Origin of the sequence: Aurantiacibacter xanthus, assembly GCF_003584015.1 — a bacterium.
Classification (GTDB): domain Bacteria; phylum Pseudomonadota; class Alphaproteobacteria; order Sphingomonadales; family Sphingomonadaceae; genus Alteraurantiacibacter; species Alteraurantiacibacter xanthus.
In genome coordinates this window covers 1-57,671 of record NZ_QXFM01000093.1, presented here as the reverse complement: position 1 = coordinate 57,671, position 57,671 = coordinate 1, and the positions used below count along the sequence as shown (strand labels likewise).

The window sequence follows — 57,671 nt, the reverse complement described above, 5'->3', positions numbered from 1 at the left end:
CTGAGCAGCGCGTCCTTCTGGTCAGGGTGCGCTTCGAGGTAAGCGTCGAACTCCTCGCGGGTGAGGTCGGCAGGGTAGAAGCCCGCGCCTTCGGGCCATTCCGTAACGCCATAGAACGGCTTGTTGTCGGCCACAGAATCCCACGGGCCGAAATTGCGGTCGAACATTTCGAGCGTATCGCTATCGCCCGAAGCCGCGATCTCCTCGCGCAGAAGAGGCAAGTCTGCACCGCGTTGGCGCAGGTAAATCTCGCTCATCAGCTCGCTCGCCTTGATGAGCTTGTTGACGACCTGGCGTTCCTCGTCGGTGAGATAGGAGGTGTCGACTTCCATCTTCACCGGGACGATGGAATCGCGGCTTGCCAGCATCGAATAGCCGCCACCATCCGCCGGCTCCCCACCCGAGGAACAGGCGGCAAGAGCAAGGGTCAGCGGCAGGAGCGATTTGGCAAGACGGCGCATAGGGCAGGCATCCATGTGGCAACAATTGAAACTTGTTGCCTGCCTAGGACGCTTGGCCGCGCGAGTCCATCGCGCTCGCGGCGCGCAGGAAGGCTCAGGCCTCGCGGTCGTTCCAGCGCCAGGCGGCCGTCTTGCCGCGCACGGCATCGACCATCCGGTCAGCCAGCCGCAACGTCTCGCCAAGGTCGACCTCGCTTTCGGCCTTGGGCTGAGCCGGGGCCAGCAGGGCCGACAGCGCGCCAGCCGAAACGAGGAACACGTCGCGCCGGGTCACGCCCTCGGCGGCGACATCGGCGAAGGCGCGCTGCACGTCGCCGTTTGGCTTGTGGACGGCGATGATGGCCTCGCCCGCTGCGACATCGACGAAGGCATAGCGGCCTTCGGCGTCAGTCTGAGTGGTGCGCTCGCTATCGCCCAGCGACACCGCGATACCCGCCACCGGCAGCCCGCGCGCGTCGATCACGCTGCCCGACAGCTCACCCGCGAAGGCCGCACCGGGAGCGGCGGCGAGAACGGCAGCAACGAGGCAGAGACCAAAGCGCATCAAACGAGAACCCATCCGGCGCGGGACGATTCGCCCGCATCACATGGCCACCGCTCAAGCCGACCATGATGACAGCTTTATTGCACTCGATGACTTTTTCGCGTCGCCGGTGAGGCCGTGGAGTGACCTCATGCGGGATGACATAGCGAAGATCGACGTTGCTCCCCTCCCCTCGGGGAGGGGCTGGGGGTGGGGGCTCGACGCTAGCGTGGAACCCCCATCCCAACCCTTCCCCAAGGGGAAGGGCTTTTCTCCGCTCTAACCCAGCGCGCGCAGGATCAGGTCGCTGGCGCGTTCGCCGATCATGATCGAGGTCGCATTGGTGTTACCCTGCGGGATCGTCGGCATGATCGAGGCATCGGCCACGAACAGGCCCTCCACCCCGATCACCGCGCAATCCGGCCCGACCACGGCCTGCGGATCGTCCACCGCGCCCATCTTCGCGGTGCCGACCGGGTGATACATCGGGATCGTCGCCAGGCCGAGATAACTCGACAGGCCCGCCGCATCGGCAAAGTCCGGCCCCGGCCTCACTTCGCTGGTGACGAGCCCGGCCATGGCGGCCTGATCCATCACCTTGCGCGCGACTTCCAGCCCCTCGACCAACTGCGCCCGGTCACCCTCGTCGCCGAGCAGCTGGTGCGTAATCACCGGCGGCGCATCGGCGTCGTTCGCGGCCAGCGTGATCGCGCCGCGCGAGGCCGGGCGCATCAGGCCCACCAGCGTGGTGACCGCACTGCCCTCGCGCAGCGCGAGGTTGCCATCGGGCGTGATGTCGAAGGCAAAGGCCGAGAAGGCGAGCTGGATGTTCGGCGCGGGCAGCTCCTCGCGCGTCTTCACGAAGGCCTGCGCATGGCCGATCCCGGTGGTGAGCGCACCGCTGCGCTTCGCCAGAAATCCGAGCACCGACTTCGCCCCGCCGACACCGCGCGCATCGTTGTTGAGCGTATGGGCGGAAACCTCGTTCACAAGGTGGACCGCCGGGTGCTCCTGCAGGTTCTGCCCTACCCCTGCCCGGTCGGCGATCACATCAATGCCGTGCTCGGCCAGATGCGCGCCCGGCCCCACGCCCGACAGCATCAGCAGCCGCGGCGTGTTCAGCGCACCTGCCGAGAGCACCACGCCCTCGCGCGCTTCGAGCACCTGTTCTGCGCCCATGCAGCGGATCGTCACGCCGGTGGCACGCTTGCCGCTGAAGTTCACCCGCAGCACCTGCGCCTCGGTGCGGATATCGAGCGTCTTGGGCCGATGCTTCAGATAGCCCGTGGTGGGCGAGCGCAAGCCATTGCGCTGCGAGAGCTGGATATAGTCGACACCTTCGCTGTGCTCGCCATTAAGGTCGCTCGAACGCGGATAGCCCGCCTGCTCGACTGCCTCGATCCAGCTGTCGGTGACCGGATAGCGCGAGCGCACTTCCGAAACCCCGATCGGTCCGCCAGTGCCGCGCCAAGGGTCCTTGCCGCGCTCGTTATCCTCAAGCCGCTTGAAGTAGGGCAGCACGCTCGCATAGTCCCAGCCCGTCGCGCCCAGCTCGGCCCAATGGTCATAGTCCCAGGCCGCGCCGCGGATGAACATCATCCCGTTGATCGCGCTGCCCCCGCCGAGCCGCTTTCCCGCCGGCCAGACATCGGGCCTGCCGCCCACGCTCGGGTCGGGCTCGGCCTTGTACATCCAGTCAAAGTTCGGCGTGTGGACGATCCCGCTCATCAGCGCGGGCACTTTCGAGCGCACGTCGAACTTGCCGCTGCCCGCCTCGATCAGGGTGACGCGCTTGCCCGCTTCGGCCAGCCGCACAGCCAGTGGCAGGCCCGCCGAGCCGCCGCCGACAACGATAATGTCTGTCTCTCTGGTCATCGTAACTCCCGTTACGATTGCAATGCCGCATGTCGCCATGCGCGGCAAGGGTCAGTGAGGGGTCAGGCCGCCCGCGCGAGCAATTCCTCCGCCGCCGGCCCGTTCTCGAGCAGAGCGATCAGCGCGCGTTCCTCGCGCGTCAGCCAGCGCGTGGTTCGGGGCATTTCCAGCGTCTCGCGCCATTCCTCCTGCCGCTCGACCAGATCGATCACGGCGGGATGAATATAGCTCTTGCGGGTGACGGCAGGCGTATTGCCAAGATGCTCGGCCACCTCGCCAATCACGGCCTTGATCGGCAGCACCTCCCTGGCATGGGCAAGCAGCGCCAGACCTTTCACGCTCGCATGGAAGGTGCGAAAGTGCTTGGCGGTGAAGCCTTCGCCCATCGTCTCGCGCAGATAGTCGTTCACGCAGGCCGAGGTCACATCGTGGCAGGTGCCATCGGGATCGCGCCACTGGAACAGCCGCTGACCCGGCAGATCGTGCAAGCGGCGTACGAAGGTGGCCAGCGCGCGGTCACTCAGTGCCACCTCGCGATCCTTGCCCGACTTGCCGCGAAAGGCGAGCTTGATCCGGGCCCCGCGCACCTCGGCATGGCGGCGTTCGAGCGTGGTCGCGCCAAAGCTGTTGTTGGTGCGGGCATAGGCCGCATTGCCGATCCGCAGCGCGCCAAGATCGAGCAGCCGCACCACGCTGGCAATCGCGCGCTCGCGGCCAAAGCCTCGCTGCGTCAGATCTTCCTCTACCCGTTTGCGCAGCTTCGGCAGTGCAAGCCCGAACGCATGGCACGCATCGAACTTCTCCGCCTCGCGCCATGTGCGGAATTCAGGATGATAGCGGTATTGCTTACGCCCGCGTGCATCAATTCCGGTGGCGAGCAGATGGCCATTGGGCATCGGGCAAAACCACGCCGCGCTATAGGCTGGCGGCAGGGCAATGGCGTTCAGCCGCCCGCGCTCGGCCCGGTCGGCGATCAGCGCGCCCACGGGATCGTAATAGGCCCAGCCCTTGCCCGCACGGCGCCGCGTGATGCCGGGCATGGTGTCATCGACGTGGACAAGGCGAGAAGGCTTGGTGGCCATGGTAAAGGCTCAAACCCCCACCGCGCCTCGCCGGTTCCCGAAGGTGAAAGCGCCACCCGCACCGAGGTCAAGAAATGCTATGCTTGCAGCTACGGCGGGAGCAGCCCATTTACCTCGGCAACACCTGACCCTGTGGGAGACGAGCCGATGTCCGATACCTATACCCCGCCCGAAGTGTGGACCTCCGACGCCGAGAACGGCGGCCAGTTCTCCGGCATCAACCGCCCCACCGCCGGTGCCCGCGAGGAAAAGGAGCTGCCCGTCGGCGAGCATCCGTTCCAGCTTTATTCGCTCGGCACGCCCAACGGGGTGAAGGCCACAATCATGTTCGAGGAACTGCTCGAAGCGGGCCATCCCGAGGCCGAATACGACGCCTGGATGATCAAGATTTTCGACGGCGACCAGTTCGGTTCGGGCTTTGTCGACATCAACCCCAACTCGAAGATCCCCGCCCTCGTCGACCGCACGGGCGTGGAGCCGGTGCGCGTGTTCGAGAGCGGCTCGATCCTCGTCCATCTGGCCGAAAAGTACGACTTCCTGCTGCCCTCTGCGGGCCGCGGCCGTACCGAGGTGTTCAACTGGCTGATGTGGCAGATGGGCAGCGCGCCCTTTATCGGCGGCGGTTTCGGGCACTTCTACGTCTATGCGCCCGAGCGCTACAAGTATCCGATCGACCGCTATGCGATGGAGACCAAGCGGCTGTTCTCGGTCGCCGACAACCAGCTGGGCGAGACCGAATATCTTGCCGGCAGCGAATACTCGATTGCCGATATCGCCGCCTATACCTGGCTCGGCAACCTCTACCACGGGGCCTACAACGGCGCGGACAAGTTCCTCCAGCTGCACGAGTTCGAGAACGTGGGCCGCTGGGTGAAGGCAATCGATGCGCGACCCGGCGTGATCCGCGGACGACTGGTCAACACGCAGGCGATGCCCGAGCGGCATTCGGCGGCGGATTTCGACAAGGTGGAGGATCGCAGCCTGTTCAATCCGGTGCGCAAACGCGCCGACGTCTGAGCAGTGACTTGCGCGCGAGAGCGATGCCGCTATATGGCACCGCTCTCGCAAGCGCTGCTGGGGCGTCGCCAAGTGGTAAGGCAGCGGCTTTTGGTGCCGCCATTCGCAGGTTCGAATCCTGCCGCCCCAGCCAATTCCGGTTTCACGCAGCCTTGCGAAGCCCCGCCCCTCTTGCTCAAGGCCGCAGAAATCCTTGGATTTCATCTCACAAGGAGACAGCGCGGGACAGGAAAGCGCTCTTGTTGCGCGGGCCTTCCCAGGGGGCCTTTTGTCACTGCAGCCCACTGGCCGAACGAGTCTGCAAAACGGCGCAGCCAGACGTCAACGAGCGCCAGCTTTCGATGGACTCGGCCACGACCTGAGCTCAGACTTCTTTGCCTGCCCGGCCGCGATTAACGCGGCGCGTACCTAAAAGGTATAGCCAAGCGTCACCTTGAAATTGCGAGGCGCCCCGGGCACTGTCCACACGTTCGCGTAGGAACTGCTGATATAGTAGGTGTCGAACAGGTTCTCGACATCGGCGCGAATGTTCAATCGCTCGTTCACCGAATAGCTCATCGCAGCACGGGCGATGGTGTAGGCGGGCAAACTGTAGCTGGTGCCGAACGGATCGCCGGCCCGCTTCCCGACATGCGTGACGCCGCCGCCAATGCCAAACTTGCCCAGTGTCTTGAACGCAAACAGGCTGGCATTGTGTCGTGGCACGTTCGAAAGCGGCTTACCGATCAGCGTGCGATCCTGATCCTCGCGGATTTCAGCATCGGCATAGGTATAGGCCGCCGTGACGAACAGGTCGTCGGCGTGCTCGTAGGTCAGTTCAGCCTCCACGCCGCGCGAACGCTGCTGGCCGATCTGGCCTCTGACGAAGGGATCGACGGCATTGGGATTGAGAACGTTGCGCTTTTCCATGGTGAAGACGGCAGCGGTGCCGGTGAGGCGATTGCCGAGCATCGACACCTTGATGCCGGCTTCCGTGGAATGGCTGCGCTCGGCATCGAAGCTGGAATTGCCGTCCGACGGGTTGAGCCGCAGCGACTCGCCCCAGCTGGCATAGAGCGACAGACCGGTTGCGACCTGCCACGACAATGCCGCGCGAGGGGTCACGCCGCGATCGTCCGTATCGAGTTCCCGCAGCGTCACACGATTGAAGACATCCTCGCGAAAGCTGTTCCAGCGGGCTCCGAGCAGCAGCGTCAAAGGGCCCCGGCGCGCCACGTCCTGCACATAGACGCTCTCACTGCGGAACGAAGCGGTGCGGCTGAGCCCTAAGGGCGGCGTTGGCAATGGCTGGCCATAGACAGGCGCGAACGCATCAATCAGCAGTATCGGGCTTGCCGGTGTGCCGCGCGCACGAGCGAGCTGGAAGTCGAGAGCGTGGCGGACACGGTCAACGCCCAAGCGAAGATCGTGCTCCAGTCCGAACAGCTCCACCCGCGCGGTCAGCTCGGCGCGCAGCGACAGGTCGTCCCAGGAAAAGTCGTGGTAGCGACGATCGCGCCCCACGGTGTGGCCGTCGGGCTGGAGGCCTCGTCCTCCGAAATCCACCATGGTGCCGAAGCCGCGCAGCGAACCGACGCGGTGGCTGCTGCCCAGTTCCAGCGACACCGTATCGCTCAGATCGATGAACGCGCTGCCCTGCTGCCAGAAGATCTTCTGATGAATGCGCCCGTCTGCCGGCTCGCCCAGAAAGGTCGAGCGATCCATCGCCCGGGCATCCCCGTTTATGCCGACAATGCCGCGATCCAGCACGCTGGCGTTGCGCATATATTCGGCCTGATAGAGCAGGCGCACGCTTTCGGCCGGTCGCCAGGCGATCGACGGTGCGATCAGCTGCCGCTCGCCCGAAACATGATCCCGAAAGCTGTCATGGTCCTCGGCGACGCCGATCAGCCGGACCGAGAGCCGATCGTCGATCGGGCCGCCGACATCGCCGGTCACGCGCAGCGCATTCCAGCTGCCGTAGCTGACGGTGACAGCGGCATGGTAGTAATCGAGGGGCGCTTTGGTGACGATGTTAACCGACCCGCCGGGCTCGCCTCGTCCCGATAGCGCGGCACTCGCGCCCTTCAGCACCTCTACCCGCTCGATCGTGGCGGTATCGACCGGCGCATTGTAACCAAGATTGCTGCCGAACCGGTTGATAAGGATATCCGGCCCGCTGTTCTCGTCACCGGAGAAGCCGCGGATCGCATATTTGTCCCAGAGACCGCCAAAGTCGTTCTGACGCGACACGCCCCCGGCGTAGTCCAGCGCGTCCTGAAGGCGTTGCGCGTCGAGTTTCTCGAGCGCCTCCTCGTCAAGCAACCGGGTCGACTGCGGGTAGGTCAAGAGCGGGGTATCGCTGCCGGTTATGCTGGCGTTGGCAAGGCGAGCAGTGACGATGATGTCCGCCGACGGGCCAGCCCCCTCGCTTGCCTCGGAGTTTCCTTCAGCCGCCAGCGGATATACCGGCGCGACGATGCATGTGGCCAAAATGGCCGGGACTATTTTGCGAATCATTACCACCCCTTCTGCGGACCGGCTAATGATAATTGTTCGCAGCGTCCAGACCTTATTCGCGGGCTTCTCCTTGTTGAACTTCCCCTTGCCCGATCCATCCTGTTCCCGCATTGCGACTGCGACAGGCCGGAGAATTCAGCACTATTTATAGTTGCTTAGCAGCTTCCGTTAGCTGCGAATTTGGAGGTGCCCGGATCGCGCCCAGTGCTGCCGGTGGCAGCGCCAATCAAATTTCCCGCCCTTCCCAGGCCATCCCCAACGCCCTTCATGGGAGCAAACCGGAAACAATCGCCTGCCTTGCGCCCGTCAGAAAAACCAAGCTCCCGCTATTGCGTTTGCGTCGCAATATTGCCATTGGCGCGCCAAACATCAGGGAGTTAACCGAAGATGGATCGTCCGTTCCCCTCGCTCGCACGAGCCCTTATGCTCGCCTCGGCGCTTTGCAGCGCGCCTGCGTTCGCCGAGCAGCAAGACGACACCGAACCGCCTGCGGACGACACCATCATTGTCACCGGTCGTGCCCAGAAGCTCTATCGCCCCGGAGAAACCACCGTCGGCAAGCTGCCGACCGATCCGCTCGCATCCAGCCTGTCGGTCACCACCATCACCCGCAAGCTGATCGAGGATCAGGGCGCGCGCGATGCACAGGATCTCTATCGCAACATCTCCGGCGTCAGCGTCTTCAGCTATGCCGGTGTGACAGCGCGCGGGTTCCGGCAGGAGGAAATCTTCTACGATGGCCTGCGCGGCGATCCCTATGTCGGGTTTGCCGTGCCGCAGCTGTTCAACATCGAGCGGGTCGAGTTTCTGAAGGGGCCGACCGGGATGCTCTATGGCCCCGGCGCGCCGGGCGGCCTGTTCAACTACGTGACCAAGCGCCCCACTACCGATAGCTTGCGCGGGCAGGTCCGCGCGATTGTCGGCAACGAGGGGCGCTTTGGCGGCTCGGCCGAGCTCAACGCCCCGCTCGGCGGCGACTTTGCCGCTCGCGGCGGGGTGTTCTACGAGGATCGCGGCACCTTCCGCTATAACGCCGGTTCGCGCACGCTGATCGCCGATGGCGGCGTGGCTTACGATCCCGGCCCGCTCACGCTGATCCTGCAGGCCACCCATTACGATCAGGATCTGGACGCCAACCGCCTGCGCGGCGTGCCGGTGGACAATGACGGCAATTTCCTCGCCGACCGCCAATGGAACCACAACGAGCCGAGCGACTTCCTCAACCTCAATTCCGACGTGGTGCAGGCGCGGATCGAAGCCGAGCCGGTGGCGGGCCTCACCTTCGATGCCACGGTGCGCTATAACAAGGCGACCGAGGTGCAGAACTACCACGAGCCGCGCGGCCTGTTCGATTCGGACAACGACGGGGTGATCGATGCCACCGTCCGCGAATTCCGCGACCAGCGGCGCACCGAGGAATCGTGGTCCTTCGGCGCCAATGCGGTGTGGTCGCACAATTTCTCCGCCTCGATCGACAACCGCGTGCTGGTGGGCTTCGACCATTTCACGGGCGACGAGTATTTCCAGGGCCGCTCGCTGCGCGGGCGCACGGTGGTGACGCCGGGCCTGCCCAGCCCGCTCAGCCTGCTCAATCCGGTCTATGGTCAGTCCGATCCGGCGACCTACAATCAGGCCCCCTACAGGATCACGCTCACCGATACGCGCCGGACCGGGTTCTATTTCCTCAACGAACTGACCATCGGTAAGCTCATCCTCGTGGGCGGCATTCGCCGCGACAGCTTCCGCGACGATGCTGATGGCATAGTGTTCGAGGACAGCAAGACCACCTATCGCACGGGTGCAGTCTATCGCGTGACCGACGAGGTGAGCCTGTTCGGCCAATATGCCACCAGCTTCGAGCCGCAGGATGCCTCCGCACAGAACCCGCTTGCCGGCGGCCCCTTCGCACCCACCTCAGGCGACATTTTCGAAGGCGGGGTAAAGACTGCACTGTTCGGCGGGCGGATCCAGTCTTCGCTGTCGGCCTATCAGATCCGGCGCACCAACATCCTGCAGGCCGACCCGCAAGGGGATGTGGACGGCGACGGCGAAGACGATTTTCTCGCTATCGGCGAGATTACCAGCAAAGGTATCGAATTCGATCTGGCGGCCGACATCACCCCCGACTGGGTGCTGACCCTCGCCTATGCCTATAACGACACACGCATCACCGCCGACAACGAAGGCGGCGGCTTTTCCAACAATATCGGCGACCGCTTCGCCAATGCACCCGAACATACCTTCGGCTTCTGGACCCGTTACCAGTTCCCCGCGCTCGGCCTCGCCGCTGCGCTTGGCGGCGACTATGTGTCGGACCGGCTGAGCATCAGCAGCCAGCGGGTCAAACCCTATATGACCTTCGATGCCTCGCTCATTTACGAGACCGGACCTTATCGGGCCATGCTGCGGGTGGATAACCTGTTCGATGCCACCTATGCCGCCTCGGGCTTTGTGGACCGCACCGGCCACTTCCCCGGCGAGCCGCGCTCGGTGTTCCTCGAAGTGGGCTACGCCTTCTGATGGCGACGGCGCGGGCTAGCCTGGGCGCGCCTGCCCAGCGGGCGAAACCCGCGCCCAAGGCCGCGCGGCTATGGTGGCAGGTGCACCAGTGGGTGGGCCTGAAGCTGAGCCTGTTCATGGCCTTCATCCTGTTCACCGGCACGCTGGCCGTGGTGAGCCAGGAAATCGACTGGCTCGCCCAGCCCGCCTTCCGCGTCTCCCCATCGAGTGTCGAAGGGCCGGTGGCCTGGCCGCAGATCGCCGAGAACGCCGCCGCCTATCCCGGCGTCAGCGCCGTGTCGATCATCGAGGCGCCGCCCGCCTCCGCCTTTGCCGCGCGCGTTTCGGTGACGTTCGACGACGAGCGAGCGGGGTTCCTCTACGCCCACCCTTCGACCGGGGACATTCAGGGCACCGGCCCCTGGGCGGGTGCGGCGCGTGTGCTGCGCAACCTGCACCGGCACCTCAACCTGCCGACGAAGATCGGGGTGCCGATCGTTGCCTCGCTGGCGATCCTGCTGCTGATCAGTCTGGTGTCGAGCTTCGTGGTCTACAAGCGCTGGTGGCGTGGCTTTGCCAAGCCGCTGCGCCGCCGCGATGCCCGCACCTGGTGGGGCGACTTTCACCGGCTGAGCGGCGTCTGGTCGCTGTGGTTTGTGGCGCTGATTTCGCTGACCGGGATCTGGTATCTGGCCGAGAGCCTCGGGCTCGATGCCCCGCCGCAAAGCCGCTTCGAGGCCGCAGCAGACGGCCCGCCGCTCGCCGAGGGCAGCCTTGCCACCGCCTTCGCTGCCGGGATTGCCGCGCAGCCGGGCTTGCGCATCGAGGCGGCCATGCTGCCCGACGCCGACAACCCGATGCTGGAACTGCAAGGCCAGTACGAGGCCATGCTCGTCCGCCCTCGCGCCAATGCGGTGTGGGTCGATGTGCGGGACAACCGGGTGAAGCTCATCACCGATGGCCGCGATCTCACGGTGCACCAGCGGATCAGCGAGATGGCCGATCCACTCCATTTCGGCACCTTTGGCGGCTACTGGACCAAGGCGCTCTGGTTCCTCTTCGGGCTGCTCCTGACCGGACTGTCGCTGTCGGGAGCGGCGATCTATTCGCTCCGCATCGCGCGCGAGCGCGGCACCGCGCCGCGATTGAGCACCGCCTTTGCCGGCATGTGGACCGGCGCGGGGCGCTGGCGCTGGCTCAGCATCGGCCTGATCGGCACCGGGCTGGTGATGATCGGCTATCTGGTTGTGAGCGGCTAAGTGGCGCTATTCGCCTTGTAGCTCGAATGCGAGCCAGAGCGGCTCCGGTTGGGCAACTTCTCGTGCTCAATTACTGCATGTAAATCGCAATAGCAATTCCATGGAGAATCGCTTAGAGAGCCCCGGCAATGTTTGCACAACCTGCCATGCTGCTGTCCGGCCCGCCGCTTGTGTGGGAATCCAAGCCACGCCTCGCGCTGGTCGCGCCGCCGGGTGGAGGGCGTTACGACGGCACGCCGGGCACATCCGAACGGCGGCTGTCCGCGCTGCTGGCAATTGGCGCGAGCACGGCCTTGCTGGCCTCGCTGCTGGCGATCCATGGCAAGGAGGGGAGCGCTGTCCTCCCGCCTGCGACAGTCACGACATTCTCCGTCGCTGCCGCACCTGCGGCTGAGCAGCCAGCCCCCGCGACACCGCCGCCGCCGCAGAAGAGCCAGCCTGCACCGGCAGCCGAGCGCGTCCCGCCGCGCATCGCCAGCCACGCGCCGCCGCAGCTGTCGCTGCCGCTTGCATTGCCAGCCGCGCAGGCGATCCACGAGCTTGCCGCCAGCGGAGGCCAAGCCAACACCGCGGCCTCGGTGGCATTCTCCACTACCACGGGCTCTCAGGGTAGCACTGCGGCAAGCGGACCAGACGGAACCGCGAGCGAGATGGCGTCAGCGGCAGTCGGCCCGCCCACGCGCGATGCGGCGACCGATCGCTATGCCCGGCGCGTGTTCGAGAAAATCCGGCGCGAGCAGAGCTACGAAGCCGTCTTGCGGCGGGACGCACTGGCGGGAACGGTGGTGCTGGCCTTCACCGTCGACCGTCGCGGACAGTTGCGCGGGCAGCGGGTGACCATCCCCTCCCCGCACCCGGCCATCGATCGGATCGCGCTGCGCCATCTCGCCGAGGCAGCGCCCTTCCCGCGCCCGCCACAGGGCAAGGAGCGCACGTTCCAGATCCCGTTAACCTATCGCCAGAGCGAGTGACGCTTCTCTCGTCCCCTGTGCAGGCCACCGTTGGGCAGCCCTGAACAGTCTCGTCAACCACACAAATAATAATGCGACGCACTTGCATTAACCTCTGTGACCGGCTAGCCGCGCCGCCAACCACCGATGACAATGTGAGTGAGGGTCCACCATGCGTATCACCGAGACATCCCTGCTGGCGCTGAGCTGCGCGCTGGCCTTCCCTTCCATCGCCGCAGCACAGCAGGCCGAAATGCTGCCCGAGGCGGTCGCCGAGGGGGAGCGCGTGGACGATGCCTATGTGATGGGCACCGGCAACGACAGCGGCACCTCGACCATCGACCGCAAGGAAATCGAGGCGCGCACGCCGGGATCGGGCGATGTGAACCAGCTGCTGAAGATCATGCCGACCGTGCAGTTCCAGCGCCACGAAGGCCTTGCCGACCGCGAATCGATTCAGGACCTGCGCCCCGCCGCGATTTCGATCTCGGGCGGGCGGATCTATGAGAACCTCATCACCATCGACGGGATCGATGCCAACACCCGGCTCGACATCTCCGAGACCAAGCCGGCACACTTGCATGAGCCGACAGGCAACGTCGCCCAGACGCTGTGGATGGATAGCGAACTGGTGGGCACCATCACCCTGCGCGATTCCAACGTCTCGGCCGAATATGGCCGCTTCACCGGCGGCGCGCTTGACATCGAAACGCGCGAGGCGCGCCGCGCCTGGGGGGCCAGCGCCAATGTCAGCTACAGCGAGGACGCCCTCGTCAACTACATCGTCTCCGACGGCACCCGCAAAGCCTATGAAGACAGAGGCAACGAACTTCCCGAAGCACCCGAATTTCGCAAATGGCGCTTCGGTGCCAGCATCGACATGCCGCTCGGCGAGCGCGGCGGGCTGCTGCTCGGGGTCAACCGCTCGCGCGCCGATGTGCTCTACTTCCGCTCTGCCAACTATGATTTCGAGCCAGGCTATCGCAGTTCGGTCAGCGACAACTTCCTGATCAGCGGCAACTACGACATCGGCAGCGATCTCACCATCTCGGGCAAGCTGAGCTATTCGCCCTACGAAAGCGAATATGCCCATGAGAGCGGGATCGACAACCTTATCGTTTCGAAGGGCGGCGGCCTTGCCGCGCAGCTAAAGCTCGCGTCAAGCGCGCCCGTCTGGTGGAACATTACGGCCAGCTTTGCCCACTCAGACACCAGCCGCACCGCACCCGATACCAACTACTCGATCCCTTCGCGCACCACCAACGGCAATGTCTGCGCCAGCCTCAACTGCACACGCGGCGGTTTTGGCGATGTCGATCAGACGCAGGATACCTATCAGATCAAGGGGCAAGTCGGCCATGACTTCGGAGGCGTGACCTTACGTGGCGGGCTCGACTATCAGCGCGTCGACGCCATGCGCGAACGACCCGAGTCCAACTATGCCTACAAGAGCGGAGTGACCGGCGCCAATATCGTCTGCACCGATGGTGACGATCTGACCTGCGCCAGTGGCGAATACTACCTCAGTGAAAGTAACGAATATCGTGCCTATCGCGCCGAGATCGGCATCGACAGCATTGCTGGCTGGCTGGAGGCCGATGCCGCGCTCGGCCCGGTCGATCTGCGCGCCGGGCTGCGCGCCGACTACGAGAGCTTCCTCGGCAATCTCAATGTCGCGCCGCGCCTCTCGGCGACCTGGAATGTGACGGACGGCCTGAGCCTCACGCTCGGTGCAAACCGCTATTATGGCCGCTCGATGCTCGCCTATGCGATCCGCGCGCAATATCCTGAGACTTTCACCTATCGCCGCAATGCCACCTCAGTGGGCGGCACCCGCGAGGTGGGGAACGCGGATTGGTATCTCTACAAAAACGGCATCCCCGCCAGCTATTCCACCAGCGAGCTGAAAACCCCCTACTCCGATGAACTGAGCGCAGCGGCAAACCTGCCGCTGTTTGGTGGCGCCTTGCGGGTCAAGGGCATCTACCGCAGGGGCCATGACGAGTTCGCCAAATCCTTGCAGAAGACCGAAAGCTATCAGCTCGAAAACGGCGAAACGACCACCCGCCGCTATTTCGTGATGACCAACGATGGCGGCAGCGAATACCAGGGCGTGTCGCTCGAATATGTGCGCACCTTCGGCAAGCACAGCTTCGCGTTCAACACCAACTTCAGCAAGACCAAGTCGAACAACGACGACTATCTGACAACCACCTTCGATGTTGAAGACGAAGGCGACCTCGTCATCTACAACGGCGAGATCATCCAGCTCGTCGAGCTGCTCAACCAGAACCAGCGGCTCGAATTTGCCTCGCCGCTGATCATCAATGGCAGCTGGACCGCGCTGTGGCTGAACGACCGGGTCACCACCAATGTGAACCTGCGCTATCGCGACGGCTTTACGCAGATCCAGGACAGCGGCCGCAACGAGACGGTCGATGGCGTGCGCTACGATGTTTACGATGTCGTCGAGTACAAGGACCGCATCAATGTCGACCTCAACGCGCAGATCGACATTCTCAAGGACAAGCCCAGCACGCTGACCGCCGATGTGCGCGTCGCCAACCTGCTCAACACCATTCCCTCGCAGGATTCGGTCGCGATCAGCCAGCCCTATCAGTATGGCCGCTCGTTCTGGCTGGGCCTGAAACTGCGGTACTGAGGCACGCCATGGCGATCACTGCGCGCACCATCCTTCTCGCCGCCGCTGCCGTATTCCTCGGTGCGGCGGGGGCTGGCGATGAGGAGGCGAGCAATGTCGGCTGGCTGCGGGCGGCCTATGCCGGGCCGCCCGCGAGCTGGCCCGCACCCGAGCTGGAGGAGGGCGCCGAGTTCACCGAGTTCGGCCCGCTGGACCGCCCGGCCCGGCCCGAAGGCATCGCCGCCGAGCAGATCGCTCTGGGCGAGCGATTGTTCAAGGACCCGCGCCTCTCGGCCTCGGGCCAGATCGCCTGCGAGAGCTGCCACAACCGGCAGCTCGGCTGGGGCGACGGCCTGCCGGTCTCGTTCGGACACGATCGCCAGACCGGCACCCGCAACGCCCAGAGCCTGTTCACCGCCGCCTATATGAACGAGCTGTTCTGGGATGGCCGCGCCGGATCGCTGGAGGAACAGGCGCATATGCCCATCGTCAATCCGGTCGAGATGGCCGCCGAGGCGGACATGATCGTCGCCCGGCTCAACACCATCGAAGACTACCGCGACGCCTTTGCCAAAGCCTATGGCAGGGACGAAATCACGATGGACGACGTGGCCGCAGCGCTCACCGCATTCCAGCGCGCCATCGTGCTGCCCACAAGCAGGTTCGATCAGGTGTTCAGCCGCGGCACCGAGGTGCTGAGCGACGAGCAACTGCGCGGCCTGCACCTGTTCCGCACCAAGGCCGGCTGTGCCAATTGCCACAGCGGCCCGCTGCTGAGCGATCAGCGCTATCACAATCTCCAAATCAGCTTTTACGGGCGCAGGCTGGAAGACCTGGGCCGTTATGCCATCACCGGCGATCCGCAGGATGTGGGCCGCTTCCGCACGCCTTCGCTGCGCGGCCTGAGCCGCACCGGCCCCTATATGCACAACGGCGTGTTCCCGAGCCTGCGCGGGATCGTCAATCTCTATGCCCGTGGTGGCGGGCGCGACCGGCGGGTGCAGAGCGCCACCACCACGGCCCCGCCCCCGCAGCCCGACCCCTTGCTCAAGGCGCGCGAGCTGTCGCGCGAGGAGCGCGAGGCGCTGGTGGCCTTCCTCGAAACGCTGTGATCCCGGCCGAGGGCGCTCGACGCTGGCGCAAATGCCCCGAAACCGCGCGCTCGCAAGTTAATTTGCGCCGCGCGCAATCGCTGCTTGCGCCAACCGTCAAACTGACAAACTATCAGTCATATGACTACACCCAGCCAGGTTCCCGCCGGAGCCACGATCAAGGATGTCGCCGCACGTGCAGGCGTGTCGCCGATGACCGTCTCGCGCGTCATCAATAACAAGCCCGGCGTGGGACAGGATACCCGTGAGAAGGTCGAACAGGCCATCGCCGAGCTGTCCTACACCCCCAATCAGGCCGCGCGCCGTCTCGTCACTTCGAGCGAGGTTCTGATCGGGGTAATCTACTCCAACCCCAGCGCTGCTTTCATGAGCGAGTTCCTCACCGGCGTGTTCGAGGAGGCCTCCAACCGCGGTGTGCGCCTCGTGCTGATGCGCTTTGCCGCCGGCGACGTGCCGACCAGCGAGCAACTCGAACGGTTCATCGGCTCGGGCCTCTCGGGGCTGGTGCTCGCCCCGCCGCTGGGGGAATCGCTGGCGGTGAATGCGGTGCTGGCGAAATACGACCTGCCGGTCACCGCAGTAGGCGCCTACGATGTGCCCAATGCCACCTGCGTGCGCATCGACGATGCGGCGGCGGCCTTCGAGATGACGCAGCACCTGCTCGATCTTGGACACCGCCGGCTCGGCTTCGTGCTCGGCAGCCCCAATCAGGCCGCCAGCGCGCGGCGCATGGCCGGGTTTCACGCGGCCATCAGCGGCGTGGAAGGCGTGCAGGTGTCGCTCGCGCAGGGCGATTTCAGCTATGCCTCGGGCCTGCTGGCGGGCGAGCTGCTGCTCAATGTCCCCACCCCGCCCACGGCCATTTTCGCCAGCAGCGACGATATGGCCGCCGCGATCGTCTCGGTCGCGCACCGGCGCTCGCTCGATGTTCCGGGCGAACTGAGCGTGGTCGGGTTCGACGACACGACGGCCGCCGTCACGCTGTGGCCCGAACTCACCACCGTGCACCAGCCGGTGCGCAAGCTCGCCGCCGAAGCGCTGGGGATCATCGTCGACAAGGCCCAGCCCAACACCAGCAGGCAGGCCCGCCCGCCGCGCATTCTCGAACACAGCCTGATCAAGCGCCATTCGACCGCACCGATCGAGCAGCCCTGATGCGCGGCGCTGCCCGTCAGGCCGGGCGGTAGAGGAAGCGGCGGAAGTCAGCCGGGATCGCGGTGCCCGCCATGTCCTGACAGGCCATCCCGACAAAGGTGCCGGTGAAGTTGGGCCAGCCCGGCAGCGAAACCTCGTCGCTCAGGATCGAGGCATCGAGCACAGGACCGACCTCGCGCCATTCCTCCTCGCCCGCCGGGCGCCAGGAGAACTGAAGCCGCGCACCATCGACTTTGGCGCGCAGTTCGAGCGGCCCCTCGGGCACGCCTGCCGCCACCTGCACGTCGGTGCAGGCCGCGTTGGGGATCGCCGACATCAGCCGCAGCTCACGCTGCCCTCCATCCCGCGTCAGTTGCAAATAGTGGAACTTGGAGGTGTTGTAATAGCAGACCAAACCAGCAGTCTGCTGGAAGTTCTGAGGATCAAACACGATTTCGGTTTCGGCTTCGTAGGCGTGGTGTTCCTGCCGGCGGGCAACAAGGGCCTGCTCGAAATGGCTCATGATCGTCCCGCGCCCGAACAGGCGCAGGTAGCCGGGGCGTGCGGTGAGGCTGAACAGCTTCTCCGGCTCGGGCGAGCGCAGCCACTGGAATTCTCCCGGCAGCTGGGGACTATCGAAGATCACCTCTTCGCTGGCGACCGGCCACGGCGCGGGGGTGAGGTCGGGCAGCGGCGGCGCAGGATCGGGCATGGCGTCGCCCGCTACAGTCCGCAGCCAGCCGTCCTCGCCCCAGACCATCGGTTGCAGCGCGCTTTCGCGCCCCAACACGCAGCGGGCAAGGCCCGGCAGCGGACGCCCGCACAGGTAAGCCATCCACGTCGAACCATCGGGCAGTTCCACCAGATCGCCATGGCCCGCGCGCGTTACCGTGCCTTCGCGTGCGCCGCGCGCCGAGAGCACCACCCGATCGGGGTACGGCTCGTAAGGCCCGGTCAGTTCGCGGCTGCGCGCCATGCTGACAGCATGGTCCCAACCGGTGCCACCCTCGGCCACCAGCAGGTGATACCAGCCGTCGCGCTTGTAGAGGTGCGGCCCCTCGGTGAAGCCCAGCCCCGAGCCGGAATAGACCAACTGCCGTTTGCCGATCAGGCGCATGGAGTCGCGATCGAACTCCTGCAACACGATGCCGCCGAAGTGGTCGGTGCCGGGGCGGTGGTCCCACAGCATGTTGAGCATGTAACTGCGGCCATCATCGTCGTGAAACAGCGCAGGATCGAACCCGCTTGCATTGAGGAAGCTGGCCGGGCTCCACGGCCCCTCGATGCTCGGCGCGCTGACCACATAATTGTGGAAGTCGCGCATAGAGGCCCCGCGCGCGCCCGCGACGGTGGTCTGCCCGTAACGCTTCACGTCGGTGAACACGAGCCAGAAGCGACCATCGGCATAGCTGAGATCGGGCGCCCACACGCCGCAACCGTCGGGGTTGCCGCGCATGTCGAGTTGCGCCGCGCTGGCGAGCGGACGCGCTGCCAGCCGCCAGTTCACGAGGTCGCGGCTGTGATGAATCTGCACGCCGGGAAACCACTCGAAGGTCGAGGTGGCGATGTAGAAATCCTCGCCCACGCGCACGATGGAGGGATCGGGATTGAACCCGCGAAGAACCGGGTTGGTGAAAGTGCCCATTATGGTTTGCGTACCACTATCCAGAGGATGGCTGCGCCGAACAGGTCGAGCACGCCAAGGAGGATGAAGAAGGGGCCGTAGCCCACGCTGTCGACCAGTCCGCCCAGCGACAGCGAGAAGATCAGTACGCCGAGATTGGCGGCCAGCCCGGCAAAGCCTGCGGCGGTGGCCACCTCATTACGGCGGAACAAGTCGGAGGCCATGGTCAGCACCGACACCGACAGGGTCTGGTGTGCGAAGCCGCCGAGGCACAGCAGGCCCACTACGACATAGGGATTGCTGGTCATGCCGACCGCCGCCATGCAGGTCATCATCAGCGCGCCGATGGTGAACACGGTGCGCCGCGCGTTGATCAGGTCGATCCCCATCTTCTGCAAGCGCAAGGCCAGCGCCGGACCGGCAAGGCAGCCCAGATCGGCGGCAAGGAACGGCAGCCAGGCCACCAGCGCAATCTGCTCCAGCTTGAAGCCGTGTTCGCGCGCCAGATAGAGCGGCATCCAGAACGACAGCATGCCCCAGACCGGATCGGCCAGCAGCCGCGGCAAGGCAATACCCCACAGGTTGCGGCGCTTGAGCAGGTGCCAGAACGGCGCCTTCTCGACGCTCGCGCTCAGCGCGGCTTCCTGCCCGGCGGCGATATGCTCGCGCTCTTCCTCGGAGATGGTCGGGTGCTCGGCAGGCGCGGCGTAGACCCTGAACCACAGCACGGCCCAGATCAGGCCGCACACACCCGCGACCACGAAGGCCCATTGCCAGCCCCCCATCCAGGCCGCCGCAGCGACCAGCGGCGGGGCGAAGACCGCACCGAACGAAGCGCCGATATTGTAAATGCCGCTGGCCGTCCCACGCTCGCGCGCGGGAAACCATTCGGCGACGAGCTTCTGCCCGGCAGGCTGCGCCGAGCCTTCGGCCAGCCCCAGCAGACCGCGCAAGGCGGCAAAGCCGAACCAGCCGCTGACAAAGGCATGGCCGATCGTCAGCATCGACCAGGCCATGGCGCAAATGGCAAAGCCGATGCGCAAACCATAAGTATCGAGAAACTGCCCGGCGAGCGGTTGCAGCATCACCCCGACCTGAAAGGCCCCGGTGATCCAGCCATATTGCTCGTTGCTGATCCCCTGCTCGTCCATGATCGACGGCGCCGCCACACCCATGATCGAGCGCGACAGGTAGTTGATAATCATCGCCGCGACGAACAGAGCGAGGATTGTCCACCGCAGCTTGAAACGCCTCCAGTTGACCAAGCCACCCTCCAGTTAACGTTATCGTTGCATAAGTTCACGTCTCGGACTTGTAATACAGCAATGGCCGCCCATGCCAACCCCCTATAACTCCTACAATTTTGTAATGCACAACTCCATGAAATATCACATTTAAATAAGATTTCGCGCCGTCCCCGCACTGCTTCACACTTGACTTGGACGAATCGCATGCCTAACCCACTGAGGTAACGTTACCTATCTCCAGGAGAGCGAGGGTGGCGCCACACCGCACCTGGAAAGCTCATCAAGAGACACCAGAGTGCATTATTATCTACGTAATACCATCAGTTTGCTGACGGACCGCATGAACCTCTTCCTGAATGGAAGATCCGGAGGCACGATAACGAAGTGACGTTAACGTCACCAAAGTGAGGGGAAAGCTTGATGTTGTCGAATTTTTCCGGGCGAGCCATGCGTATTCTGCGCAGTGGGTCCTCGTCCATGACGGTACTGTCCGTCCTCGCGCTCGGCGCACCTGCTCTGGCTCAGGACCAGCAGCCCACCCAAACCAAGGATTCGATTGTCGTCACCGGCTCGCGCATTCAGGCCGATGGTTTCAGCGCGCCCGTGCCGATGACCGTGCTCGACACCGAGGCGATCGAATCCAACGCGCAGCCCAACATCTTCACCACCATCGCCCAGCTGCCCTCGCTGCAGGGATCGAGTGGCACCCAGGTCAACACCTACTCGACCTCGAGCGGCCAGCAAGGCCTGAGCGCCTTCTCGCTGCGCGGTGTGGGCGCGATCCGCACGCTGACCCTGCTGGACGGACAACGCGTGGTCGGTGCCAACGTCAACGGCACGCCCGACATCAGCCTGTTCCCGCAGCTGCTGATCAAACGCGTCGATGTGGTCACAGGCGGCGCCGGTGCATCCTACGGTTCGGATGCGGTTGGCGGCGTGGTCAACTTCATCACCGACACTCACTTCGAAGGCATCAAGGGCAATGTGGCCGGCGGCATCACCACCTATGGCGACAACGCCTCTGTGGTCGGCCAGCTGGCCTATGGCACCAGCCTGTTCAACGGCGGCGCTCACCTGACGCTCAGCACCGAGTATCAGCGCGACGAAGGCATCGGCGGCGGCGAATGGGGCCTCGGCCTTGCCGGCGGGCGCGACTGGTTCAACGAAACCGCCAGCATCGACACCGGCAACACCGCCGGCGGCGCGCCGCAGTTCCTCGTGATCGACCGCGCGCAGTCGGCCAACTGGGCCAAGTACGGCCTCATCAACGGCGGCCCGCTGCGCGGCATCGCCTTCGACGAGACCGGCAGCCCGAGGCAGTTCGAGTACGGCACCGATTGCATTTCCGGCTTCTGTCAGGGCGGCGATCTGAGCGGCAACGTGTCGACGGGCCGGTCGCTGCAATCAGGCCTCCAGCGCTTCAACACCTATGGCCGCTTCGGCGTCAATATCGGCAGCCGGGCCGAGCTTTACACCACGCTCAACTTCGGCTGGGTGCAGAGCAACAACCAGCCGGTCCACGGGCAGAACAAGCCCAGCCTGACGATCCAGTGCGCCAATCCCTTCGTACCCGCATCGGTCCAGGCCGCCTGCGCCGACGAGGGCATCACCAGCTTCAGCTACGGCACCTCCAACGCCGCGCTTGGCAACACGCAGGTCCACACCGACCGCCGCCAGTATCGCGGCGTGCTCGGCCTCAAGGGCTCGCTCGATGTGGCGGGCGACGAATGGTCCTACGACCTCTACGTTCAGCACGGCACCAACAAGACGAAGGTCGACGTCTCCAACATCCTGCTTAACCGCCGGTTCGAACAGGCGATCAACGCGGTCGAGCTGAATGGCGCGATCGTCTGTGCCGATCCCGTGGCGCGGGCCAACGGCTGCCAGCCGCTCAACATCATCGGCGGGCAGGTGTCCGAGGCTGCACTGCGCTATGTCCAGCCCGACTTCGGCCCCTACCAGCACACCCGGCAGACGCAGGACGTCGCCGGTGTGAACATCTCGGGATCGCCGTTCGACAACTGGGCAGGCCCTGTCTCCTTCGCTTTCGGCGGGGAGTGGCGTCACGAGTTCTACACCGTGGAAGCCGACCCTTATGGCGCGGGCTTCAGCAACACCCCGGCTGGCGGCAACTACCCTGCCGATCCGATCCTCGGCGCGGATGGCGGCAACTGGTATGCGGGCAACTACAAGAACGGGTCCGGCGCCTACAGTGTGAAGGAAGCCTACCTCGAAACCGACTTCCCGCTGTTTGCGTCCGACGGCGCAGGCGAGCTTCGCCTCAATGCCGCCGCCCGCATCACCGACTATTCGACCTCGGGCTCGATCTGGGCGTGGAAGGTCGGCGGCACCTGGGACACCCCGATCGACGGCCTGCGCCTGCGCGGTGTGACCTCGCGTGACGTGCGTGCGCCCAACCTGTCGGAACTCTATGCGGCGCCCGTCACGATCACCCTGCCCAACTTCTTCGACCCGTTCACCAACCAGTCGATCCTTGTGATCCAGAGCACGGGCGGCAACCCCAACCTCAAGCCGGAAATCGCCCGCAACACCAACCTCGGCGTGGCGCTTGCCAATCCGGGCTGGCTGCCCGGCTTCAACATCTCGTTCGACTACTACAACCTCGAAATCGACGACGCGGTGCAGTCGCTGACCGCCAACCAGATCGTCGACTTCTGCTTCCGCAACGTCATCCCGGCGACCTGCCAGGCGTTCGACTTCAGCAACCCGCCCGGTGGCAACACCCTGCAGGTGGCCTCGTTCAACACGGCATCGATCAAGACCTCGGGCTTCGACATCGAGGCGAGCTACCGCTGGCTTGACCCGCTCGGCCTGCCCGGCTCGCTGACCCTGCGCGGGCTGGCGACCCACGTGATCGAGTTCGTCACCGACCAGGGTCTGCCCGGCACGGTGCCGACCGACACTGCGGGCGAAAACCTCGGAGCGACGCCGAACTGGAAGTATCTTGCCATCCAGAGCTACGAGAACGATCTGTTCTCGCTGTTCGTGCAGGAGCGCTGGTTCAGCGACGGGGTGTTCTCGAACAACTACATCGAGTGCACGGCCAACTGCCCGGCGTTCGACCCGGCCACCAACAAGCGCACGATCAGCAGCAACTATATGCCTGGCGCGCTCTACATTGATGTGGGCGGCTCGTATAACCTGACGGAGAATTTCACCGCCTACTTCAAGGTCGACAACCTCACCGACAAGTCACCGGTGCGCAACTACATCTTCAACAACCCCGCGCTCTACGATCAGGTCGGTCGTACCTATCGCGCAGGCGTCCGCTTCAAGTTCTGACCCCGCATCAGAACTTGCCGGGCCGGTCGGAAGTCATCCCCTCCCGACCGGCCCATTTGCGTTTGATGCGCTCAGGCCCCGCCAGTATCGGTATCGGTATCGGGCAGGATCTGGCGCAGGATGTCGGCGAGCTGGTCCAGGTCGTAAGGCTTGGTCAGCACCGGCGCATCGGGAAATTCCTCGGCAAGCTCGCCAGCATCGCCATAGCCGGTGGCAAAGGCGAAGGGCACACCCTGTTCGCGCAGCCGCCGGGCAACGGGCAGGCTGGTCTCCACTCCGAGATTGAGATCAAGCAGGCCGCACACCACCGGTTCCGCATCGAGCATGGCCATGGCCTGCGCCACGCTGCTGGCCGTCACCACCCGTTCGGCACCGAGATCGGCCAGATAGCGCTCGCCATCCATGGCGATGATCATGTTGTCTTCCAGCAGCAGCACCGTGGGTGAGGATGCAGCAAACAGCGGGGCCTCCTTCACCTCGTCGGCACTCGCTGACACTTCCGGCTCATCCTCGGCCTGCACCTCGAAGCGCTCGATATGGCGCGCCGGCACGTGCATTTGCGCCCGCAAACCGGTCAGCGGGTAGCTAACCTCGACCTTGCCCCCCAGCTCGAACGGGATCGACCGTTCGATCACCGTGGAGCCGAAGCCACGCCGCGCCGGTGCCTTGACCGGTGGACCGTCCGATTCCACCCAGCCGATCCCAAGCACGCCGTCCGCTTCCTGTTTCACGGTGACATCGACGCGGCCCCGGCTGTCCGCCAGCGAACCGTACTTGGCCGAATTGGTGGTCAGCTCGTGGATAACCAGCGCCAGCGTGGCATAGGCCTCCGGCTTCACGATCGCATCGCCGCCATGCAACACCACCCGATCGCGCTTGGCGCCGAGGTAGGCGGTTACTTCGGTCTCGACCAGTTCGCGCAGCGAAGCCGCGTTCCAGTTGCTGCGCGTGATCTGGTCATGCGCGCGGGCCAGCGCCTGAATGCGGTCGCTGACGTTGGCGGTGAACTCCTCGATGCCAATCAAGTCGGACTTGCTCTGCTCGACCAGCCCGCGAATGAGCGTGAGGATATTGCGGACACGGTGGTTCAGCTCGGCGATCAGCAGTTCCTGCCGCTCGCTCGCGCGCTGACGCTCCTGATTGGCGCTGTCGGCCATCCGCAGCACCACTTCGAGCAGGGTCACCCGGATGGTGTCGGCCACCTCCAGTTCCTGCGGGGTCCACTCCGCCGAATGGCCGCGGACGATTTCCTGCCAGCTCTCGAAGCTTTTGCGCGGGGTGAGACGGATACCATTCGGCCCCACCTCCACCGGCTTTTCAGGATTGCCGGCCCAGGTCACCTGCTTCGCGACCTCGCCGCGGAACAGCATGATATAGTCGCGCGGGGTGCGCGAGACCGGCATCGCCAGCACCCCTGCAGCGCGCTGGGTATAGTCCGCCGCCGGGGGATGGACCTGCATCAGGCAATCGGTGGCATAGACCTGGCTCGGGGTCGTGGTGTTGAGAAAGCGAACCAGCGCCATGATCTCGTCATGCGTGGGGGTGGTCCCGCGCGTCTGCAAGGTGCCCGCGATCCATCCGGCAGCGCCATCGAAGGCAACCAGATCCTTCAGCCCGTCGATAATCTGGCCAAGGTCTCCGCTGATCGAGGAGCTTTCGGCAAAATGGCGCATCAGGTCATCGTGCAGGTCACGCGCTCGCTCCGCATCCTGCTTGCGCACCACTTCGAGCTGATGCGACAGCAGGAAGCCGAACATCTGCCCGAACAGCTCTGCCGCCGAGCGCGTGACGTAATCGAGCACCAGCGGCTGATAGTGATGGCAGGCGAACAGGCCCCAAAGCTTGCCGTCGACGATGATGCTGATCGACATCGACGCCTTCACGCCCATGTTGCGCAGATATTCGAGGTGGATCGGCGAGACCGCGCGCAGCGTGCTGAGCGACAGGTCGAGCTTCTCGTTCTCCGCATTGACCTCGGGCAGGATCGGCGAGACCTTGTCGTCGACATCGCTGATGATGCGGATCACCGAGCGCAGATAGAGCGCGCGGGCCTGTCGCGGGATGTCGCTGGCAGGATATCGCAGGCCAAGGAAGGAGCCGATCCCGTGCGCGGCGGATTCGGCGATGACTGCGCCGGTGTCGTCGCTGGCAAAGCGGTAGACCATCACCCGGTCGAAGCCAAGGAAGGCGCGCAGGAACCGCGCCGCCGTTTCCGACAGCGTCTCCACGTCAGGGCAGGTCTTGAGGCGGCCGACGATGTTGTGCACCTGCATCAGCGGATCGACCCGCTGGCCCTGCTCGTCGGCAGGTTCGATCTCGATGACCGTGGCCCGGCCGGTGCGGTGCAGCGCCAGGTTGAACAGGCGGTCGGAGCCCGGCAGCAGCGGCAGGTCGAACAGCCGCCCGATCGAATCCCGCGTGGCCAGCAACTGCATCGCGCCGCGCACCTCGTGGAGCGCTTTAGCGGTAAGGATCTGATGCAGCGGCAGGCCGATCAGGTCGTTCGCCTTCAGCCCGAGATAGCGCTCGGCCGATTGCGAGGCATGCATGATCAACCAGTCCGACGAGAGCGCAATCAGACACCCGAAGGACTGCACATGACCAAGAAGATGGATTTCCTCGCGGTCACAATTGGTGAGGTCGACTTCCAACTAAACTTCCTTAACCGCGAAGCGAGGCGCAAATCTGGCCGCTTCCTGCTGAAAAATCCGAAACGCAGCACTGGTATCCGCCACTATCGCCGTGTGTTCTCCGGGAAATGAGGCGAGCATTTGCCGCAATGTCTGCCATGCCGCACCCGATCCCTCGTCGCGGAAATAGGCATAGGCTGCCGAACCTTCGGGCACCTGCGCCGCCCGCAGACGAGCCGCAATCACCCGCGCCCCGAGCCGCGAGCCAAGCACGACATAGGCGACTGCCAGCGGATCGAGTGCAGCGGCATCGCGGCTGGGCGAAGGAACCGGTGCGGCCCCCGTGGCGGCGAGCGAGGCCACCGCCAGATCGCGCAGCCGACCGATCTCCTCCGCGAAGACCGGACAAGGCGCGAGATTGGGAAGCAGCGAAGACAAAGCCGCGATATGCGCGCGTAGCGTCGCGTCCAGCCCCTCGGGGGTGGTTAGATCGATCGCTGCGAAGGCACTTTCGGTATCCTCATGAACCTGCGTCGTCTGATCGCGAAGAACGCGCCTCAGGTCCGCAGCCATCCGTTTGATCGAATCATGATTGTCCTCATAAGCCAAATTTATAGGCAGGCCCCAACTCAACGACAATGGGACAAAATGGTGCCAACCAGCCGTTTTTTATTGGTTATTCGGCTGGAAATAGACTTAGTTTGTATCCGGGGCGCCCGACCGCTACCGGGCGCAGCCTGTTTGATATCGGCAATAATCATCCTGCACCGATTGCCGTGCAAACGGGTTTGCAAGACAGTCCGGCCTCGGCAATCTGCCTCCGATAAGGAATTCGACCATGACGCCCCCTGTTGCCAAGCTCGCCTTCTTCAAGCTCAACGTGCCCGACCTCGCGCAGGCGCGCAGCTTCTGGCAACGCGCCTTCGGTTTTACCGTGGTGGGCAGCTACGATCTGCCCGACTTCGCCGAGGACATCATGGCCATTCCCGGTGAAGAGGGCGCGCCGCAACTGATGCTGGTACAGGGCAAGCCCGCTGGCGACGTCAGCGTGGGGCCGGGTCATGGCCCGGTCGGCTTCGTCTGCCCGGACGTCGCCGCCAGCTTCGCCCATGCCCAGGCCGAAGGGGCGAGCGTGCTGATGGAGCCCACCGATGTCGGCGGGGTGATCGTCGCCATGCTCGCCTCGCCGCAGGGGCACCAGATCGAGCTGGTGCAGATCCTCGGCTAGTGCGCTGCGGGCGCGGTCTTCGAGCGCCCGCCGATCTTGCCGCCGTTGACCACGCCCAGCGCGAACACCAGCGCCGCGATCATCAGCGCGGGAACGGCCGTGATGCTCATGATCGCGGGCAGGCTCAGCCCCAGCACCAGCGCCTGTCCGCCCAGCGCCGGGAACACGATCCCGCCCAGACGGCCAAAGCCCCCCGCCCAGCCGAGGCCAGAACTGCGCATCTCGGGCGGGTAGGCCAGCGTTGCCATGTTGTTGATCCCGGTCTGCCCGCCGACTTGGCAGAAGTTCCACACGATCAGCGCGGCCACGAAGGCCACCGCAGTCTGCGGTGGCACCTGCCCGATCATGAAGATCGCCGCCGCATCGACCAGGAAATAGCCGGTGATCAGCCAATAGGGGTTCATCCGGTCCATCAGCCAGCCCATGATCAGCGTGCCCGCGGCACCGCCAAAGTACCCGATGATCATGTAGAAGGCGAAGGTCTCGATCGGCAGCCCGGCCAGTTCGTGCATGAAGGTCGCCAGCCAGTTCGCCAGCAGCGCGATGTTGCCAAGCGAGAAGAAGCACAGCGCAAACAACAGCACCGTCTGCGGGAGATAGCGCTTGCCGAACATCGCCAGCGGGCCGAGCGGGCTGACCTCGTCCTGATCGCCCATATGGAACACCGCACCTGCCGGAATCGGCGTCTGCGGATCGAGCGCGCGGATCTGCGCCGGGATGCGCGGGTCAGCCGGGTTGCGGTTGACGCGGAAGGCGAGACTCTCGCGCACCATCAACAGCAGCAACAGCGCCAGCAACGGCACCGCACCGCCGATGATGAAGAAGCCTTCCCAGCCGATATCTTCGAGGAACCAGGCCACCATCACCCCCGAGCCAAGGTTGCCGCCGGAAAAGCACACCAGCGCAATCGACATGAACAGCGCCCGGCGCGCCTTGGGGGTCGCTTCGGAGAGAAAAGCCAGCCCAACCGGCAGCATTGCGGAGAAGAACACGCCCGAAATACCGCGCAGCACCGACAGCATCGAAAAGCCGTCGGAAAAGGCCGCCCACAGCGACAGCGAACCGAACCCGGCAAGGCATAGCGCCAGCACCGGCTTGCGCCCGATCCGGTCGGCCAGCGGCGGCATGATGAAAGCCCCGATGGCCATGCCGATCTGCTGATAATTCACCACCGGCTGCATATCGACGGGCGTTCCGCCCAGCCCCTCGGCGATCGCAGGCAGGATCTTGCCGAGGAAGTACATGTCGAACCCGTCGAGGAACAGGATCACCGAGACAATGGCCAGCAGGAAATATTCCCGCGCGCCCACCGGGCGTTCGTCGATGAATCGCGCTACGTCGAACTTTTCTCCGGTGGCATTGTTTGCCGCCATCGCCCTCTCCCGTGGACTTTTGTGCAAGCAGGCAGAGTGACGCGCCGGGCGGACATCGTCAACGCGCTATTCCATCGGCTCCTGCGGATTGTTGGGCACCAGCACCAGCTCGCCCTGCTCGATCCGCACCGAGGCGAGCCGCGAGAGCAGGTTCATGCCGATCACATTGGTCTCGCCCAGCCCCGGCGCGATGATCGCATCGAGCCCGCGCGCAGCGACATTGCCGAAGCGCAGCTCGTCAATCGCGGTGACCTGCGCCGCGACCGAACCGTTGGCGGTCTGCATGCGGATCGGCAACGCCCCCTCGCGCGGGGTCAGGCCCGCGCGCTCGGCGGTGTCCTGCGAGATCGCGGTCAGCGTGGCCCCGGTATCGACGAGGAAATGCGCTTCATGCCCGTTGACCCTCGCGCGCAGCCAGTAATGTCCGTCGGGCGCAAGCGGCACGCGGGTCTCGCCGCCCTCGACCACCTGTTCGGGCAGACCGATCTGCGGCACCGCCATCGAGAAGCGCGGATCGAGCCGCGAGAGTTGCAGCACCACCAGCACCAGCACGCCCATCAGACCCAGCGTGCTCGCCGTGCGCAACAACCGCCCGAAGCCGGGCAGGCTGCGCCCCAGCAGCGACCCGGCGATGCCCAGCCCCATCGCGCCCACGGCAACCATCAGCAGCCCCGAGCGGGGCAATTCGCGCACCGAATGTGCGATCTGCTCAGAAAGGGCGGACCAGTCCATAGACCAGAGATATAGCGCCAAGCTGGTGAATTGCGACTGTCTGGCTTTGCCGGCCCCGCGTCATGGTGCCTTGCGCGGCACACTGGCGCGGGCGAGGATCAGGGCGAAACGATCCTCGCTATCGGTCCAGCGCTCGACCGGGGTCCAGTGTCCGGCCAGCAGCAGCATGTTGGCGCTGCGCAGGTCGAACTTGTGGCTGTTCTCGGTGTGGATCGTTTCGCCCGCGCGCATCGTGAAGGAACGCCCCGCGACCGTGAAGGCGATCTCGGCGCGCGCTTCGAGATGCATCTCGATCCGGGCATAGGTATCGTTCCAGCGCGCACGGTGGGCGAAGGCGGCGATGGGGATATCGCCGTCCAGCTCGCGGTTGATGCGCTTCAGGAGGTTGCGGTTGAACGCCGCCGTGACACCGGCGGCATCGTCGTAAGCCGCGGTAAGCACATCAATATCCTTGATGAGATCCATGCCGATCAGCAGCATCGCATCGCCGCCCAGCGTCATCCGCATGGTGCGCAGCAGATCGACCGCCGAGCGCGGGACCATGTTGCCGATGGTGGAGCCGGGGAAGAAGCCGAGCTTGGACATGGCGAGCAACTCCGGCGGCAGCTTCACGGTGGTGGTGAAGTCGGCCTCGATCGGGTGGACCGGCAGGCCGGGAAACTTCGCCGCCAGCGCCGCCGAGGACTCGCGCAGGAAATCGCCCGCGATGTCGATGGGAACATAGGCCCCCGGCTGGATCGCATCGAGCAACAGCGGTGTCTTGAGCGATGAGCCCGAACCGAATTCGACCACCGCCCGCCCCGGCCCGATCAGCCGGGCGAAGTCCCCAGCCCGCTTGCGCAGGGTCTCGGTTTCGGCGCGGGTGAGATAGTACTCGGGCAGCCGGGTAATATCCTCGAACAGGCGCGAACCTTCGTCGTCGTAGAACCAGCGGGCCGGAATCGCCTTTTGCGGGGAGGAAAGCCCTTCGAGCACGTCGGCGCGGAAGGCGCGGTCGATGCCGTGATCGTCGCGGTCAACCAGTCGGATATCGGTCTGGGCTGCCATCATTGGTCCTTTGCCAGCCGCAGGCCGGTGAACTGCCAGCGTTGCCGGGGGTAGAAGAAATTGCGGTAGGAGGCGCGCGAGTGGCCGCGCACGGTGGCGCAGCTGGCACCCTTGAGCACCCATTGTCCGGCCATGAACTTGCCGTTGTATTCGCCCACCGCGCCCTCGGCAGGCTGGAAGCGCGGATAGGGCAGATAGGCCGAACGGGTGAACTGCCAGACATCGCCGAACAGCTCGCCCGCGCCTTGGGGCAAGGGTGGAGCGGCGCCATCGAGCTGGTTGCCTGCGCTGGCGGAAAAGCCGGGTCGGTTGTCGCCGCTCGTATCCTGCCCGCGCGCGATGGCTTCCCATTCGAACTCGGTCGGCAGCCGTGCCCCTGCCCATGAGGCGAAGGCATCTGCTTCGTAGTAGGAAATGTGCGCAACCGGTGCCTCGGGGTCGCGCTCCTGCCAGCCGGAGTGGGTGAAATGCTCCTCTCCGCGCCAGTAGAGCGGTGCGGCAATGCCTTTACGCTGCACCCAGGCCCAGCCGTCCGACAGCCACAACGCAGCCTTGCGATAGCCACCGTCCGCGATGAACTCCTGCCACTCGGCATTGGTCACCAGCCGCCGCGAGAGTGCGAAGGGTTCGATCAGCACGCGGTGCGCCGGGCCCTCGTTATCGAAAGCGAACCCATCCTCCTGATGGCCGACGCGGGCAATTCCGCCGGGATGGGTGAGCCAGTCATCGGTCCTTCGAGACGGGCTCTCAGCCTCCGGCTTTGATCCCTCCTCAGGACGAACGGAAGGGTATCGAAGGGGCCACATCGCAGGCCCGAGCGGATTGGAGAACAGCGCGTGTTTGATGTCGGTCAGCAACAGTTCGATGTGCTGCTGCTCGTGCGCAAGGCCCAGTTCGATCAGGTCCGCGCATTCGGGCCGGTCGAACAGGCTTTCCATCGTCGCATCGACATCCTCGCGCCATTCGACGATCTCAGCCAGCGTCGGGCGCGACAGCATCCCGCGGCGCGCTCGCAACAGCCGCTCGCCCTCGGCCTCGTAATAGGAGTTGAACAGGAACGGCCAGCGCGCGTTGAACAGCTCGTATCCGGCGAGATGGTCGCGCAGGAGGAAGGTCTCCCAGAACCACGTCACATGCGCGGCGTGCCACTTGGCTGGCGAGGCATCGGGCATCGACTGGAGCGTGGCATCCGCCTCGCTCAGCGGAGCAAGCAAAGCCTCGGTCAGCGCGCGGGTGGCGCGATAGCGCTCTGCCAGCGAGCCGGCGGGTGCAATAGCAGGACGGGGGGTGGCTGTGGCCAAATCCCTCTCCTCATGGCTGTGATGGCCCCCACGGCCCGATTGGCCGAAAGCATCCACCTTTCCCAATTCACCGGCCCCGGCCTTGTTCCGAAACAGCCAACAAAAAGGGCCGGCGAGTTTCCTCACCGGCCCTTCCAAGTGTCTATGTTTACGGCTCTATGTCAGGCCGCGTCGCGCTGGCGTTCGGTCAGCTCGAGGTTGAGCATTTCGGCCAGGGTAAAGGCCAGCTCCAGCGACTGCGCGGCGTTGAGGCGCGGGTCGCAATGGGTGTGATAGCGATCTGCCAGACCTTCGTCGGTGATCGCCACGGCGCCGCCAGTGCATTCGGTCACGTCCTGCCCGGTCATCTCGACGTGGATGCCGCCCGCATGGGTGCCCTCGGCGCGGTGGACGGCGAAGAAGCCCTTCACCTCGGAGAGGATGCGCTCGAACGGACGCGTCTTGTAGCCCGAATCGGACTTCACGACGTTGCCGTGCATCGGGTCGCAGCTCCACACCACCGGATGGCCCTCGCGCGCGACGGCGCGGACCAGCGGCGGCAGACCGGCTTCGACCTTCTCGTGGCCGTAGCGGCTGATCAGCGTGATGCGCCCGGCTTCGCGGCCGGGATTGAGCGTGTCGAGCATGGCCAGCAGATCGTCGGGCGCGAGGCTCGGCCCGCACTTCACGCCGATCGGGTTGTTCACCCCGCGCAGGAACTCGACATGCGCCGAATCGATGAAGCGGGTGCGGTCACCGATCCACAACATGTGCGCCGAACAGTCGAACCACTCGCCGGTCAGCGAATCCTGCCGGGTCAGCGCCTGCTCGTAAGGAAGCAGCAGCGCCTCGTGGCTGGTGTAGAAGCTGGCGGCCTTGAGCGCAGGCTCGTTCTCGGTGTCGATCCCGCAGGCTTCCATGAAGTCGAGCGCTTCGCCGATGCGGTCGGCGATCGACTGGTACTGCTCGGCCCAGGGGCTGCGGCCCATGAAATCGAGCGTCCAGCGGTGGACCTGGCGCAGGTTGGCATAGCCCCCGCCCGCAAAAGCGCGCAGCAGGTTCAGCGTCGCCGCCGACTGGCTGTAGGCGCGGATCATCCGCTCGGGATCGTTGGCGCGGCTTTCCACGCCGAACTCGATCCCGTTGATGATATCGCCGAAGTAGCTCGGTGCGGTGATGTCGCCCTGCGTTTCGGTCGGCGCGCTGCGCGGCTTGGCGAACTGGCCGGCCATGCGGCCCACCTTCACCACCGGCATCTTGCTGGCGAAGGTCAGCACCGCCGCCATCTGCAGGATCACGCGGAAGGTGTCGCGGATGTTGTTGGGGCTGAACTCGGCAAAGCTCTCGGCACAGTCGCCGCCTTGCAGCAGAAAGGCCTCGCCCGCCGCCGCCCGGCCCAGTTCGGCCTTCAGCGCGCGCGCTTCGCCTGCAAACACCAGCGGGGGATATCCGGCCAGAGTCTGTTCGGCGCCGGCCAGTGCCGCCTGATCCTCGTAATGCGGGATGTGCTTCGCCGTGAAGCGATCACCACGCCAGCTCTCGGGAGTCCAGTTGTGTGCCACGTGTCTTTCCTGCCATTGCCGTCCTCGCGCCCGGCATGCGCTAACAATTCAAACAAATTGTGCGAGGAAGGCTCCGTCATAGGCCCGCTTAGACGCGGTGGCAAAGGTTACATGCGATACGACGGGCCGCTGACACCGCAAATATGCGATGACTGTAAGCGGCCCGCTCGCTCGTGCCCTGCCCTCAGCGCCCCGCAGGCGCGGCGGAGGGGGCGGCCGTGGCGGGCATCACCGCCACCTTGAACCCGCCGTGGCCGACCAGATACCGCTCGGCCAGCGCCTGGATTTCCTCGGGCGTCGCCTCGGCATAGTCGCTCCACAGGGTGTTGAGCGCCATCAGCCGCTGCGGATCGAAGGTCGCGCCCTCCAACTGGTTGAGCCAGAAGGTGTGCCCGGTCTGCGCACGGCTGATATACTGCTTCATCGGCTCGACCACGCGCGCCAGTTCGTCGGCGGTCGGGCCGTTGGCGGCGAGATCGGCGGCGATGGACTGCGCTTCCTCGAAGAAGCCGGGCACCTGTGCCGGTTCGATCTGCACCAGCGCGAAGATCATGCCGCCGGTCTGCACATCCTTGGGCCAGGTCGAGTTGACGATCGGCGAATAGGCCGCGCCCATCCGTTCGCGCAGGTTGTCGAGCAGGCGGATCGAGAAGATCTGCCCCAGCAGGTCGAGCTTGCGGCTCTGCGACAGGCCAGCCGAGCCACCGCCGGTCGGCCAGGCGATGACCGCCGCGGCCTGATCGGCGTCGCCGCCGTGCGTAAGCACCAGCGGCTCCGCATTGGCGGCGGGGAAGCTGACCGGACGGCTGGCGACCTCGTCCGGCAGCGCCGGACGCGGAGCCAGCGCGCCGAAGGTGCGCGACAGCGCCGCCACCGTCGCCTCGCGGTCGATATCGCCGAACACGTCGACCTCGACCGGGCCCTGCGCGAGCAGACGCTCCCACACGGCGCGGAACTGCTCGGGCGTCACATCGGCGATGGCCGCCGGGTCAGCCGTGGCAAAACGCGGATCGCGGTTGCGCAGCAGCCAGTCGAGATCGCGGTTGAGCACGCCCGAGGGATCGGCACCATAGCTGGCATAGGCAAGCCGCGCGCTGGCCTTGGCGCGGGCGAGCGGAGCCTCGTCCCAGCTCGGCATCGCGAGCTTGGCCGCGAACAGATAGAGCTGGTCGGCAAGGTCTTCCTGCCGGGTCGCCCCCTCGAACACGAAGGTGCCATCGTCGATGCGGAACTGGAACCCGAGCTTGCGGCCCGAGGCCAGCTTGTCGAGATCGTTCTGCCTCAGCGGGCCGATGCCCGAATTGATCAGCGCCACCTGCCCGAGTTGGGCATAGGCCGCCTCATCATCGTTGAAGCCGCGCCAGCCTGCGCCGAAACGAACCCGCACCGTCACCCGGCCCGGCTCGTTATCGCGCGAGAACAGCATCGCCCGCACACCGTTGTCGAAGGCCAGCGCCTCGGTGTCGAACACGCCAAGCTCGGCGCGCTGCGCCGGCGGCGCGGGCTCGCCAATGGCGGGCAGATCGGCAAAGTCGATCGACGAGCCATCGTCGCGCGCCACGTCGCTGGCCGCGACCGGCGCGGCCAGCGCGGCGCGCAGTTCGTCGGCGGTGGCTTCGCCCTGCTCAGGGGTGAGCATGATCGCGCGCACCACGTCGCCTTCGAACAGACCGCGCGTGGCCTGCAACAGCTGATCGGGCGTGAAGCGGTCCTTCATCGAGCGGAACACGTCGAGGAAGGTCTGCGGCGAGGCGACGGCCTCGCGGATTTCCACCGCGCCCACCAGGGTATCGGCAAGCTGGCTGCCTGCCTGAATGCGCGCCTGCTCCACGCCGTTCACGAAGGCGATGTCGAAATCGGCGACCACCCGGTCGATCTCGGCCTGGCTCGGCGGTTCGGCGAGTGCATCGGCGATCACGCTGCGCACGTCGGTCAACGCGGCCTCCCAGTCCTCATCGAGCGGAGCAAGCGCGACATAGGTGCCATCGACCGAGCGCGCGACCTTCTGCTGCGAGACCTGCGCATAGAGATAGTGTCCACCCGCCCGCGCGCGATTTTCCAGCCGCCGGTTGACGATGCCCGCCGCCAGTTGATTGAGCAGCACGCCGCGGTTGTATTCGATGTTGTCGGTCACCTCGACCCAGGGGCGCATGATCGCATAGTTGACCGCCCGCGCCTGCCCCGGCTCGACGATCACGGTAGCCTCGCCCACCGGCACGCCGTCAGCTCCCGGCAGCGCATTGGCGGGGGCAACCGGGTCGCCGAAATCGGGTGCCTCGGCGGGCTTTCCCGCCACCTTCCAGTCCTTGAATTCGCGCTCGATCATCGCGGCCAGCACCTGCGGGTCGGCATCGGCCACCAGCACCACCACGGCATTTTCAGGGCGATACCAGCGATCATGGAACGCGCGCACGCTTTGCTCGGTGGCGCCCTGCAAGGTGGCGAGCGTGCCAATCGGGTTGCGCACCGACAGCCGCTGTCCGGCAAAGAAAGTGCTTTGCGTGGCCTCGCCGATGCGGCGGTTCGCGCCAGCGCCATCGCGCATTTCGGCAAGCACGATCGGCAGGTCGGCCGTGAGGTTGTCCTTGCTGAGCGTCGGCGCCTGAATCATGCCAGCGAACAGCCGCACGCTGTCCGACAGCTTGGCGCGGTCGGCATTGGGCAGGTCGAGCTTGTAGACCGTCTGCGTCGGGCCGGTCGAGGCATTGGTATCGGCCCCGAGGCTCGCGCCGAGGCGCTGGAAATAGGGAATCGCCTCGCCCGGACCGAAATCGCGCGACTGGCGGAAGGTCATGTGTTCGAGCAGGTGGGCAAAGCCGCGCTCGCTGTCCTCTTCGTTGAGCGAACCGGCATCGATGGCAACCCGGAAACTGGCCTGACACGGCGGCACGCCGTTCTGGCGCACGGCATAGCGCACACCGTTGGGCAGCTCGCCCATCAGCCATTCGTCGTCGATCGGAATATCGGTGCCGCGAAAGATCCATGGATCGTCCGGGCGCGCGTATTGGGGAGTATCTTCGCCGGGATTCGCGCGAATCGTACAGTAGGCCCCGGCCTGGGCTTGGGCCGCCGCAGGGGCGATCAGCGGGGCGACAAAGGCAAACGGGGCGAGAGCGCGGACGCAGCGCAGAAGAATGCTCATGGCGTGCACCTAGACGACAAACGGATGAAGGGACAGTGAATGCGACCGGCTCGCTATTGCGCAGTCCCTTGTCGCCGCCATGGCCTGCCCCTACATCCACCCCATGTTTATCGAGACCGAAACCACGCCCAACCCCGCCACGCTCAAGTTCCTGCCCGGACGCGCGGTGATGCCCTCCGGAACACGCGACTTCGCCAGCCCCGAGGATGCCGAAGCCTCGCCGCTGGCCGCAGCCCTGTTCGATTCGGGCGACGTGACCGGTGTGTTCTTCGGGTCGGACTTCGTTTCCGTCACCGCCGCGCCGGGTGCCGACTGGTCGGCGCTGAAGCCGCAGGTGGTGGCCGTGCTGCTCGACCATTTCGTGAGCCAGGCCCCGCTGTTCACCGGCGGCGATGCCAGCGGCTTCACCGTCCCCGCTGAGGACGAGGCCGAGATGCTCGGCGATGACGAGGGCACCGAAGACGTGGTCGCGCAGATCAAGGAGCTGATCGAGACCCGCGTGCGCCCTGCCGTGGCGGGCGATGGCGGCGATATCCGCTACCGCGGCTTCCGCGGCGGTGTGGTCTACCTCCAGATGCAGGGCGCCTGTTCGGGCTGTCCCAGCTCGACCGCGACGCTCAAGCACGGCATCGAAGGCCTGCTCAAGCACTACGTACCCGAAGTCACCGAGGTTCGGGCCGCCTGATGCACGAACCGCTCTCTGATGCAGCGCTCGACCAGCTGTTCCGCGAGGCGCGCACCTGTCAGTGGTTCGATGGCCGCGATGTGACCGACAGCCAGCTGGCCGCGATCTGGGACCTGATGAAGATGGGCCCGACCTCGATGAACCAGCTCCCCGCCCGGATCGTCTGGTGCAAGTCGGATGAGGCCAAGGCCCGCCTTGCCAGCCATGCTGCCGAGGGCAACGTCGAGAAGATCAGGCAGGCCCCGGTCTGCGCGATCATCGCCATGGACGAGGAGTTCCACGAGCACCTGCCGCGCTTCGCCCCGCATATGGACGATGCCAGGGCCGTGTTCGCGGGCGAGGAAAAGCGCGCGATGCGCAAGACCTCGGCCTTCCGCAACGGCACCTTGCAGGGCGGCTATTTCATCATGGCAGCGCGGGCACAGGGGCTCGATTGCGGGCCGATGTCCGGGTTCAACAATGCCGCCGTCGATGCCGACTTCTTCGCCGAGGAACCGGGCTGGAAAAGCAATTTCATCTGCTCGGTCGGCTATGGCGACCCGGAAAAAGTGTTCCCCAGAGCGCCTCGCCCTGCATTCGAGGACTTCAATCGTCTGCTGTAATCCGTAAGAAGAGCAGGTGACTACCTTAGCGATAGACTGCGCGACCGAGGCCTGTTCGGTCGCCCTGTTCGACGATGGCGCGCTGGTCGATGGCCGGTTCGCGGCGATCGGGCGCGGCCATGCCGAACGGCTGGTGCCGATGATTGCCGAACTGCCCGATAAGGGCCGCGCCACGCGGATTGTCGTTTCGCTTGGTCCCGGCAGCTTTACCGGCGTACGCATCGGCCTTGCCGCCGCCCGCGCGCTGGGCCTTGCCTGGGGCGCCGATGTGCTTGGCTATCCGACGCTGACGCTGGTCGCCGCGATGGCGCGGACCGAACAGCCCGACAGCGGCATCACCGTCTGCATGAACGGCGGCCACGGCGAATGGTTCGTGCAGAACTTCGCCAGCAACGGCGAAGCGGAAGACGAGGTGCGCTCGCTTGCTCCGGCTGAAGCCGCCCTTGCCTGCCGCCATACCATTCTTGCCGGCAACCGCGCCGGTGCCCTCGCCGGGCAGACAGGCGACAGCCGGCAAGTACTCGACCTGCTGCCCGACGCCCGCGCCGCGCATCTGCTTGCGCCCGGCCAGCTCACCACCACGCTGGCGCCGATCTATGGCCGCGCGCCCGATGCGCGCCTGCCCCAAGCCAAGCCATGACCGACGATACGCTCGACGCCATCATGCACGTGATGGAACAGGCCTTCGACCCGGCCTACGGCGAAGCGTGGAACCGGCGGCAGGTGGGCGATGCCCTGACACTGGCCAACACACATTGCGTGATCGTCGGCGCGGATCCCGCCCGCCCTTGGCGCGATCCGCGCGATGCTGCAGGATTTGCCATGCTGCGAGAAGCCGTGGGTGAAGAAGAACTGCTGCTGCTCGCAGTATCGCCCGGGCACCGCCGCAAAGGCGTTGGTCGCCGCCTGCTCGAACAGGCGATGGCGCAGGCCCAGGCGCGCGGATCGGCGCATGTATTCCTTGAAATGCGCGATGGAAACCCGGCCGAGTTCCTGTATCGCGCCTTAGGTTTCGAACAGATCGGGCGCCGCCCTGGCTACTACCGCGGTGCCGTTGGCGGCCCGCTCGATGCGGTGACTTTCGCCAAACGCCTATAGCGGTGAAGCATAGAGTAAAGGTTTTCCGAATTACACGGGAACTCTACGCAAGACTTTCCTTTTCCATGACAACTCTACAAAAAGCTTGCATTTGTCGAGTTGTCAAATAAATTGGCAAGCCAGTGGTCGCAATCACTCCAAGGGTCGCAGAACCGAGGAATTTATGGATACAAATACTAACGAAAACCGTGAAATGCTCATTACGCTTGCCGCCGATATCGTGACCGCTCACGTAGCGAACAATTCGGTGGAAGTGAGTGACGTTCCGGTTTTGATCGAGACTGTATATGGCGCACTTGCCAAGCTCGGCGGCGAAACTGTTGAAGAAGCGAAGCCCGAGCCAGCCGTTTCGATCCGCGCCTCGATCAAGCCCGATTACCTCATCTGCCTCGAAGATGGCAAGAAGATGAAGATGTTGAAGCGTCACCTTAAAACCGCCTACAACATGACCCCGGAAGAATATCGCGAGCGCTGGAATCTGCCGGCTGACTATCCGATGGTCGCCCCGAACTATGCCGAAACCCGCCGCGAACTGGCGAAGAAGATCGGTCTTGGCCGCAAGCCCGGCCAGCGTCGGGGCCGTCGCAAGACCACCACGACAGCCTCCTGATCTGCTGCCGGACAAATTCCGGCATAGACTTGAGCACAACGCCCCGGCCCCCTATGGTCCGGGGCGTTTGCATTTTTGTCTGACTGAAAGAGGTCGCCCCCGTGCCCCAGACCATCGATCTCGAAGCCCTCTGCGCCGAGCGCGGCCTTCGTATTACCGACCAGCGCCGCGTGATCGCGAAGGTGCTGTCGGAAAGCTCCGACCATCCCGATGTCGAGGCGCTGCACGAGCGTGCCTCCGCCATCGATCCGAAGATCTCGATCGCCACGGTCTATCGCACCGTGCGCCTGTTCGAAGAGGCAGGCATCCTCGACCGGCACGACTTCGGCGATGGCCGCTCGCGCTATGAGCCTGTGCCCGAAGCGCACCACGATCACCTGATCGACGTCGAGACCGGCAAGGTGGTCGAATTCGTCGACCCCGAGCTGGAAGCGCTGCAGAAGCAGATTGCCGAGAAGCTGGGCTATCGCCTCGTCGATCACCGCATGGAGCTTTATGGCGTGCGGATCGACCGGGAAGACAAGGCCTAAGAGCGCCCGCGCGCATGCAGCCTGATCGCGCCGCCATCGCCGCCGGTGCGAAGCCGCATATATCGCCGCTCGGCTGGATGCGGATCGGGCTGCGCGCGGCAGGCCTGCTGCTGGCGCTGCTGGTCTGCGTGCCGCTGCATTACCTGTGGCGGATCACGGCCTATGGCTCGCCCTTCCCCAAGCTGTTTCTGGGCATCGCAGCGCGAATCTGCGGCGCGCGGGTGCAGCGCCACGGCACCGCCCTGCGGCGCGACGTGGTGTTCCTCGCCAACCACGTCTCGTGGATCGACATTCTGGCACTGGCCGGTGCGAGCGGCACCGCCTTCGTCGCCAAGGCCGAACTGCAGAAGGCTCCGGTGGTCGGCTGGCTCGCGGGGCTGAACCGCACCGTCTACGTCCAGCGTGAGGCGCGGATGGACGTGGCCGACCAGATCAACGCCGTGCGCGAGGCGCTGATGGACAACTGGTCGGTGACGATCTTTCCCGAAGGCACCACCACCGACGGACAATCGCTGCTGCCGTTCAAGACCTCGATGCTGAAGATGCTCGAACCGCCACCGCCCGGCGTCTATGTGCAGCCGGTCTTTATCGACTACGGCGCAATGGGCGAAGAGATCGGCTGGATCGGCGACGAATCGGGCGTGAACAATGCGCTGCGAATACTCGCCCGGCCCGGCTCGTTCCGGGTTGCGCTGCATTTCCTCGAACCCTTCGCGCCCGACGACCATGGCCGCGGCGGACGCAAGCTGATCGCGGCGAAAGCGCGCGACATGATCCAGGCCGAGCTGGTGCGCGCACTGGGCAAGCCGCCGCGCGAATTTGCCCACGAAGTCGCACCGATCCGCTACCAGCCCAAGCCCGCGCCCGACGATCCGCCGACCTGATCTTTCGCCGCAGGCAATTTTCCTGTATCGGCCCCCTTCTCATGAAACCGACCACCACACCAAAGACCTACCGGGTCAAGAGCTTCGGCTGTCAGATGAACGTCTACGACGGCGAGCGCATGGGCGAATTGCTCGAAGCACAAGGCATCACGCCCGCGCCCGAAGGCGAGGACGCCGACCTCGTCGTGCTCAACACCTGCCACATCCGCGAGAAGGCCACCGAGAAGGTCTATTCGGACATCGGCCGTCTGGTGAAGGCGGGCGAAGAGGCGGGCAGGAAGCCGATGATCGCGGTCGCAGGCTGCGTCGCCCAGGCCGAGGGCGAGGAGATCATGGCGCGCGCGCCGGCGGTGGGCATGGTGGTCGGCCCGCAGGCCTATCACCGGCTGGGCGACATGGTGAAGGACGCCGCCGCAGGCCGTCGCAGCACCGACACCGACATGCCCGAGGACGCCAAGTTCGCCGCGCTCCCCGCGCGCCGCAAGGTCGCCGCCAGCGCCTTCCTCACGGTGCAGGAGGGCTGCGACAAGTTCTGCACCTATTGCGTGGTGCCCTATACGCGCGGTGCGGAAATTTCCCGTCCTTACAGCGATTTGCTGCGCGAGGCGGAGAAGCTGGTCGAAGCGGGTGCGCGCGAGCTGACACTTCTCGGCCAGAACGTCAATGCGTGGAGCGGCGCGGACGACAAGGGCCGCGTCGTGGGCTTCGACGGGTTGATCCGCGCGCTCGCCGAACTGCCCGGCCTGCACCGCATTCGCTACACCACCAGCCACCCCAACGACATGACCGACGGCCTGATCGCCGCCCATGGCGAGATCGCAAAGCTGATGCCCTATCTGCATCTGCCGGTGCAATCAGGCTCGGACCGGGTGCTGAAGGCGATGAACCGCAGCCACACGGCGGAGAGCTATCTGAAGCTGCTCGACCGGTTCCGCGCGGTGCGGCCCGATATTGCGCTGTCGGGCGACTTCATCGTCGGCTTCCCCGGCGAGACCGAGGCCGAGTTTGCGGAGACCCTCGCGCTGGTGAACGAGGTCAAATATGCCGCCGCCTTCAGCTTCAAGTATTCGCCCCGCCCCGGTACCCCCGCCGCCAGCATGGACGGCCAGATCGCGCCCGAAGTAATGGACGAGCGGCTCCAGCGCTTGCAGGCCGCGCTCAACCGGCACCAGCTTGCCTTTAACGAGGCCTCTGTCGGCAAGACCTGTACGGTCCTGATCGAGCGCAAGGGCAAGCATCCGGGCCAGTGGCTCGGCAAATCGCCGTGGCTGCAATCGGTGTTCTTCGAAGGCGACTGCGCGATGGGCGATCTGGTCGAGGTCGAGCTGGTGCAGGCCGGGCCGAACTCGTTGGCGGGGCAATTAGTGACGAAGGTCCCGGCTTGAGCGATTTTCTTGCCCGACTTGAAGCCACCTTTGGCAATTGCCTGCCAGAGGCGCTGTTCTATAATTTCGACTTTTCGCTGCGGTTCGAGCTTTCGCAGAGGGGCGATTGGCCGACGCGCATTTTGCAAGCGTGCAGCCGCGCTCGCACAATCCTGGACAGTCTCCCGACCGCTGACGATGAGTGGGAGGTGGTGCTTGCCAGCTATGGCGAAGACTTTGCCTCTAGTCTTGCCGGATTCGCACCTGAGCTGCTCAACATCTACGGGTGTGAGAAAGAGGGTTTGCGCGTGCTCGGCGAGATTTACGTCGATGGCGAGTTTCAGAGAAGCCTTGTCACGCTAGATCCACCGCCATCGACAAGTGCCTGCCTGCTGGCTGCCGTTGCTGCCGATTGCCCCGCCCTCGTGAGCCCATTTCCAGCTTCGCCTTACCTCATAGATTGGCAGCGCGAGGTCATTGTCTGGCCCTACGATGATCGGGGAATGGATGTGGTGGCCACCTCCCGAGCAACCTTACAACCCATATACGACCGATTCCGACAGTGGTTGCTGGAAAGCGACCTTGCTCGAATGGATAGCACGTTCGCTTGAGCCCGTCCGGGCCTGAGCCACCGCTCAAGGCATTTCGATGACTTTCCACCGCCTTCCACAGGCGGCGCGCTTGCCAGCGCCCCGACTCTGCCTATCTTCGTAAGGACAAGCGAAGAAAGGACTCGATGGCCCGCAAAGCTCACCGTGGCACCAGTGCCGGACACGCTGCCGCGATCGCCCACCCCGAAGACCGCCGCGACGCCTCGCGCCGCGCCCGCCTCGAGGTGATTTTCGACGAACAGGCCGCGCTCGGCATGCTGTTCGGCGAATTCGACGCCAACCTCGTCCATATCGAGAACCGGCTCGGTGTGTTCATTGCCGCGCGCGGTGACCGGGTGGTGATCGAGGGCACCGAAGACGAAGTGGCGCGCGCGCGCGATGTTCTGTTGAAAATGCACGAGAAACTTCTGCAAGGCGAGGAAATGGACGCAGGCGCCATCGAAGCGCTGATCGCGATGAGCAACGAGCCGACGCTCGAAGGCATCATCACCGGCGATGCCAAGGCCCCGCCAATCATGATCCGTACCCGCAAGAAGACGATCACCCCGCGCAGCGCGATGCAGGGCGACTATATGCGCCAGCTCGCCAGCCGCGACATTATCTTCGCGCTTGGTCCGGCCGGCACCGGCAAGACCTATCTCGCGGTGGCGCAGGCGGTCAGCCAGTTGATCACCGGCTCGGTCCAGCGCCTGATCCTGAGCCGTCCGGCGGTGGAAGCGGGCGAAAAGCTCGGCTTCCTGCCCGGTGACATGAAGGACAAGGTCGATCCCTATCTGCGCCCGCTTTACGACGCGCTGTTCGACTGCATGCCGCCCGAACAGGTCGAGCGGCGGATCGCCAGCGGCGAGATCGAGATCGCGCCCATTGCCTTCATGCGCGGGCGCACCTTGGCCGATGCCTTCGTGATCCTCGACGAGGCGCAGAACACCACCCGCGAGCAGATGAAGATGTTCCTCACCCGTTTCGGCCAGAACAGCCGGATGGTGATCTGCGGCGACCCGCGCCAGGTCGACATCCCCGGCGGCGACCGCATGAGCGGCCTTGCCGATGCGGTCGAGCGGCTGGAAGGCGTCGAGGGCATGGGCGTCACCCGCTTCACCGCCGCCGACGTGGTGAGACACCCGATTGTCGGACGGATCGTCGAAGCCTACGAGGGGCCGAACGCCTAGACCTCACCCTGCCTCCCGTTCGCCCTGAGCTTGTCGAAGGGCCCCACTTGGTTCTAGGCGAGCGGTGAAGGAAAGCAGTCCTTCGACAGGCTCAGGACGAGCGGAGTTTCACCTTGGATTTGGAAATCGACATCGAAGGCTGGCCCGCAGGCCAATGGGAGGCGCTCGCCGAACGCGTGGCCGAGGCCGCCTGCGCCGTCGCGCCCGAACTCGCCAACCCGCGCCTTGTCGCCAGCCTGATCTTCACCTCCGACGAGGAAGTGCACGACCTCAACCGCGAATGGCGCCAGCGCGACAAGCCCACCAACGTGCTCTCGTTCCCGATGCTCGAGCGTGAGGATCTCATCCATCTCGATCCCGACGGCCCGCCCGAGATGCTCGGCGATCTCGCCCTCGCCCACGGCGTCTGCGCGCGCGAGGCGGCGGAAAAGGGCGTTCCGCTCGACCACCACGCCGCCCACCTGATCGTCCACGGGCTGCTCCATCTGGCCGGCCACGATCACGAGATTTCCGATGCCGACGCCGAGGAAATGGAGGCGCTCGAAGTGAAGGCGCTTGCACTTCTGGCCATTGCGGACCCATATGCAGCCGATCACCAATGACACAGGGACATGACGACAGGGCTATGCCCGAACCCGGACAAAGCGAGCAGTCTCCCAGCGGAGACGAAGACAGTAGTAGCAGTGGCGGCCTGTGGGGCGCGCTGCGATCACTATTCGACAACGGCGGTGACACCAGCCTGAGAGCCCAGATCGAAGAGGCTATCGACGATCACGAGGACGAGAACGGTCGGCGTTCTTCCGGCAACGGCGACCTCTCGGCGGTCGAACTGGTCATGCTCAGGAACCTCCTGCACTTCTCCGATCACGACGCCGACGATGTCGCCATCCCGCGTTCCGAGATCATCGCCCTGCCCGCCGAGGCAAGCTGGGACGAGATGGTCGCGCAGTTCGCCGAACATGGCGTGTCGCGCATGCCGGTCTACCGCGAGAAGCTCGACGATGTGATCGGCATGATGCACATCAAGGATGTGTTCTCCTATCTCGCCAGCGGCGCGGCCCCGCCCGCCGACTGGACCGCGATGATGCGCGAGCCGCTCTATGTTCCGCAATCGCGCGGCGCGCTCGACGTGCTCGCCGACATGCGCGCCAAGCGCACCCATCTCGCCATCGTGGTTGACGAATTCTCGGGCACCGACGGGATCATCACCATCGAAGATCTGGTCGAGGAGATCATCGGCGAGATCGAGGATGAGCACGACGATGAACGGGTCGAGCAGGTGGTGAAGCTCGAAGAAGGTCTGTGGGACTGCGATGCCCGCGCCGAACTCGACGACGTGGCCGAACTCGTGGGCGACCCGCGTCTCGCCGAGATCGAGGAATCTGTGGATACGCTGGGCGGCCTGGCCTTCATCCTCGCCGAACAGGTGCCACAGCCCGGCACCGTGCTGGAACACCCGAGTGGCTGGCAGATCGAGGTCACCGAGGGCGACGAGACCCACGTAACCCGGCTGCGCCTGCATGCGCCCGGCCCCGAGCACGATACGGCGAAAGAGGAATAGGCGTCGAGCCATCGTTCTCCATTGCATTAGGCAAAATGCTGCAAGTGCGATATTGGCTCGACCTGGGAGAGAATGAGCGGTTAAGAAGGGCCCCCATGCGTCGCCTGCCTCCTTTGCGCGCCCTCGAGGCGTTTGTTCGAACCGTGCGGCTTGGTTCCGCACGGGCGGCGGCGACCGAGCTTGGCCTCAGTCCGTCGGCCCTGTCGCGCCGGATTGCCAACCTCGAAGATTTCATCGGCCGCAAGATGTTCAGCCGCCAGGGCCAGACGATGCGGCTGACCGAAGAAGGCCGCCAGTTCTACGACAAGGTCTCGCCGCATCTCGAAGCGTTGGCGAACGCGGTTGAATCGCAATCGGAAAACCTGCAGCTGATGCGGCTGCGGCTGGGCGTGACCCCGCTGTTCGGCACGCAGCGGCTGTTCCCGCGCCTGCCCGAGCTGCGCCGCCTGCACCCGCGCCTGCACCTCGATATCGACACCAGCCCCAACCAGCTCGCCCGCGTCGGCGATACGCTCGACGCGGTGATCGGTCTGATCAACGAGCCGGACCCGTCGTTCCACTCGGTCAAGCTGGATCAGAACACGATCCACGCCATCGCCAACAGCGATCTGGTAGCCGAAATCGGCAGCGAGCCTGACGAGAAGGTGCTGAGCGAACAGACCTTCCTCGTCCACACCGACATGCATCTGAGCTTCGAGGCGTGGAAGACGGCCATCGGCATGCCGAACCTGCAACCGATGGCAATCGACCATTACGATTCGGGCCAGTTGATCCTCGAAGCCGCCGCGCAGGGGCTCGGCATCGCGGTGATGCACGACGACCACCTCGCCCGCAACAATGACCCCCGGCTGGCCAAGCTTTACGATATCGTGGTGCCGAGCCCCTATTCCTATTGCTTCATCTGCCGACCGGCCGACCTTGCGCTACGCCCGGTGCGGCTGTTTCACGACTGGCTCGTCGGAGCCGGGCTCTAGGCGGCAAGCAAAACCCTTTCGAAACATAACGAAATCGGGCAGGATCGCCGTCACAGTTCGAAAGGGGAGAGACCATGAAACTGAAGACCGCCTTGCTGGCAGCAGCCCTCGGGCTTGCCGCCACGCCGATTGCCGCGCAGGCACAGATGCGCGCCCTGTCCGATCCGGTGGTGCCGCACCCCGATCCCGAAAGCCTGTTCACCAGCAGCGATCCGCTGCTTCACCGCAACAAGCAGGCCGCGTTGCACATCCAGCGCAACCTGCTGAAGTGCAACGAATGGAGCCGCGCGGGCGAATGGCTGACCGATGCCTATATCCAGCACAACCCGGTCGCCGCATCGGGGCTCGAAGGGGTGATCTACTATTTCACCCAGGTCGCCAAGCGCCCGCCGCTTGACCCGTGCCCGGCGCTGTCGGCGGAAGATCCGAACGGCGTTGTCGCGGTGCAGGCCGAGGGCGACTATGTGACGATCCTCACCCGCCGGATCGTGCCCTATGCCGACGATCCCTCGCAGAGCTACACCACCACCTGGTTCGACACCTGGCGCTTCGTCGATGGCAAGGCCGACGAGCACTGGGACCCGGCCACCCTGCCCACCGCCGCGCCGCCGCAGGCCGCCACGCTCACGCCCGAGGCCGCCGCGCAGCAACTGGTCGACCGCAGCGCGATCGAGCAGCTGATGTGGGACTATGTCCGCGCAATCGACACCTGGAATGCCGATGCCTATGCCGGGGTCTTCACCGAGAACGGCGCTTTCGGTCAGACCAAAGGCCGCGAGGCCCTGCATGAGATGGTCACCGGCATGGCCGCCGGCCGGGCCGAGCGCGCCGCCAAGGGCGAGGCCGTGCCGCCGCTGCATCACGTGATGAGCAACCAGACGATCACGTTCGCCAGCCCCACCCGCGCGGTGGTCCGCTACTACTGGCAGACGGTCTCGCGCGGTTCGCCGGGTGGCCCGCGCCCTGAAATGCTGGCGCAAGGCTGGGGCCGCGACGACGTGGTCAAGCAGGACGACAAGTGGCTGATCGAGAACCGCAACGTTGCTCCCGACGCCGAAACCGACTGAGCGCCAGCCTATTCGCACAAACAAAAAGGGGCGCCCCGCGAGGCGCCCCTTTTCTATCTATACCGCCAGTGGCGATCAGATCAGGCGACGGTCGCCTTGACGATCACACCCGGCGCGCGCGGCGGCTCACCCACGGGCAGCGCATCGACATGCTCCATGCCTTCGATCACCTCGCCCCAGACCGTGTACTGGCGGTCGAGGAAGCGGGCGTCGTCGTTGCAGATGAAGAACTGCGAGTTGGCCGAGTTCGGATCGTTGGTGCGCGCCATCGAGCATACGCCGCGCTTGTGCGGAGCGTCGGAGAACTCCTGATCGAGGTTCGGCTTGTCCGAGCCCGACATGCCGGTGCCGGTCGGGTCGCCGCCCTGGGCCATGAAGTTGGGGATCACGCGGTGGAACACCACGCCATCGTAGAAGCCTTCCTTGGCCAGTTCGGTGATGCGCGCGACATGGTTGGGCGCAAGGTCGCTGCGCAGCTTGATCTTGACGTCGCCGCCTTTTCCATCGCCGCAGTCGAGCGTGAAGGTGAGCGTTTCTTCGGACATGCAGATATCTCCTCTTGGATCTTGCGGGCCGATATAGGGGCGCTGTTCGCAATGTCACCCGGTGTTTGGCCGCCGGGCGCAATACCGCGAAGGGTTGCTTGCTTTTGCGTTGCACTGCAATAGATCGGCCCCGATGGCCGAATCCGAACTACTCGATCCCGAAAACACCGCGCCGGCGCGCGAGGAGGGAGAACAGTTCGACGAAGAAAACCGGCTGAAGCCCGAATTCGTGCGCGAAGTGCGCGATGCGCTGGCCGAGAAGGACGAGTCGGCCGCCTACGAGCTGGTCGAGCCGCTGCACCCGGCCGACATCGCCGACCTGCTCGAACTGCTCGCACCCGAAGAGCGCCGCGCGCTCGCCAGCGCCATCACCGACCTGATGACAGTCGAGGTGGTGGCGGAACTCAACGACTATGTCCGCGACGACATGGTCGAGGCCCTGCCCGCCGCCGCCGTCGCCATTATCGCCGAGCAGCTCGACACCGACGACGCGGTGCAGCTGATCGAGGATCTCGACGACGCCGACCAGCAGGCGATTCTGGCCGAGCTTGACCCGGAAGACCGCGCCGCCATCGAAAGCGCGCTCGCCTACGAGGACGAGACCGCCGGCCGCCTGATGCAGCGCGAGCTGGTCGCCGTGCCCGAGCACCTGACGGTGGGCGACCTGATCGACTACATGCGCGACAACGAGGACTTGCCGACCGAGTTCTGGGAAGTGTTCGTGGTCGATCACCGGATGCGGCCCGTGGGCACCTGCCAGCTGTCATGGATTCTGCGCTCGCCGCGCCATATCCCGCTGACCGACGTGATGAAGCGCGACCAGACACTGATCCCGGTTGATATGGATCAGGAAGAAGTTGCCCTAAGGTTCCAGAAATACGCACTTATCTCGGCGGCCGTGGTCGATGAAAGTGGGCGGCTGGTCGGCCAGATGACGGTCGACGACGTGGTCCACATCATTCAGGAAGAGGCCGGCGAAGACGCCCTGCTGATGAGCGGTGCAGGCGAAGGCGACATCAACGAGCCGATCCGCGATGCCTATTCGGCGCGCGTGCGCTGGCTGATCGCGAACCTTGGCACGGCGCTGATCGCGAGCCTGATCATCGCTGCCTTCGGCTCTGCTATCGAGAAGCTGGTCGCGCTGGCGGTGCTGATGCCGATCGTCGCCTCGATCGGCGGCAATGCCGGTACGCAGACCATGGCCGTGACCGTGCGCGCTATTGCCACCAACCAGCTGACCCAGTCGAACACCGCGCGCATCCTGTGGCGCGAGACGCGCGTGGCGCTGCTCAACGGCGCGACCGTGGCGGCGCTGATCGGGATCGCGACGGGGCTGATCTTTACCCCGCAGCTCGGCATGGTGATCTGCGCGGCGGTGGTTATCAATATCGTCACTGCGGGGCTGGCGGGTGTGCTGGTGCCGGTGGTGTTCGAGCGGCTCGATCAGGACCCGGCGGTGGCATCGAGCGTGTTCGTGACGATGATCACCGATTCGATGGGCTTCTTCGCGTTCCTCGGGCTGGCGGTGGCGGCGGGCTTGGCGGGCTGAGGCCTGCCCGGGCGTCCTTCGAGGAGCCGAAGCCGAAGGCTGAATACCCGTCTCGAAGGATCAGGTCTCGAAGAACCGCCCCTCTCGCAACTCCCGCAACAAGTGCCTATCTTTCCCTCATGCCGCTGCACATGACCAAGATCGCCTATCGCGCCCAGTCCATGCGCGATCTGGAAAGCTGGTTCGCTGGCCCGAGCCCCGACCGCCGCCTGCGCACCCGTTATCTGCCCAAGCGGCACGAAGAGATGAAGGGCGGCTCGCTCTACTGGATTTACGACCGCGCGATGGTGGCCCGCTCCGCCATTCTCGGCTTCGAGGAGCGGCCCGACGGGCACTGGGACATCGTGCTCGAAAACCGGCTCCACATGGTCCACCCCAAGGCCAAGCGCGCGCATCAGGGCTGGCGCTATCTCGCCGACGAAGACGCGCCGAAGGATCTCGTCGAGGGCGAGGTCGCGGGCGATGTGCTGCCCGGAAAGCTGGTCAGCGAACTGAGCAAGCTCGGGCTGGTCTAGCTCAGGAAAACATGCAACGATTCGCAAAGCCCTTCCCCTGTGGGGAAGGGTTGGGATGGGGGTTCCGCGCCAGCGAGCGTCGAGCCCCCACCCCCAGCCCCTCCCCAGGGGGAGGGGAGCAAGGTGGATCGGCACAATGCCGTCAGACTCTGGCTCAGGCCATGGCCTCCATGCTGGCGATCTTCACCAGCGCCTGAGCATATTGCTCGGGCGGCGAGGCGCCTTGCAGGATATATTTGTTCGCCACCACCATAGTCGGGACCGAGGTGATCTGGTTCTGCGCCGCGCGCTGCTCTTCCAGCCGCACCGCTTCGGACAAAGCCGGATCATCGAGCGCCTCGGCCGCAGCGGCCCGGTCGAACCCTTGCGCCTCGGCGATGTCGAGCAGCACCGCGCGATCTGAAATGTTCTGGCGCAACTGGAAGTAGGCCCGGAACAGCGCCTGCTTGAGCGCCACTTGCCGCGCCGGTTCCGCCACAGTCAGCGCCCAACGCAGCAGCTTGTGCGCATCGTGGCTGTTCCACACCATCAGCACTGGCTCTTCGCCCTCGCCCTGCCAGGTCATCGGGAAGCCCGCCTCTTCGCCCGCCTGCTCGACATGGCGGCGCATTTGCAGAACGTCCGCCGGGCTCTTGTTGTAGGCTTTGGCGAGCAGGTCGATCTGGTTGTGACCCTCCGGCGGCATCCCGGGGTTCAGCTCGAAAGGCATGAAGCGGATCGTGACATCAAGCTCACCCTTGAGGCTTTCCACCGCGCTCAGGAACTGCGCTGTGCCGATGGCGCACCACGGGCACACCACATCGGACCACACATCGACCGTAATATCGTCTGCCATCAGCCTCGCTCCAGCCACCAGTTGAGAAGGTGCCAGGCAATAGCCGTGGCCGGCGGCGGAAGGAAAGGCTTGTCTGCCTCGGGCACGGCGCGGTCCATGGCCGTAGCCACCTCGGCGCGGGTGAACCAGCGCGCGTCGGCAATCTCGGTTGCATCGATGGTGAGGTCGCGCCCCTGGGCCCTGCCGTGGCAGCCAAGCATCAGCTGGCTCGGAAACGGCCAAGGCTGGCTCGCAATATAACTCACGTCGGTGACGACAACACCGACCTCTTCCAGCACCTCGCGCGAAACGGCCTGCTCGACGCTCTCGCCCGGCTCGACAAACCCCGCCAGCGCGGAATAGCGCCGCTCGGGAAAGTTCAGCCCGCGCCCCAACAGCAGGTCGCCCTCGTGCTCGACCAGCATGATCGCAACCGGGTCGGTGCGCGGGAAATGCTGAGCGTCGCAGGCAGTGCAATTGCGCTGCCAGCCGCCCTTGGCAAGCTCGGTCGAGGCACCGCAATTTGCGCAGAAGCGGTGGCGAGCATGCCAGTCGACGAGGCTGCGCGCGCCGCCGTAGATGGCCAACTCCTGCGCCGGGAGCAGCGACAGGGCGTCCCATGCCGGGCGTTGCTGGTAGGCGGGGCGGGTATCGCCCGTGGCCGGAACGGGGGCGAACAGCGGTGCATCGCCGTCAAGTCCGAGGAAGACGACCTCGGCGGCATCATCCAATGCCCCCCATGTCAGCGCGTTATCGGCACCAAGCACCGGGCTCAACCCATCCATCGCCAGCAATCGCGCCAGCGGCGAAGCGCGCAGCCCGGCCAGGCGCGCGGGATCGGCGCGGGCGTGGTCGTCGCGGTTCAGGCCGTGCCCGCAGAAGGCGAGATTCATCGCTGCATGGCCGCCGCGTCCGCCGCCACAGCCTGCGGGAAGGCGTTCTGCATTTCCATGTCGGCCGGCATGTATTGCGTCATGAAGGTCTGCCGCAGCCCTGCCTTCATATTGACAAGCCCCGCCGTGCCCGCCGCGCCGAACCAGCCGAACAGCCCCTCGGCCTCGCCCATGCCGACAAGGCCCGCCGCGCCGAACCCGAAGGCGCGGCCGCCGCTGGAAAAGCCGCCATCGGGCGCGAGCGTGTCGGGAAACAGGTTGCTGGTCGCGAGCCGCACCGCCGGTTCGCTCATCACCCGGCGGCCCTCGATCTCGCCGAAGCCCGCCAGCATCATCAGGAACCGGTCATAGTCGCGCGGCGACGAGACAAGCCCCGCCCCGCCGAACGGAAAGGCCGGCTGGTTGAGATAGACCGAGCTGTCGGGCAGATCGATCGGCATCGGCTCACCGTCCAACACGAAATAGTTGGCGGTCAACCGCGCCTTTTCGCTTGCCGGCACGCGAAACCAGGTGCTCGACATGTCGCAGGGGTCGAAGATGCGCTCCTGCAGGAAGGCGTCGAAGCTCTTGCCGCTGACGACTTCGATCACCCGCCCCATCAGGTCGAGACCGACCGAATAGGACCAGTGTGTGCCCGGCTGGTAGACCAGCGGCATCCTGGCGAGGCCATCGGCAAAGGCCTCAAGGCTCGACGCGGGCGGGCTGTTGAGGCCGCCCGGCACATCCACCAGCCGCGACACCTGCGCCGGGTTCAGCCCGTTTTCGGCATAGGCCTGTGCCAGCGGGCCCTGCTGCACGATCGAATAACCCAGACCCGCCGTATGCGTGAGCAGGTGACGGATCGTAATCGGGCGCACGGCGGGTTCGAGATTGTCCTCGGTGATCGGCCCGTCGTAAACCTTCTGCACCTTCATCTCCGCGAAGGCGGGCAGGATCTCGGCCACCGGCTGATCCAGCGACAGCTGGCCGTCGTCGATCAGCATGATCGCGGCCATGCCGGTGATCGGCTTGGTCATCGAGTATATGCGATAGAGGCTGTCGGCATTGGCGCGCAGGCCGCTGGTGAAGGTGGTGTCACCCTGCCCCAGATACTGCGGCGGGTTCTGACCCCAGCCGAGCGCGACGACCGCGTTGGGTGACCTGCCCGACGCCACGAAATCGCTCAGCAACCGAGCCACGCGCGGCCATTGCCCGCTGGTATTTTGCGCCATGGCGACCTGTCCGAACGGCAGCCCCCCGGCGAGCGCCCCCGCGCCGAGCACAGCGCCGCTCCGCAGCAGCGAACGGCGGGACATATCGAATTGTGCGGCTGACCAGACCATTGCGAAGCTCCTCTTGCAGGCGAGTTCTGTGCGATGGGTAAGCCGCCCCGGCGCAGGCGGCAAGCGTGAACACCGAAGTGCTTGAACGACCGCAGTGTGTTAGCTATCTAAGACACATGTTCAATCTGATTTCGATCCTGATCGGCCTCGTATCGCTGGTTATCGTCGTTCCCTCGCAGATCCCGCTGCTGGGCTGGGGCAACTGGGTGGCCTTGCCGCTCGTGGTGGTGGGCATCGCCTTTGGCGCGCTCTCGAGCAGCAACGGCGGGCGCAACTTCTGCCTGATCATCTTTGCCATCGCCGTGGTGCGGCTGATGCTGGGCGGCGGCGTAGTCTAGCGCTCCGCCAGCGCCAAAGCGGCAGCCTTGGCGAACAACGTCGGCAGGCCCGCTTCGTCGAGCCGGTCAAGCGGCCACCATTCGCCATCCCCTGCGGGGACAGGCTTCGCGCCAGCATGGACCGCGAGCCCCATCTCAAGATGAAAATGCGTGAAGCTGTGGCGGACCACACCGCCCGCGCGCCATGCCCCGGCCACCGGTGCCACGCCCGAACCATCGCCGCGCGCCGACCAGCCGTCGTCGGGCAGCGCGCGCATGCCGCCGAGCATCCCCTTGCCCGGTCGCTGGACGAGCCAGACGGCTCCGTCGCGCTCGATCCAGAAGGCCGTGCCCGCGCGCGTAGGCTTGGCCTTTTTCGCCGCTTTCACCGGCAATCGCACGGGATCGCCCGCCTCCCGCGCAGCGCAGATCGCCTGCCATGGGCAGAGCAGACATTGCGCATCCCGGGCCCGGCATAGCGAACTGCCGAGGTCCATCATGGCTTGCGCAAAATCGCCTGCGCGCCGCTCGGGCGTGATGGTGTCGAGCGCGGCGCGGATTGCCTTTTTGGCACCGGGCAAAGGCTCCTCGATTGCGAACAGCCGGGCGATCACCCGCTCGACATTGGCGTCGACCACCAGCGCGCGCCGCTCGAAGGCAATCGCGGCGATCGCAGCGGCGGTGTAGTCGCCCAGCCCCGGCAGCTTGCGCAGCTCCGCCTCGGTGGTCGGGAAACCGCCAGAGCGCGACAGCTCGCGCGCCGCCTTCACCAGATTGCGCGCCCGCGAATAGTAACCGAGCCCCGCCCAGGCCGCCATCACCTCGTCCTCGGGCGCGGCGGCGAGCGCGGCGACATCCGGCCAGCGGGTGGTGAACTTCTCGAAATAGGGAATGACGGCGGCAACGGTGGTCTGCTGCAGCATCACCTCCGACAGCCATACATGATAGGGATCGGGGAGAGGCGCACCGGGCCGTGCGCGCCACGGCAGATCGCGGGCGTGACGGTCGTACCAGTCGAGAAGGAGGTCGGCAGCCCTATCGCGCATCGGCTTGCTATGGCATGACCCGCGCGATCATGGAACGCGACGACCCTCCCAAACCCGGTAAAACTACGGGTAGAAGTGGCAAAAAGCCCGCTCCCCGCGCCTATCAGCGCCCGCGTGGCGGCCCGGCGCGACAGGTGGCGGACCTCGTGCCGCAGATCGGCCGCGCCGCCTTCCGCCGCTTCGGCTTCGTGCAAAGCTCGGTCGTCACGCGCTGGCACGAGATCGTGGGCGAACACCACGCCAAGGTCTGCGCGCCCGAGAGCATCCGCTTCCCGCCCGGAGAGAAAGCCGAGGGGATGCTCAACCTCGTGGTCGCGCCGGGCCACGCGCCGCTGATCCAGCACGTGATCCCCGAGATCATCGAGCGGGTAAACCGGTTCTTCGGCTACCGTGCGGTCGCGCGGGTGAAGATGCGGCAAGGCCAGGTTCAGCAGCCCTCTGCTCAGGCCGCGCGGGGTGGCCCACCATCGCTCAAGCCGATTCCGATGGAATTGGGCGACAGCCTGCGCGATATCGGCGACCCTGAATTGCGCACCGTGCTCGAATCGCTGGCACGCAGCTTCGGATCGGAAGAGGACGAGACAAAGTGATGAAACATGCTCTGATTGCGCCCATGATCGTGGCCGGTGCCATGGTGGCGAGCGCGCCCGCCGCCGCGCAGGACTGGACCGCTCAGGTCACCCCCACCGAGCGCGGCTATCTGATCGGCAATCCCGATGCGCCCGTCCAGCTCATCACCTTCGTCAGCTACACTTGCCCCGCCTGCATGCACTTCGAGCAGCAGGCCGATGCCGAGCTGAAGGCCACCTATATCCACGATGGCGGCACCGCAGTCGAAGTGCGCTCGGCGATCCGCAACATCGTCGATCTGTCGGCAACGCTGCTCACCACCTGCGGGCCGCCTGACCGTTTCCTCGCCAATCATGAGGCCTTCTTCGCCACGCAGGACGAATGGCTCGCCAAGGCCCGCGCCACCACTCCTGAACAGCAGGAACGCTGGCGTAGTGGCGGTCTCGGCGAGCAAATGAAGGCGATCGCCAGCGACCTGGGCTTTTACCCGATGATGGAAGCGCGCGGCTACGCCACCGCAGAAATCGACGCCTGCCTTGCCGACGAAGAGCGCGCGGTCGCAATCGCAAACAACTCGGAAGCCAACCACACCGACTTCCCCTACCCCGGCACGCCGAGCTTCGTGGTCAACGGCACGCTGCTCAATGATGTTCACTCATGGGCGGCGCTCAAGCCTTCCCTCAGATCCGAATAGCCATGGCCCGCGCGGCGTGGATAACCCTGTGCAAAAACTGCGTTGCCGGGCCGATCTGCGCGTTCTGGCGATTTGACAGGCCAGCCCCCGACACTAGCTTCTTTCCTTGCATCCGAAACGGGAACCCAATTCGATGACCAAACCGAGCCTATTCTTCCGCGCCGCGCTGGCCCTGCCGCTGGCCCTGCTGATCGCCTCCTGCGGCGATGAGGCGACTGACGCAACCTCGCTCGAAGGTGAGCCGGTCGCGGCGGTAGAGGCGCCCGACGGCTCCAGCTGGAACCAGACCGTCGCCCGCACCGACAAGGGCGGCTGGCTGGTCGGCAACCCCGAAGCTCCGGTCAAGCTGGTCGAATATGGCTCGCTGACCTGCCCGGCCTGCGCCGCCTTCTCGGTCGACGGCTCGGCCCAGTTGCACGAGAAATATATCGAAAGCGGCCGCGTCAGCTACGAGTTCCGCTCGGTTCTGATCCACGGCATCGCCGACCTGCTGCTCACGCGCATGATCAGCTGCGCGCCGAAGGAAGCCGCCGTGCCGCTGGCGGATCAGGTCTGGGCCAACCTCGAAGGTGTGCTCAGCGGGTTTCAGAACAACCAGGCCGCACTCGAACAGGCGATGAACCTGCCCGACGATCAGCGCTATGTCGCCATGGCACAGGCCAGCGGTGTGACCGATTTCTTCGCCGCGCGCGGGATCAGCACCGAGCAGACGCAGGCCTGCATGGCCGATTCCGCCGCGATCGAGGCGCTCGCCGAAAGCACGCAGGCCGCCGCCACGGAAGACAAGGTCAACTCGACCCCGACCTTCTTCCTCAACGGGCAGGAACTGCAGGACCGCAACTGGGTGAGCATCGAACCGGCGCTGCAACGCGCCGGCGCGCGCGACAAGTAAGCGCGAGGGGCGCGGGCGCGGCGGGCATGGAAATCCGCAAGCTCAGGCTGAGCGGTTTCAAGAGCTTCGTCGAGCCTGCCGAACTGCGTATCGAGCCGGGGCTGACGGGTGTCGTCGGCCCCAACGGTTGCGGCAAATCGAACCTGCTCGAAGCGATCCGCTGGGTTATGGGCGAGAACTCGCCCAAGTCCATGCGCTCGGGCGGGATGGAAGACGTTATCTTCGCTGGCACCGAAGCGCGCCCGCCGCGCGACTTTGCCGAAGTGGTGCTCGATGCGCGTGACGACGCGGGCGAAGAGTTGGTCGTCACCCGCCGGATCGAGCGCGGCGCGGGCAGCGCCTACCGCGTGAACGGGCGCGACGTGCGCGCGAAGGATGTGGCGCTGGTCTTCGCCGATGCCGCGACCGGGGCGCATTCGCCCGCGCTCGTCTCGCAAGGCAAGATCGCGCAGGTGATCGCGGCCAAGCCCGCCGAGCGGCGGATGATGCTGGAGGAGGCGGCGGGCATCGCCGGGCTCCACGTGCGGCGGCGCGATGCCGAGAACAAGCTGCGCAGCACCGAGAAGAACCTTGAGCGCCTGTCCGACCTGATGGCCGGGCTGGACAGCCAGATCGCCAGCCTGCGCCGACAGGCCCGGCAGGCCGAGCGCTATCGCGAGCTGAGCGACCAGATCCGCGTCGCCGAGGCGCGCCTGCTCTATGCCCGCTGGCGTGACGCGGCTGCTGCTGCCGAGGCTGCGCGCAAGGAGGCAAGCGCCGCCGATGCCCGCGTGGGCGAGACGCAGGCCGCCACAGCCGAAGCCGAGAAGCAGCAGCGCGAGCTGGCGGAGAAGCTCGTCGAACTGCGCGACGAACTGGCCGACCGGCGCGACGATGCCAGCGCGCACGGCCACCGCATGGCCGCGCTCTCGACCCAGCTCGAAGCCGCCGAGCAGCGGCTCGCAGACCTCGACCGGCAGCAGCAGCGGCTGGAGGAAGACCGCTTCGACGCCGACCGCATGACCCGCGATGCGGCCGAGGCATTGAAGCGGCTGGAAGCCGAGCTGGCAGCCGGCGAGAAGGCGCTGGCGGCGGATGAAGAGCGCCGCCCCGCCTTCGCCCGCGATGTCGAGCGGACCGAAAGCGCGGGCCGCGCCGCC

The 57,671-nt window shown here is 65.4% G+C and carries 50 protein-coding genes and 1 tRNA gene (1 of these 51 running past the window's edge); 31 read left to right on the top strand and 20 right to left on the bottom strand.

All coding sequences use genetic code 11. The features are described from left to right. The 4 genes from D2V17_RS10185 to D2V17_RS10165 all read right to left on the bottom strand — a co-directional run. Nucleotides 1-461: the 5' portion of a dipeptidyl-peptidase 3 family protein gene (locus tag D2V17_RS10185; RefSeq protein WP_245978664.1), read on the bottom strand. The gene continues 1,192 nt to the left of window position 1, outside the view; 461 of the gene's 1,653 nt are visible here — the first part of the coding sequence; it begins with the start codon at nt 459-461; its stop codon lies off the left edge, out of view. Nucleotides 462-555: 94 nt separating this feature from the next. Then, nucleotides 556-1,005 carry a carboxypeptidase-like regulatory domain-containing protein gene (locus D2V17_RS10180; RefSeq protein ID WP_191229148.1) on the bottom strand — a complete coding sequence of 150 codons (450 nt, stop codon included), beginning with the start codon at nt 1,003-1,005 and terminating at the stop codon, nt 556-558. Nucleotides 1,006-1,263: 258 nt separating this feature from the next. Then, nucleotides 1,264-2,859, bottom strand: a complete 1,596-nt coding sequence (locus D2V17_RS10170) for a GMC family oxidoreductase (protein WP_119592863.1) — start codon at nt 2,857-2,859, stop codon at nt 1,264-1,266. A 62-nt stretch (nt 2,860-2,921) separates the two neighbouring features. Then, complete coding sequence (locus tag D2V17_RS10165) at nt 2,922-3,941, bottom strand: DNA topoisomerase IB (RefSeq protein WP_119592862.1); 1,020 nt, start codon at nt 3,939-3,941, stop codon at nt 2,922-2,924. Between the two features lie 147 nt (nt 3,942-4,088). On the opposite strand from D2V17_RS10165, the gene yghU reads away from it, so the two are divergent. Together yghU and D2V17_RS10155 are read left to right on the top strand one after the other, a co-directional pair. Beyond that, the gene (gene yghU / locus D2V17_RS10160; protein WP_119592861.1) at nt 4,089-4,958 is read left to right on the top strand and encodes a glutathione-dependent disulfide-bond oxidoreductase; all 870 of its coding nucleotides are present in this window, start codon (nt 4,089-4,091) and stop codon (nt 4,956-4,958) included. Between the two features lie 58 nt (nt 4,959-5,016). Further along, a tRNA-Gln gene (locus D2V17_RS10155) sits at nt 5,017-5,091 on the top strand. Between the two features lie 275 nt (nt 5,092-5,366). Here D2V17_RS10155 and D2V17_RS10150 read toward each other — a convergent pair. Next, entirely contained in the window at nt 5,367-7,457 is a 2,091-nt protein-coding gene (locus D2V17_RS10150) for a TonB-dependent siderophore receptor (protein WP_119592874.1), read from the bottom strand. A 387-nt stretch (nt 7,458-7,844) separates the two neighbouring features. Between D2V17_RS10150 and D2V17_RS10145 the strand changes: the two genes are divergently transcribed. From D2V17_RS10145 to D2V17_RS10120, 6 genes are all read left to right on the top strand, one after another. Then, nucleotides 7,845-9,977, top strand: coding sequence for a TonB-dependent siderophore receptor (locus tag D2V17_RS10145; protein WP_220474099.1), 2,133 nt, complete (start codon nt 7,845-7,847; stop codon nt 9,975-9,977). Further along, a complete protein-coding gene (locus D2V17_RS10140) occupies nt 9,977-11,215 on the top strand; it encodes a PepSY-associated TM helix domain-containing protein (RefSeq protein ID WP_119592859.1) in 1,239 nt (412 codons plus the stop codon). Before D2V17_RS10145 ends, D2V17_RS10140 begins: the two co-directional genes overlap by 1 nt. 128 nt (nt 11,216-11,343) lie before the next feature. After that, nucleotides 11,344-12,186, top strand: coding sequence for an energy transducer TonB family protein (locus D2V17_RS10135; protein WP_119592858.1), 843 nt, complete (start codon nt 11,344-11,346; stop codon nt 12,184-12,186). A gap of 151 nt (nt 12,187-12,337) precedes the next feature. Next, nucleotides 12,338-14,827: a TonB-dependent receptor plug domain-containing protein gene (locus tag D2V17_RS10130; protein ID WP_119592857.1), complete on the top strand. Its 2,490-nt coding sequence runs from the start codon at nt 12,338-12,340 to the stop codon at nt 14,825-14,827. An 8-nt stretch (nt 14,828-14,835) separates the two neighbouring features. Beyond that, entirely contained in the window at nt 14,836-15,918 is a 1,083-nt protein-coding gene (locus D2V17_RS10125; RefSeq protein ID WP_119592856.1) for a cytochrome-c peroxidase, read from the top strand. Nucleotides 15,919-16,038: 120 nt separating this feature from the next. Next, nucleotides 16,039-17,073, top strand: a complete 1,035-nt coding sequence (locus tag D2V17_RS10120) for a LacI family DNA-binding transcriptional regulator (RefSeq protein WP_119592855.1) — start codon at nt 16,039-16,041, stop codon at nt 17,071-17,073. 16 nt (nt 17,074-17,089) lie between these two features. On the opposite strand, the gene D2V17_RS10115 is transcribed toward D2V17_RS10120, so the two are convergent. After that, a complete protein-coding gene (locus D2V17_RS10115; RefSeq protein ID WP_119592854.1) occupies nt 17,090-18,697 on the bottom strand; it encodes a glycoside hydrolase family 43 protein in 1,608 nt (535 codons plus the stop codon). Continuing rightward, nucleotides 18,697-19,941 (bottom strand): MFS transporter, encoded by a 1,245-nt coding sequence (locus D2V17_RS10110; protein WP_245978663.1) that lies wholly within the window; start codon nt 19,939-19,941, stop codon nt 18,697-18,699. Before D2V17_RS10110 ends, D2V17_RS10115 begins: the two co-directional genes overlap by 1 nt. Before the next feature lie 459 nt (nt 19,942-20,400). Between D2V17_RS10110 and D2V17_RS10105 the strand changes: the two genes are divergently transcribed. Continuing rightward, entirely contained in the window at nt 20,401-23,226 is a 2,826-nt protein-coding gene (locus tag D2V17_RS10105; protein ID WP_245978662.1) for a TonB-dependent receptor domain-containing protein, read from the top strand. A 71-nt stretch (nt 23,227-23,297) separates the two neighbouring features. Here D2V17_RS10105 and D2V17_RS10100 read toward each other — a convergent pair whose 3' ends face one another. Together D2V17_RS10100 and D2V17_RS10095 are read right to left on the bottom strand one after the other, a co-directional pair. Continuing rightward, nucleotides 23,298-25,877 carry an HWE histidine kinase domain-containing protein gene (locus tag D2V17_RS10100; RefSeq protein ID WP_119592852.1) on the bottom strand — a complete coding sequence of 860 codons (2,580 nt, stop codon included), beginning with the start codon at nt 25,875-25,877 and terminating at the stop codon, nt 23,298-23,300. Next, nucleotides 25,878-26,429: a heme oxygenase-like domain-containing protein gene (locus D2V17_RS10095; RefSeq protein ID WP_147367344.1), complete on the bottom strand. Its 552-nt coding sequence runs from the start codon at nt 26,427-26,429 to the stop codon at nt 25,878-25,880. 265 nt (nt 26,430-26,694) lie between these two features. On the opposite strand from D2V17_RS10095, the gene D2V17_RS10090 reads away from it, so the two are divergent. Continuing rightward, a complete protein-coding gene (locus D2V17_RS10090) occupies nt 26,695-27,084 on the top strand; it encodes a VOC family protein (protein ID WP_119592850.1) in 390 nt (129 codons plus the stop codon). Here the strand turns inward: D2V17_RS10090 and D2V17_RS10085 are convergent. The 6 genes from D2V17_RS10085 to D2V17_RS10060 form a co-directional block, all read right to left on the bottom strand. Next, nucleotides 27,081-28,457 (bottom strand): MFS transporter, encoded by a 1,377-nt coding sequence (locus tag D2V17_RS10085; protein ID WP_119592849.1) that lies wholly within the window; start codon nt 28,455-28,457, stop codon nt 27,081-27,083. The two genes, D2V17_RS10090 and D2V17_RS10085, sit on opposite strands and share 4 nt — an antisense overlap. A gap of 66 nt (nt 28,458-28,523) precedes the next feature. Continuing rightward, complete coding sequence (locus D2V17_RS10080) at nt 28,524-29,189, bottom strand: retropepsin-like aspartic protease family protein (protein ID WP_119592848.1); 666 nt, start codon at nt 29,187-29,189, stop codon at nt 28,524-28,526. Between the two features lie 60 nt (nt 29,190-29,249). Then, entirely contained in the window at nt 29,250-30,236 is a 987-nt protein-coding gene (egtD, locus tag D2V17_RS10075; RefSeq protein WP_119592872.1) for an L-histidine N(alpha)-methyltransferase, read from the bottom strand. Next, on the bottom strand, nt 30,236-31,537 hold the full coding sequence (egtB, locus tag D2V17_RS10070; RefSeq protein WP_119592847.1) for an ergothioneine biosynthesis protein EgtB: 1,302 nt from the start codon (nt 31,535-31,537) through the stop codon (nt 30,236-30,238). Before egtB ends, egtD begins: the two co-directional genes overlap by 1 nt. 161 nt (nt 31,538-31,698) lie before the next feature. Continuing rightward, nucleotides 31,699-33,078: a class II 3-deoxy-7-phosphoheptulonate synthase gene (locus D2V17_RS10065; protein ID WP_119592846.1), complete on the bottom strand. Its 1,380-nt coding sequence runs from the start codon at nt 33,076-33,078 to the stop codon at nt 31,699-31,701. Between the two features lie 184 nt (nt 33,079-33,262). Continuing rightward, nucleotides 33,263-36,220, bottom strand: coding sequence for a M16 family metallopeptidase (locus D2V17_RS10060; RefSeq protein ID WP_119592845.1), 2,958 nt, complete (start codon nt 36,218-36,220; stop codon nt 33,263-33,265). A gap of 103 nt (nt 36,221-36,323) precedes the next feature. Here D2V17_RS10060 and D2V17_RS10055 point away from each other — a divergent pair, with 103 nt between their 5' ends. The 14 genes from D2V17_RS10055 (at nt 36,324) to D2V17_RS09990 (ending at nt 47,375) form a co-directional block, all read left to right on the top strand. After that, on the top strand, nt 36,324-36,905 hold the full coding sequence (locus D2V17_RS10055) for a NifU family protein (protein ID WP_119592871.1): 582 nt from the start codon (nt 36,324-36,326) through the stop codon (nt 36,903-36,905). Continuing rightward, the gene (locus tag D2V17_RS10050) at nt 36,905-37,507 is read left to right on the top strand and encodes a malonic semialdehyde reductase (protein WP_119592844.1); all 603 of its coding nucleotides are present in this window, start codon (nt 36,905-36,907) and stop codon (nt 37,505-37,507) included. Before D2V17_RS10055 ends, D2V17_RS10050 begins: the two co-directional genes overlap by 1 nt. A 16-nt stretch (nt 37,508-37,523) precedes the next feature. Beyond that, nucleotides 37,524-38,147 carry a tRNA (adenosine(37)-N6)-threonylcarbamoyltransferase complex dimerization subunit type 1 TsaB gene (gene tsaB / locus D2V17_RS10045; protein ID WP_119592843.1) on the top strand — a complete coding sequence of 208 codons (624 nt, stop codon included), beginning with the start codon at nt 37,524-37,526 and terminating at the stop codon, nt 38,145-38,147. Next, nucleotides 38,144-38,605 (top strand): GNAT family N-acetyltransferase, encoded by a 462-nt coding sequence (locus D2V17_RS10040; RefSeq protein ID WP_119592842.1) that lies wholly within the window; start codon nt 38,144-38,146, stop codon nt 38,603-38,605. The genes tsaB and D2V17_RS10040 overlap by 4 nt, the downstream gene beginning before the upstream one ends. Nucleotides 38,606-38,768: 163 nt before the next feature. Further along, nucleotides 38,769-39,215: a Ros/MucR family transcriptional regulator gene (locus D2V17_RS10035; RefSeq protein ID WP_119592841.1), complete on the top strand. Its 447-nt coding sequence runs from the start codon at nt 38,769-38,771 to the stop codon at nt 39,213-39,215. Between the two features lie 101 nt (nt 39,216-39,316). Then, nucleotides 39,317-39,745: a Fur family transcriptional regulator gene (locus tag D2V17_RS10030; RefSeq protein WP_119592840.1), complete on the top strand. Its 429-nt coding sequence runs from the start codon at nt 39,317-39,319 to the stop codon at nt 39,743-39,745. Nucleotides 39,746-39,759: 14 nt separating this feature from the next. Next, nucleotides 39,760-40,629: a lysophospholipid acyltransferase family protein gene (locus tag D2V17_RS10025; protein WP_245978661.1), complete on the top strand. Its 870-nt coding sequence runs from the start codon at nt 39,760-39,762 to the stop codon at nt 40,627-40,629. Between the two features lie 41 nt (nt 40,630-40,670). Further along, nucleotides 40,671-42,014, top strand: coding sequence for a tRNA (N6-isopentenyl adenosine(37)-C2)-methylthiotransferase MiaB (miaB, locus tag D2V17_RS10020; protein ID WP_119592839.1), 1,344 nt, complete (start codon nt 40,671-40,673; stop codon nt 42,012-42,014). Continuing rightward, complete coding sequence (locus D2V17_RS10015) at nt 42,011-42,604, top strand: DUF3885 domain-containing protein (RefSeq protein ID WP_119592838.1); 594 nt, start codon at nt 42,011-42,013, stop codon at nt 42,602-42,604. Before miaB ends, D2V17_RS10015 begins: the two co-directional genes overlap by 4 nt. A 125-nt stretch (nt 42,605-42,729) precedes the next feature. Beyond that, on the top strand, nt 42,730-43,773 hold the full coding sequence (locus D2V17_RS10010; RefSeq protein WP_119592837.1) for a PhoH family protein: 1,044 nt from the start codon (nt 42,730-42,732) through the stop codon (nt 43,771-43,773). Between the two features lie 113 nt (nt 43,774-43,886). Continuing rightward, nucleotides 43,887-44,375 (top strand): rRNA maturation RNase YbeY, encoded by a 489-nt coding sequence (ybeY, locus tag D2V17_RS10005; RefSeq protein WP_119592836.1) that lies wholly within the window; start codon nt 43,887-43,889, stop codon nt 44,373-44,375. A gap of 23 nt (nt 44,376-44,398) precedes the next feature. Then, the gene (locus D2V17_RS10000; protein WP_119592835.1) at nt 44,399-45,334 is read left to right on the top strand and encodes a CBS domain-containing protein; all 936 of its coding nucleotides are present in this window, start codon (nt 44,399-44,401) and stop codon (nt 45,332-45,334) included. A 95-nt stretch (nt 45,335-45,429) separates the two neighbouring features. Beyond that, complete coding sequence (locus tag D2V17_RS09995; RefSeq protein WP_119592834.1) at nt 45,430-46,308, top strand: LysR family transcriptional regulator; 879 nt, start codon at nt 45,430-45,432, stop codon at nt 46,306-46,308. A gap of 74 nt (nt 46,309-46,382) precedes the next feature. Beyond that, nucleotides 46,383-47,375: a nuclear transport factor 2 family protein gene (locus D2V17_RS09990; protein ID WP_119592833.1), complete on the top strand. Its 993-nt coding sequence runs from the start codon at nt 46,383-46,385 to the stop codon at nt 47,373-47,375. 80 nt (nt 47,376-47,455) lie between these two features. Here the strand turns inward: D2V17_RS09990 and D2V17_RS09985 are convergent, their stop codons facing one another. Further along, entirely contained in the window at nt 47,456-47,920 is a 465-nt protein-coding gene (locus tag D2V17_RS09985; RefSeq protein ID WP_119592832.1) for a peptidylprolyl isomerase, read from the bottom strand. A gap of 133 nt (nt 47,921-48,053) precedes the next feature. Between D2V17_RS09985 and mgtE the strand changes: the two genes are divergently transcribed. Together mgtE and D2V17_RS09975 are read left to right on the top strand one after the other, a co-directional pair. Beyond that, nucleotides 48,054-49,469 (top strand): magnesium transporter, encoded by a 1,416-nt coding sequence (gene mgtE / locus D2V17_RS09980; RefSeq protein WP_119592831.1) that lies wholly within the window; start codon nt 48,054-48,056, stop codon nt 49,467-49,469. Between the two features lie 119 nt (nt 49,470-49,588). Beyond that, nucleotides 49,589-49,984 (top strand): DUF1489 family protein, encoded by a 396-nt coding sequence (locus D2V17_RS09975; RefSeq protein WP_119592830.1) that lies wholly within the window; start codon nt 49,589-49,591, stop codon nt 49,982-49,984. A gap of 154 nt (nt 49,985-50,138) precedes the next feature. Here the strand turns inward: D2V17_RS09975 and D2V17_RS09970 are convergent, their stop codons facing one another. The 3 genes from D2V17_RS09970 to D2V17_RS09960 are packed head-to-tail and all read right to left on the bottom strand — an operon-like array spanning nt 50,139 to nt 52,986. Beyond that, a complete protein-coding gene (locus D2V17_RS09970; protein ID WP_119592829.1) occupies nt 50,139-50,819 on the bottom strand; it encodes a DsbA family oxidoreductase in 681 nt (226 codons plus the stop codon). Next, nucleotides 50,819-51,691 (bottom strand): NAD(+) diphosphatase, encoded by an 873-nt coding sequence (nudC, locus tag D2V17_RS09965; protein ID WP_119592828.1) that lies wholly within the window; start codon nt 51,689-51,691, stop codon nt 50,819-50,821. Before nudC ends, D2V17_RS09970 begins: the two co-directional genes overlap by 1 nt. Beyond that, the gene (locus D2V17_RS09960; protein ID WP_245978660.1) at nt 51,688-52,986 is read right to left on the bottom strand and encodes a serine hydrolase domain-containing protein; all 1,299 of its coding nucleotides are present in this window, start codon (nt 52,984-52,986) and stop codon (nt 51,688-51,690) included. The genes nudC and D2V17_RS09960 overlap by 4 nt, the downstream gene beginning before the upstream one ends. Before the next feature lie 143 nt (nt 52,987-53,129). Between D2V17_RS09960 and D2V17_RS09955 the strand changes: the two genes are divergently transcribed. Next, nucleotides 53,130-53,351, top strand: a complete 222-nt coding sequence (locus D2V17_RS09955) for a hypothetical protein (RefSeq protein WP_119592826.1) — start codon at nt 53,130-53,132, stop codon at nt 53,349-53,351. On the opposite strand, the gene D2V17_RS09950 is transcribed toward D2V17_RS09955, so the two are convergent. Continuing rightward, the gene (locus tag D2V17_RS09950) at nt 53,348-54,376 is read right to left on the bottom strand and encodes an A/G-specific adenine glycosylase (protein WP_119592825.1); all 1,029 of its coding nucleotides are present in this window, start codon (nt 54,374-54,376) and stop codon (nt 53,348-53,350) included. The genes D2V17_RS09955 and D2V17_RS09950 overlap by 4 nt on opposite strands. Nucleotides 54,377-54,405: 29 nt before the next feature. Here D2V17_RS09950 and D2V17_RS09945 point away from each other — a divergent pair, with 29 nt between their 5' ends. The 4 genes from D2V17_RS09945 to D2V17_RS09930 form a co-directional block, all read left to right on the top strand. After that, nucleotides 54,406-54,966: a DUF721 domain-containing protein gene (locus D2V17_RS09945; protein ID WP_119592869.1), complete on the top strand. Its 561-nt coding sequence runs from the start codon at nt 54,406-54,408 to the stop codon at nt 54,964-54,966. Then, nucleotides 54,966-55,640 (top strand): thioredoxin domain-containing protein, encoded by a 675-nt coding sequence (locus D2V17_RS09940; RefSeq protein ID WP_119592824.1) that lies wholly within the window; start codon nt 54,966-54,968, stop codon nt 55,638-55,640. The genes D2V17_RS09945 and D2V17_RS09940 overlap by 1 nt, the downstream gene beginning before the upstream one ends. A 133-nt stretch (nt 55,641-55,773) precedes the next feature. Further along, nucleotides 55,774-56,532, top strand: a complete 759-nt coding sequence (locus D2V17_RS09935) for a thioredoxin domain-containing protein (protein WP_119592823.1) — start codon at nt 55,774-55,776, stop codon at nt 56,530-56,532. A gap of 26 nt (nt 56,533-56,558) precedes the next feature. Then, nucleotides 56,559-57,671 (top strand): AAA family ATPase (locus tag D2V17_RS09930; RefSeq protein WP_147367342.1); only part of this gene is annotated, 1,113 nt, incomplete at its 3' end.

Excerpts from the sequence above, each read along its gene's own strand:
- D2V17_RS10180 (WP_191229148.1), bottom strand. The coding sequence starts at position 1,005 with ATGCGCTTTGGTCTCTGCCTCGTTGCTGCCGTTCTCGCCGCCGCTCCC.
- D2V17_RS10170 (WP_119592863.1), bottom strand. The coding sequence starts at position 2,859 with ATGACCAGAGAGACAGACATTATCGTTGTCGGCGGCGGCTCGGCGGGC.
- D2V17_RS10165 (WP_119592862.1), bottom strand. The coding sequence starts at position 3,941 with ATGGCCACCAAGCCTTCTCGCCTTGTCCACGTCGATGACACCATGCCC.
- yghU (WP_119592861.1), top strand. The coding sequence starts at position 4,089 with ATGTCCGATACCTATACCCCGCCCGAAGTGTGGACCTCCGACGCCGAG.
- D2V17_RS10150 (WP_119592874.1), bottom strand. The coding sequence starts at position 7,457 with ATGATTCGCAAAATAGTCCCGGCCATTTTGGCCACATGCATCGTCGCG.
- D2V17_RS10145 (WP_220474099.1), top strand. The coding sequence starts at position 7,845 with ATGGATCGTCCGTTCCCCTCGCTCGCACGAGCCCTTATGCTCGCCTCG.
- D2V17_RS10140 (WP_119592859.1), top strand. The coding sequence starts at position 9,977 with ATGGCGACGGCGCGGGCTAGCCTGGGCGCGCCTGCCCAGCGGGCGAAA.
- D2V17_RS10135 (WP_119592858.1), top strand. The coding sequence starts at position 11,344 with ATGTTTGCACAACCTGCCATGCTGCTGTCCGGCCCGCCGCTTGTGTGG.
- D2V17_RS10130 (WP_119592857.1), top strand. The coding sequence starts at position 12,338 with ATGCGTATCACCGAGACATCCCTGCTGGCGCTGAGCTGCGCGCTGGCC.
- D2V17_RS10125 (WP_119592856.1), top strand. The coding sequence starts at position 14,836 with ATGGCGATCACTGCGCGCACCATCCTTCTCGCCGCCGCTGCCGTATTC.
- D2V17_RS10120 (WP_119592855.1), top strand. The coding sequence starts at position 16,039 with ATGACTACACCCAGCCAGGTTCCCGCCGGAGCCACGATCAAGGATGTC.
- D2V17_RS10115 (WP_119592854.1), bottom strand. The coding sequence starts at position 18,697 with ATGGGCACTTTCACCAACCCGGTTCTTCGCGGGTTCAATCCCGATCCC.
- D2V17_RS10105 (WP_245978662.1), top strand. The coding sequence starts at position 20,401 with ATGACGGTACTGTCCGTCCTCGCGCTCGGCGCACCTGCTCTGGCTCAG.
- D2V17_RS10095 (WP_147367344.1), bottom strand. The coding sequence starts at position 26,429 with ATGGCTGCGGACCTGAGGCGCGTTCTTCGCGATCAGACGACGCAGGTT.
- D2V17_RS10090 (WP_119592850.1), top strand. The coding sequence starts at position 26,695 with ATGACGCCCCCTGTTGCCAAGCTCGCCTTCTTCAAGCTCAACGTGCCC.
- D2V17_RS10085 (WP_119592849.1), bottom strand. The coding sequence starts at position 28,457 with ATGGCGGCAAACAATGCCACCGGAGAAAAGTTCGACGTAGCGCGATTC.
- D2V17_RS10080 (WP_119592848.1), bottom strand. The coding sequence starts at position 29,189 with ATGGACTGGTCCGCCCTTTCTGAGCAGATCGCACATTCGGTGCGCGAA.
- egtD (WP_119592872.1), bottom strand. The coding sequence starts at position 30,236 with ATGGCAGCCCAGACCGATATCCGACTGGTTGACCGCGACGATCACGGC.
- D2V17_RS10060 (WP_119592845.1), bottom strand. The coding sequence starts at position 36,220 with ATGAGCATTCTTCTGCGCTGCGTCCGCGCTCTCGCCCCGTTTGCCTTT.
- D2V17_RS10055 (WP_119592871.1), top strand. The coding sequence starts at position 36,324 with ATGTTTATCGAGACCGAAACCACGCCCAACCCCGCCACGCTCAAGTTC.
- D2V17_RS10050 (WP_119592844.1), top strand. The coding sequence starts at position 36,905 with ATGCACGAACCGCTCTCTGATGCAGCGCTCGACCAGCTGTTCCGCGAG.
- D2V17_RS10040 (WP_119592842.1), top strand. The coding sequence starts at position 38,144 with ATGACCGACGATACGCTCGACGCCATCATGCACGTGATGGAACAGGCC.
- D2V17_RS10035 (WP_119592841.1), top strand. The coding sequence starts at position 38,769 with ATGGATACAAATACTAACGAAAACCGTGAAATGCTCATTACGCTTGCC.
- D2V17_RS10025 (WP_245978661.1), top strand. The coding sequence starts at position 39,760 with ATGCAGCCTGATCGCGCCGCCATCGCCGCCGGTGCGAAGCCGCATATA.
- miaB (WP_119592839.1), top strand. The coding sequence starts at position 40,671 with ATGAAACCGACCACCACACCAAAGACCTACCGGGTCAAGAGCTTCGGC.
- D2V17_RS10010 (WP_119592837.1), top strand. The coding sequence starts at position 42,730 with ATGGCCCGCAAAGCTCACCGTGGCACCAGTGCCGGACACGCTGCCGCG.
- D2V17_RS10000 (WP_119592835.1), top strand. The coding sequence starts at position 44,399 with ATGCCCGAACCCGGACAAAGCGAGCAGTCTCCCAGCGGAGACGAAGAC.
- D2V17_RS09995 (WP_119592834.1), top strand. The coding sequence starts at position 45,430 with ATGCGTCGCCTGCCTCCTTTGCGCGCCCTCGAGGCGTTTGTTCGAACC.
- D2V17_RS09990 (WP_119592833.1), top strand. The coding sequence starts at position 46,383 with ATGAAACTGAAGACCGCCTTGCTGGCAGCAGCCCTCGGGCTTGCCGCC.
- D2V17_RS09985 (WP_119592832.1), bottom strand. The coding sequence starts at position 47,920 with ATGTCCGAAGAAACGCTCACCTTCACGCTCGACTGCGGCGATGGAAAA.
- mgtE (WP_119592831.1), top strand. The coding sequence starts at position 48,054 with ATGGCCGAATCCGAACTACTCGATCCCGAAAACACCGCGCCGGCGCGC.
- D2V17_RS09975 (WP_119592830.1), top strand. The coding sequence starts at position 49,589 with ATGCCGCTGCACATGACCAAGATCGCCTATCGCGCCCAGTCCATGCGC.
- D2V17_RS09970 (WP_119592829.1), bottom strand. The coding sequence starts at position 50,819 with ATGGCAGACGATATTACGGTCGATGTGTGGTCCGATGTGGTGTGCCCG.
- nudC (WP_119592828.1), bottom strand. The coding sequence starts at position 51,691 with ATGAATCTCGCCTTCTGCGGGCACGGCCTGAACCGCGACGACCACGCC.
- D2V17_RS09960 (WP_245978660.1), bottom strand. The coding sequence starts at position 52,986 with ATGTCCCGCCGTTCGCTGCTGCGGAGCGGCGCTGTGCTCGGCGCGGGG.
- D2V17_RS09955 (WP_119592826.1), top strand. The coding sequence starts at position 53,130 with ATGTTCAATCTGATTTCGATCCTGATCGGCCTCGTATCGCTGGTTATC.
- D2V17_RS09950 (WP_119592825.1), bottom strand. The coding sequence starts at position 54,376 with ATGCGCGATAGGGCTGCCGACCTCCTTCTCGACTGGTACGACCGTCAC.
- D2V17_RS09945 (WP_119592869.1), top strand. The coding sequence starts at position 54,406 with ATGGAACGCGACGACCCTCCCAAACCCGGTAAAACTACGGGTAGAAGT.
- D2V17_RS09940 (WP_119592824.1), top strand. The coding sequence starts at position 54,966 with ATGAAACATGCTCTGATTGCGCCCATGATCGTGGCCGGTGCCATGGTG.
- D2V17_RS09935 (WP_119592823.1), top strand. The coding sequence starts at position 55,774 with ATGACCAAACCGAGCCTATTCTTCCGCGCCGCGCTGGCCCTGCCGCTG.